Here is a 56,413-nt window from a genome sequence, read left to right as displayed (position 1 = left end):
CCTACGCCACGCAGATGGCCCTGGCGGCCGGCGCGACCCCGATCTGCGTCGTCTCCTCCCCCGAGAAGGCCCAGATCTGCCGCGACATGGGCGCCGAGCTGATCATCGACCGCAACGCCGAGGGCTACAAGTTCTGGAACGACGACAACACCGAGCAGAACCCCAAGGAGTGGCAGCGCCTCGGCAAGAAGATCCGTGAGCTCACGGGTGGCCACGACGTCGACGTCGTCTTCGAGCACCCCGGCCGCGAGACCTTCGGCGCCTCGGTCTACGTCACCCGCAAGGGCGGCAAGATCGTCACCTGCGCGTCGACCTCGGGCTACATGCACGAGTACGACAACCGCTACCTGTGGATGAACCTCAAGAGCATCATCTCCAGCCACTTCGCCAACTACCGCGAGTCGTGGGAGGCCAACGAGCTGATCAACCGCGGTCTCGTCCACCCGACCCTCAGCAAGACCTACAAGCTCGAGGAGGTCGGCCAGGCGACCCTCGACGTGCACCACAACAAGCACCAGGGCAAGGTCGGCGTCCTCGCGCTCGCCCCCGAGCCGGGTCTGGGTGTCACCGACACCGAGAAGCGCGCGAAGTTCGAGAAGCAGATCAACCGCTTCCAGGCGGTCTGACCGCACCAGCACCACACAAAGGGGGCTGCACCGGATCACCGGTGCGGCCCCCTTCGTCATGCCGGCACGGTCCCTGAGGAGAGAGGCCGCCCGCGGCCGAGCGTCTCGAAGGGCCCCTCACCTCCGCGCCCCGGCCTAGCTCAGGCGAGGCTGACCGAGGTGTCCAGCTCCGTCACGGCGGCGGCGAACTGGCTGCGGTACAGGCGGGCGTAGGCGCCCTCTGCCGCGAGCAGGCTCTCGTGCGTGCCCTGCTCGGCGATCTTCCCGTCCTCCATGACGACGATGAGATCCGCGTCGCGGATGGTCGAGAGGCGGTGCGCGATGACGAAGCTCGTGCGGTCGCCGCGCAGCGCGGCCATCGCCTGCTGCACGAGGCGCTCCGTGCGGGTGTCGACCGAGCTCGTCGCCTCGTCGAGGATCAGCAGACTGGGGTCGGCGAGGAAGGCGCGCGCGATCGTCAGCAGCTGCTTCTCGCCGGCGGAGATGTTGCCGCCCTCGTCGTCGAGATGAGTGTCGTAGCCGTCGGGCAGTGAATGCACGAAGCGGTCGACGTAGGTCGCCTCCGCGGCAGCTCGCACCTGCTCGCGGGTCGCGCCCGGGCGCCCGTAGGCGATGTTGTCGCCGATTGTCCCGCTGAAGAGCCACGTGTCCTGCAGGACCATGCCGGTGCGCGAGCGCAGCTCGGCCCTCGACATGGTCGTGATGTCGACGCCGTCGATGGTGATCCGCCCGGAGTCGAGCTCGTAGAAGCGCATGATGAGGTTGACCAGCGTCGTCTTGCCGGCACCGGTCGGCCCGACGATCGCGACGGTCTGCCCCGGCTCGACGACGAGGTCGAGACCCTCGATGAGCGGCTTCGCCGGGTCGTAGCTGAAGGAGACGTCCTCGAAGGCCACCCGCCCGTGCCCGTCGCCAGAGGCGGCCGGCACCCGCGGGTCCTCGACCTGCTCCGCAGCGTCGAGCACCTCGAAGACCCGCTCGGCCGAGGCCACCCCCGACTGCATGAGGTTGGCCATCGACGCGACCTGCGTCAGGGGCTGGGTGAACTGCCGCGAGTACTGGATGAAGGCCTGCACGTCGCCGAGGGTCATCGTGCCGGAGGCGACCCGCAGGCCACCGACGACGGCGATGACGACGTAGTTGAGGTTCCCGACGAACATCATCGCCGGCATGATGATGCCGCTGACGAACTGCGCGCCGAAGCCCGCCGACCGCAGCTGTTCGTTGCGCTCGGCGAAGGCGGCGTCGACCTCCGCCTGCCGCCCGTAGACCTTGACGAGCGAGTGGCCCGTGTAGGTCTCCTCGATGACCGAGCTGAGCTCGCCGGTAGACGTCCACTGCTGGATGAAGTGCCGCTGGCTGCGCTTGCCGATCGCGCCGGTGAGCACGATCGAGATCGGGATCGTCACGAGCGCGATGAGTGAGAGCAGCGGGGAGATCCACACCATCATCGCGACCATCGCGACGACCGTGATGAGGCTCGTCAGCAGCTGGCTGAGCGTCTGCTGCAGCGACTGCGCGACGTTGTCGATGTCGTTGGTCACCCGGCTGAGCACCTCACCGCGCGGCTGCTTGTCGAAGTACGGCAGCGGCAGCCGGTGCAGCTTGGCCTCGACCTCGGCTCGCAGGTCGAAGACGACCCGGTTGACCGCGTGGACGATGACGCGCCCCTGCAGCCAGGACAGCACCGCGGCGACGACGTAGAGCCCGAGGGCGACCAGCAGGATCCGGCCGATCGCGCCGAAGTCCATCCCCTGCCCCGGGACGAGGTGCGGCATGGCCGCGAGCATGTCGGCCTGGCGGTCCTCCCCCTTCGCCCGCAGCTGCTCGACGATCGTGTCGAGGGGGACGCCGGCGGGCAGCTCCGCGCCGATCCACCCGGCGAAGATCCGGTCGGTCGCCCGGGCGAGCACGAGCGGCCCGACGGCGCTCATCCCGACGGAGACGACGGTGAGGACGACGGCGGTGAGCACGCGGGAGCGCTGCGGGCGCAGCCGGCCGAGGAGCCGCTTGGCCGAAGGGAGGAAGTCCTTCGACTTCTCCCCCGGCGCGCCCATCTGCATGGGTCCGCGACGCGCGGCGGCACCCGGGCCCCGCCGGGCCTGGGCGGCCTTCTCCTCCGCGGTGGGTACCTCGCTCATGCTCGATCACCGCGCCGACTCGCGGACCCGCCGCGGGTCGCTCGTCCCTCGCGCCACCGCGCGGCTCCTGCGGCGCTCATGCCGCCTCCTCCCGCGAAGCCTGGGACTCGACGATCTCGACGTAGGTCGGGCAGGTCTCGAGCAGCTGCTCGTGGGTGCCGTCGCCGACGACCCGGCCGTCGTCGAGGACGACGATGTGGTCGGCGTCGATGATCGACGAGACCCGTTGGGCGACGACGAGGACGACGCTGTCGGCGACGACGGGACGAAGGGCGGCCCGCAGCCTCGCGTCGGTGCTCAGGTCGAGCGCGGAGAAGGAGTCGTCGAGCAGGTAGATCGCCGGGCGGCGCACGAGCGCGCGGGCGATGGACAGGCGCTGGCGCTGCCCGCCGGAGAGGTTGGTGCCGCCCTGCGCGACCGGGGCGTCGAGCCCGAGGTCGAGGGCCCGGACGAAGTCCTCGGCCTGCGCGACCCGCAGCGCCTCCCACAGCTCGTCGTCGCTCGCCTCGGGCCGACCCTGCCGCAGGTTGGTCGCGACCGTGCCGGAGAAGAGGAAGGGTTTCTGCGGGACGACCGCGATGCTGCGCCACAGCTCGTCGGCGTCGAGCTCGCGCACGTCGGTGCCGCCGACGAGCACCCGGCCGCCGGTGACGTCGTGCAGCCGCGGGACGAGGTCGAGCAGGGTCGTCTTGCCCGCGCCCGTCGAGCCGACGATCGCCGTCGTGCGGCCCGGCTCGGCCCGCAGGTCGACGTCGCACAGCACGGGCGAGTCCGCGCCCGGGTAGGAGAACTCGACGTCCTCGAGGACGACCGAGGGCGGCTGCTCACGCATCGGGCGCGGCGCGAGCGGCGGGACGACGCTCGACTCGGTCGCGAGGACCTCGTCGATGCGACCGGCCGAGACCGCCGCGCGCGGCAGCATCATCGACATGAAGGTCGCCATCATCACTGACATGAGGATCTGCATGAGATAGGTCATGAAGGCCGTCAGGGCACCGATCTGCATCTGCCCGCTCTCGATGCGGTGCGCGCCGAACCACAGCACCGCGACGGTCGAGAGGTTGAGGATCACCATGACGATCGGGAAGGCGAGCGACATGAGGCGGCCCACGGCGACCGCGGAGGCCGTGTACTCGGTGTTGGCCACCTCGAAGCGCTCGCGTTCGCTCCCTTCGCGCACGAAGGCACGCACCACCCGCACGCCGGTGATCTGCTCGCGCAGGATCCGGTTGACCGTGTCGACGCTCGTCTGCATGCGGCGGAAGTTGGGGATCATCGCCCGGATCACCAGACCCACCGACACGGCGAGCAGCGGCACCGCGACCGCGACGAGCCAGCTGAGGCCGATGTCCTCGCGCAGGGCCATGATCACTCCGCCGATCATCATCATCGGCGCGGTGACCATCATCGTCAGCGCCATGTTGGTGACCGTCTGCACCTGGGTGACGTCATTGGTCGTGCGCGAGATGAGCGTCGGGGCGCCGAAGCGGGCGACCTCCTGGGCGCTGAAGCTGCCCACCCGCGAGAAGACGGCCGCGCGCAGCCGCGCGGCCATCGTCGCCGACAGGCCGGCCCCGATCCACGTTGCGGCGATGGTCGCGACGATCTGGACGACGGAGACGGCGAGCATGACGCCGCCGTGGCGCACGATGTAGCCGGTGTCGCCGGTCGCCACACCGTTGTCGATGATCTCGCCGTTGAGGCTGGGCAGGTAGAGGGAGGCGAGGGTCGCGGCGAGCTGCAGGACGAGGAGCAGCAGGACCCGGCCGCCCGTGCCGCTCAGATGGCGGCGCACGAGGCTGATGAGCACCGGTCGATTGTTGCACCGTGCAGGTAGTGCACCAACAGCTTTTCGGTCCAGAAGAGGCCGCCCGCGGCCGTCTGGCTGTCGGTCCCTGAGGAGGCCGCCCGCGGTGTCTTGCTGTCGGTCCCTGAGGAGGCCGCCCGCGGTGTCTTGCTGTCGGTCCCTGAGGAGGCCGCCCGCGGCCGTCTCGAAGGGTCAGGCCGGGAAATCCGCTGATGACCGCGCAATTGCACGGCCCGGAGCAGATATCCCGGCCATGTCAGGACTTCTCGGCCCGCGGATCGAGCGGGCCAGCCCCTCAGCGCCCGTAGCGCCCCTGGTCGCGCGCCTGCCAGCAGCGCGAGTGCCAGTGCCGTCGGTCGTCCGCTCCCCCGAGCCCGTCGGCGGGCCAGACGACCACGTGGGGCGTCCCCGGCGTGATCTCGTGCGTGCACCCCGGGCAGGTGTAGGTGCGCTGCGAGGTCTGCCCGGTGAGGCGCCGCACGATCCACGCGCGCCCCATCCACGTCTCCCGCGTCTGCGGCGCCCGTCCCAGCGCGAGCGGCCGGTGCTCGTCACGTCTGCGGCGGTTGTTGCGGGGCATGGGACCATGCTGTCCCACGCCCCGCCCGCCGGGCCAGTCGGTCCGGCTCGACGCCGACCGAAGAATCGAGGACCTGTGCGCGACCTGCTCTGGATCACCCCGACGGATGCGGTCTCCGTGGCCGTGGGCACGGTCGGCATGTATCTCGCGATGCTCCTCCTCGTACGGGTGCTGGGTCAGCGGGTCCTCTCGGGCATGTCGAGCTTCGACCTCGTCGCGGTCATCGCCTTCGGCTCGATCATCGGGCGGGCCTCGCTCGGCGACGTCCCGGTGCTCGGCAGCGGGCTCGTCGCCCTGACGACCCTCGTGACGATGCAGGGCCTCCTCGGGGTGCTGCGGCATCGCGGGTGGATCCAGCGCACGATCGTCAACCCTCCGGTCCTGCTCATGGCCGGCCCGCACGTCATCGAGGAGCACATGCGTCGCTGCCACGTCCTCCCGGGCGAGCTCCAGTCGCGGCTGCGGCTCGCCGGGGTGCGCCACCACGAGGAGGTCGTCGCGGTGACCTTCGAGCCGTCGGGGGCGATCAGCGTGCTGCGGCGCGGGGAGCGCGTCGACCCGCTGCTCCTCAGCGGGGTCGTGGGTGCCTCGCTCGTCCCTCCGGAGCTGCTGGCCCCCTCGTCATCGTGACCTCGACGCGCCACGGCCCCGGACCGAAGGGAGATCCGGGGCCGTGGTCGTGCGCGGCGATCAGTAGGTGCGGAAGCCCTCACCGGTCTTGCGGCCGAGCTTGCCGGCGGCGACGACCTCGCGCAGCAGCGGGGCCGGGGTGAGCGACTCGTGCTTGAACTCCGCGAGGAGCTCCTCCTCGATCGCCAGGGCGACGTCGTTGCCGACGACGTCGAGCAGGGCGAAGGGCCCCATCGGGTAGCCGTAGTGCTCGGTGATCGCTCCGTCGACCGTGTCGATCTCTGCGCCCTCCTCGTGCGCCTTGATGGCGTCGTTGAGGTAGGGGAAGAGCAGCGCGTTCACGATGAAACCGGCGCGGTCGGCGCAGCTGACGGCGACCTTGCGGGTGCTGAGGCACAGGTCGAGGACCGTGTCGAGCACGTCCTGACCGGTCGTCGGGTGGTTGATGACCTCGACGAGCTTCATCACCGGCGCGGGGTTGAAGAAGTGCATGCCGACGACGTCCTGGGGGCGCTTCGTCTGGGCGGCCAGGTCGGCGATGGACAGCGAGGAGGTCGTCGTCGCGAGGACGGCGCCCGGCTTGCAGATGCGGTCGAGGTCGGCGAAGAGCTGGTTCTTGATGCCGATCTCCTCGGCGATCGCCTCGACGACGATGTCGACGTCACCGAGCGCCTCGCGCTCGGTGGCACCGGTGAGGCGGCCGAGGATCGCGTCGGCGTCGCCCTGCTCGAGCCGACCCTTGTCGACCTGGCGGGCGAGGTTCTTGGCGATCTTGGCGGCGACGGCGTCGACCTTGTCCTGCGTGCGGGCGACATAGGTCACGGGGAAGCCGTTGGCCGCGAAGACCTCGACGATGCCGCTGGCCATGGTGCCGGAGCCGACGACGCCGACCGTCTTGACCGGGCGGGCGGCGCCCTGCCCGGTCGCGGCCGGGGTCAGCTCGTCGGCGACGACCTCGTCACCCTCGTAGGTGTAGAAGCCCTTGCCGGCCGCCTTGCCGGTGCGCCCCTCGGCGATGAGTCGCTCGATGGCGGCGCTGGGCTGGTGACGCGGGTCGCCCGTCTGCTCGAAGCGCGCGGCGAGCGCGTCGCGGACGGTCTCGAGGCCGAGCTCGTCGATGACGGTGAGCGGCCCCTTGGGCAGGCCGCAGCCGAAGCGCATGCCGTTGTCGAGGTCCTCACGCGAGGCGTACTGCTCGTCGAACATCGAGGCGGCGTGGTTCAGGTACGGGAAGACAAGGGCGTCTGCAAGGGCGCGGGAGTCTGACATGTCGAGCACTATCGCAGTCCACCTGACCCCCCGGTAGGGGTTCGCGGCGTGACGGTCCGCACAGGGTCGATCACGCGCGAACCCGTTGTGCGCGTAGGGTCTGCGGGGTGCGAGTGGTGATTGCGACCTGCAGCGTCGACTACGAGGGGCGGCTCAACGCCCACCTGCCCCTGGCGACCCGTCTGCTCATGGTCAAGGCCGACGGATCGGTCCTCGTCCACAGCGACGGCGGCTCCTACAAGCCGCTCAACTGGATGGCCCCGCCGTGCTCCATGGCCGAGGTCGAGCCCGACGAGACCGAGGCCGCCGAGGGGGTCGAGTCGGTCTGGGTCGTCCAGCACGCCAAGACCGAGGACCGCCTGCGGGTCAAGCTCCACGAGGTGCACCACGACTCCGCCCACGACCTCGGCGTCGACCCCGGCCTGGTCAAGGACGGTGTCGAGGCTCACCTGCAAAAGCTTCTCGCCGAGCACATCGAGACGCTCGGCGAGGGCTACACGCTCGTGCGCCGCGAGTACATGACGGCCATCGGCCCGGTCGACATCCTCGCCAGGGACGCCCAGGGCGTCTCCGTCGCCGTCGAGATCAAGCGCCGCGGCGAGATCGACGGCGTGGAGCAGCTGACCCGCTACCTCGAGCTGATGAACCGCGACCCCGCCCTGCGCCCGGTCACCGGTGTCTTCGCCGCCCAGGTCATCAAGCCGCAGGCGCGCACCCTGGCCGAGGACCGCGGCATCCGCTGCGTCACCCTCGACTACGACGAACTCAAGGGCATCGACACGAGCATGCACCGCCTCTTCTGACCGGTTCAGTCCAGCTCCAGCCGGACGAAGGGGGCGTCCGTCACCTCGCCGGGTGGTCTGGCCAGCACGAGCACGGTCTCGCCGCGGTGCAGGTCGGCGATGGCACCGAGCGTGGCCGGCGGGGCCTCGCCGGCCGCGAGTCCCTCCTCGTCCTCCAGCGGCGCGCCGAGCCGCTGCGCCAGCTCCTCCCCGACCGCCAGATCGGGTGGTCGCACGACGGCGAGCACCCGCTCGCCCGCGAGGGCGTCGACGAGGGAGGACACTCCCTTCGCCCCGCGGGGTGGGGTGGCGACGAGCAGGGTCGCCGGGCAGTGCAGGGCCACCACTCGACCCTAGCCCCACGCCGGGTCACATCAGGCTGATCGCCAGCCCGATCGCGCACGGGAGCATCGTCATGATCGTCCCCAGGCCGAGGCCACGCGCGGCCGGGCGGGGCACGAGCAGCAGCGCGGCACCGCTGGCCGCGCCGACGCCGCAGGCGAGGAGCCCGGAGAAGGCGATGTCACTGCCGGTGTACGCCAGCGCACCGGCGACGACGACCCAGGCGATCGCCGCGACGGGGACCGCGACGACCGCGTGCAGCCAGGAGACCCGGGCGCCGCTCACACGTCGACGGTCTCCCGGGCGGAGAGCCCGCGGCGCTCACGGATGATGTCGACGAAGGAGCCCATGATCTCGTTGAGACCGAAGTCCTTGGGCGTGAAGACGGCCGCGACACCGAGCTCGCGCAGCCGGGCCGCATCGGACTCGGGGATGATCCCGCCGACGACGACCGGGATGTCACCGGCGCCCTCGGCCTCGAGGCCCTTGAGGATGTCGGGGACGAGCTCCATGTGCGAGCCGGAGAGGATCGAGACGCCGACGAGGTCGACGTCCTCGGCCACGGCCGCGGAGACGATCTGCTCGGGCGTCAGCCGGATGCCCTGGTAGACCACCTCGAAGCCCGCGTCACGCGCCCGCACGGCGATCTGCTCGGCGCCGTTGGAGTGGCCGTCGAGGCCGGGCTTGCCGACGAGGACGCGCAGCCGCTCGCCGAGCTCCTCGCCCGTCGCGGCCACCCGCGAGCGGACCTCGACGAGGTCAGCCGAGCCGCCGTCGGCGACGCCGACCGACCCGGAGACCCCCGTGGGAGCGCGGAACTCACCGAAGACCTCACGCAGCGCCTGAGCCCACTCCCCGACGGTGACCCCGGCGCGGGCGCAGACGAGCGAGGCCTCCATGAGGTTGTCGTCGGTCGCCGCGACCTCCTTGAGGCGGGCGAGCGAGTCGGCGGCCGCGGCGGCGGCCTGCGGGTCGGCGTCGCGCTCGGTGCGCCATGCGCGCACGGCCTCGACGGCCTTGGCCTCGACATCGGCGTCGACGGTCTGGATCGCGGTGTCGAGGTCGGCGGTCAGCGGGTTGGGCTCAGTGGTCTCGAACTTGTTGACGCCGACGACGATGTCCTCGCCTGCCTCGATCCGCTGGCGACGCAGCGAGTGGCTGGCGACGAGCGCGTTCTTCATGTAACCCGACTCGACGGCCGGCACGGCACCGCCCATCTCCTGGATCCGGTCGATCTCGGCCTTGGCGCCCTCGACGAGCTCGGCGACCTTGCGCTCGACGACCGGCGACCCGGTGAAGAGGTCGTCGTACTCGAGCAGGTCGGACTCGAAGGCGAGGACCTGCTGCAGGCGCAGCGACCACTGCTGGTCCCACGGGCGGGGCAGGCCGAGCGCCTCGTTCCACGCGGGCAGCTGGACCGCGCGGGCCCGGGCGTCCTTGCTCAGCGTGACGGCGAGCATCTCGAGCACGATGCGCTGGACGTTGTTCTCCGGCTGGGCCTCGGTCAGGCCGAGGCTGTTGACCTGGACGCCGTAGCGGAAGCGGCGCTGCTTGGCGTCGGTGACGCCGTAGCGCTCGCGGGTGATCTCGTCCCACAGCTCGACGAAGGCGCGCATCTTGCACATCTCCTCGATGAAGCGCACGCCGGCGTTGACGAAGAAGGAGATGCGGGCGACGACCTTGCCGAAGTCCTCGTCGGGCACCCGGCCGGACGCCTTGACGGCGTCGAGCACGGCGATCGCCGTCGACATCGAGTAGGCGATCTCCTGCACCGGCGTCGCCCCGGCCTCCTGCAGGTGGTAGCTGCAGATGTTGGTGGGGTTCCACTTGGGGATCTCGCCGACGGTGTAGGTCACCATGTCGGTGATGAGGCGCATCGAGGGCCCGGGCGGGAAGACATAGGTCCCGCGGCTGAGGTACTCCTTGATGATGTCGTTCTGCGTCGTGCCGGCCAGCCGGGCACGCACCTCGGCCGGGTCCTCCCCCGCGGCCTCGGCCTGCTCCTCGGCGGCGACCTGGTAGAGCGCCAGCATGTACATCGCGACGGCGTTGATCGTCATCGAGGTGTTCATCTCGCCGAGCGGGATCTGGTCGAAGAGCCGACGCATGTCACCGATGTGGCTGATCGGCACGCCCACCTTGCCGACCTCGCCACGGCTGAGCACGTGGTCGGGGTCGTAGCCGGTCTGCGTCGGCAGGTCGAAGGCCACCGACAGACCGGTCTGGCCCTTGGCGAGGTTGCGCCGGTAGAGCTCGTTGGACGCGGCCGCGCTGGAGTGCCCGGCGTAAGTCCGCATCACCCAGGGGCGGTCGCGCTCGGGACGGGCTGCCTCGGCTGCGGGCGTGGGGGCATCGGTGCTGTCGGCCATAGGTGGCAAGGTACCCGCGCGCCCCGGCGTGGCGTAGGCCTGTCCGCGGTGAATGACGCCACACCCGGGCACCCCACCCCGCAGGCGAAGGGGGTCGACCTCACCCGATGCGGTCGGTGACCAGCGCCATGAGGCGCTCGACCGGCCCCTTGCCGAGCAGCCACCACCACAGCCAGCACGCCCCGACCGTGGCCAGCAGGACCCCGCCGCCGTAGAGGGCCCAGCCCGCCTGCGCGTCCGGCCAGTCCACCGCGCGCATGACGGCGGCGATGAGGCAGACGTGCAGCACGTAGGCCGTGAGGGCCAGTGCGCCGGTGGCGCGCACCGGGGCGAGTGCGGTGACGACGGATCGCATCGGGCCCCACCGCGCCAGCAGCACGATCACGCCGAATGCCGTCGCCGCGAGCGCCACGTCGAGCAGGGCATCGGGCAGGTCGCCCGAGCGCACCTCGCTCACCCCGAGCCCGTGCCCGGCGAGCCGCAGGAGGACGACACCGACCCCGGCGAGCAGGCCGACGCCAAGAGTCGTCGCGGCCGCCTGCCGGGTGAGCCGCACCCGGGCGAGGACCACACCGGCCAGGACGAAGGGGAGCAGGCTCACCACCCGGTAGTGGGTCGAGAGCACGAGCCACCGGAGGACCTGGTCGACGAGAGCGCCGGAGTGCACCCGGGTGGGGTCGAGGGCCGACCGGGCGGCGGCGTTGACCCACGGGCCCGCGGCGAAGACGGCCGCGGCGATGGCGCCGACGGCCGGGACCGGCAGCAGTGCGAGCGGCGCGGCGACCATGAGGGTCGCTCCCAGGGACATCAGCACGATGGCGACGAAGGTGTGCAGGGCCTGCAGGGCGAGACCGATGCCCACGAGGAGCAGCCCGCGGACGAGGTCGCGCACGACGAAGACCCCGCCGGCCACCCGGCGCTCACGGCGGGTGAGCACGATGCCGGCCGAGACCCCCATGACGAGCGCGAAGAGCGGCGAGGCGACGTTGTTGACGACGAGCAGCGCGAGCTCGGCGACGCCGGAGTCGAAGGGGGCCCAGACGCGCACGTGGGCGATGACCATGCAGATGACTGCCACGCCGCGCACCAGGTCGACCGCGGGGTCGCGTCCACCGTCCCAGGGGTAGCGCCCCGCCGTCTCGCTCGTCACCGGGCAGTCCTCCCGCCGTCTCGACGCCGGGAGTCTAGGTGCGGCCGTGCGGCGGTGCGGCCGCGCGCGCTCAGACCGCGACGGTGCGGCGGCGCAGCGCGAGGGCCGGCGACGGCGTCTCGTGCAGGAGGCGTACCAGCCCGGCCCGACGCAGCAGGCGCGTGGTCCGCTCGTCGGCCCCGACGTAGCGCAAGCGACGTCCGGCACGCGCGGCGCGCGCATGCGCCGCGACGAGCGTCGCGAAGCCGACCTGGTCCACCACGGTCGACTCGGAGATGTCCACCAGGACCAGGTCACCCCCTTCGCGCACGGCGGTGACCAGCTCCTGCCGCAGGTCTGCGCTGTGCCGCAGGTCGAAGGGCACGTGGACTCGGACGCGGGTGGTCCCTGCGCCACCCACGGGCGACAGCGCGGTCGTTGCGCTCATGACGGTTACCTGCTTTCCCCTGCGTGAACCGTTGTCACCCAGTGTGACGTGCGAAACACCGCCGGGGTTGCACCTGCAAATCACGATGTCATCACGCCATGACCTGCGTCAGGTCAGGACTCTCCCTTCGCGCCACCATCGGGACGACCTCGGGACGGCGCTCGCGAGGGTCTGCGACGATGACGCCATGGTCAACCTCACGAGGATCTACACCCGCACCGGCGACGAGGGGACGACCGCGCTCGGCGACTTCAGCCGCACGAGCAAGACCGACTCCCGCCTGCAGGCCTACGCCGACGCCAACGAGGCCAATGCCGTCATCGGTGTCGCCGTGGCGACCGGCGGCCTGCCCGACGAGGTCGTCGCGACCCTCACCCGGGTGCAAAATGACCTCTTCGACCTCGGCGCCGACCTGTCGACGCCGCTGCAGGCCGACCCCGAGTACCCCCCGCTGCGGGTCAAGCAGGAGTGGGTCGACGAGCTCGAGGCCGACTGCGACCGCTACCTCACCCAGGTCGACAAGCTGCGCTCCTTCATCCTGCCCGGCGGCACCGCCGGCTCCGCCCACCTGCACCACGCGACGACCGTCGTGCGGCGCGCGGAGCGCTCGGCGTGGGCGGCCCGGGAGGAGTACGGCACCGAGACGGCCGACGAGCGCGGGACCGGCGGCGTCAACCCCCTGACGACGACCTATCTCAACCGTCTGTCGGACCTGCTCTTCATCCTCGCCCGGGTGGCCAACCTGCCGATCGGCGGCGACGTGCTCTGGCAGCCCGGCGGTGGCCGCGAGGAGCGCCCCACCAAGGACGCCTGACCGTGAGGAGAGGCGAAGGGGGGCTCAGGTCACGTTGACGTTGTGGCCCGGCGGCGCAGACTCCAGCCAGGAGCGGATCGCCGGGTAGATCTTCGGCTCGACCGCGAGGCGGGCGAGCACCCCGTCACGGCCGCTGAGCGTCACCGAGAGGGCACCGTCGAGGCCCGGGATCGAGATGGTCTCGCCCGACTGCGGGGTGGAGATCTCCAGGCCCTCACGCAGCCAGGTCATCGTCGGGTGCGTCGTCACTCCCCCGACACTGAACCAGTCGAGCCGGTCCGACCCGAGACGCAGCAACCCGAGTCGCCATCGGGGCGACTCGGGCAGCTTGACCGCGCAGGGGTGGACGGGGCCGTGGGCGGCGAGGGAACGGCGTCGCAGCCACACCAGCACGAGCCACAGCGCGAGGAGCAGACACCCTGCGAGCAGGATCAACTCGACCGCCTGCAGGGTGGACATGGGGCGTGCGTCAGGCCTTGGCCGGGGTCTGAACGGTCTCGGCGACGATCGTGACGTTGTCGTGGTCGACGGACAGGAAGCCGCCGTCGATCGTCGCGGTCTGGTCGCCACCCTCGGTGGTGTGGATGACGATGTCGCCCTCGATCAGCACACCGAGCAGCGGAGTGTGACCGGGCATGATGCCGATCTCGCCCTCGACGCTGCGGGCACGGACCATGCTGGCCTCGCCCGACCAGACCTTGCGGTCGGCGGCGACGAGTTCGACGTTGAGGGAGCTCACTGGGGGTCCTTCGGGTCTCGGGGTGGTGCGGGTGTCCATCGTAGCCCGCGCGTGGTGCGAGCCTGCGCGCGCCTCAGGCGACGACGAGCGCGAAGTAGTCCTGGCCCATGCCCAGGCTGATCATCCGCACGACCGAGTAGCCGAGCCACACGACGGTGAGCGCGACGAGCCATCTCGGGTTGACCCTGTCGAGCAGGCGGCTCGTGGGGATCCGGCGCAGCAGCGCGTAGGCGGTCCACACGACGAGGACCACGGCCATGGCGAAGCCGATCGGGCCGAAGAAGTTGTACTCGAAGGCCCTGGCGACGTCACCGTGCGCGAGGTGCACCCACGAGCGGGTCATCCCACAGCCCGGGCAGGGCAGACCGGTCGCGATGCGCATGATGCACGTCGGCTGGCCGGAGTCGACCGACGTCACCGGCCACGCCCGCGCGATGACGAGCGCGACGAGGCTCATGGCCGCGAGGATCGGCATGATGGTCCGCTCGGCGATGCTCACGCCGCGTGCGAAGTGCACCTGCCCGCCGGTCTGCTGGGTCATCGCAGCGGCCGCCCGTCGACGTCGACCATCTTGCGGGTCACGACGAGGATGATGTCGATGAGGGTCCAGACGGTCAGACCACCGCAGGTGACGAGCTTGAGCACGCCCAGCCCGGTCTGGCCAAGGTAGAAGCGGTCGACGCCGAGGCCCCCGACGAAGATCGACAGCAGCAGGGTGGTCATCCACTCGCGGCTGGAGAAGAGCCCGGGCACCTGCGACGCGGGGAACCACGTCTGCTGGCCCTCGGCACGGACCGGGGTGTCGCCCTTGAGCTGACCGCCCACGGCCATGCCGGCGAGCTGGGTGAGGTCGTAGGGCCCGTAGTCCTGCCCCATGACGTTGAGGTGGTAGCGCTCGGCACCGGTCAACTGGGGAGCCTGCTGGTATCCGGGCGCCTGGTAGCCGGACTGCGGCTGCCCCTGGCCGGGCTGCGGAGGGACGGGCTGACCCTGGGCTCCGCCGGCCCCGGGGGGCGGGGGCGGGCCGGGCGTGTGCGGCTGGTCGCCGGGAGTCGTCATGGCCGCCAGTGTAGGTGGCCCCTCCCCCGCGGCCCCAATGCCGTACCACGACACGGCGACGGCCGCCCCCTTCGATGGACGAAGGGGGCGGCCGTCGCGTTGACGCGGGGTGGGGTCAGAGGCTCTTCTGGATCTCCGCCCACTGGCGCTCGACGTCGTCGAGGCCACCGCACATGAAGAAGGCCTGCTCGGCCACGTGGTCGTACTCACCGTCGGCGATCTTGGTGAACGCCTCGATGGTGTCGGCCAGCGGGACCGTCGAACCCTCGATGCCGGTGAACTGCTTGGCGACGTAGGTGTTCTGCGACAGGAAGCGCTGGATCCGACGCGCGCGGTTGACGAGGATCTTGTCCTCCTCGGACAGCTCGTCGATACCGAGGATCGCGATGATGTCCTGCAGCTCCTTGTTCTTCTGCAGGATCGACTTCACGCGGACCGCGGTGTTGTAGTGGTCCTCCGCGATGTAGCGACGGTCGAGGATCCGGCTGGTCGAGGTCAGCGGGTCCACGGCAGGGTAGATACCCATCGACGCGATCTCACGGTTGAGCTCGGTCGTCGCGTCGAGGTGCGCGAAGGTCGTCGCCGGCGCCGGGTCGGTGTAGTCGTCGGCCGGCACGTAGATCGCCTGCATCGAGGTGATCGAGTGACCACGCGTCGAGGTGATCCGCTCCTGGAGGACGCCCATCTCGTCGGCGAGGTTCGGCTGGTACCCCACGGCGGAGGGCATGCGGCCCAGCAGCGTGGAGACCTCGGAACCGGCCTGCGTGAAGCGGAAGATGTTGTCGATGAAGAGGAGCACGTCCTGCTTCTGCACATCGCGGAAGTACTCCGCCATGGTCAGGGCGGACAGGGCGACGCGCAGACGCGTGCCCGGCGGCTCGTCCATCTGGCCGAAGACCAGGGAGGTCTGACCGAGGACGCCGGCCTCCTCCATCTCGACCATGAGGTCGTTGCCCTCACGGGTGCGCTCGCCGACACCGGCGAAGACGGAGACACCACCGTGGTCGCGCGCGACTCGGGCGATCATCTCCTGGATGAGGACGGTCTTGCCGACACCGGCACCACCGAAGAGGCCGATCTTGCCACCCTGGACGTAGGGGGTCAGCAGGTCGATGACCTTGATGCCGGTCTCGAACATCTGGGTCTTCGACTCGAGCTGGTCGAAGGCCGGGGCGGAGCGGTGGATGCCCCAGCGCTCGTTGACCTCGAGGGTCTGGCCCTCCTCGAGGTTGAGGCAGGCGCCGGTCGCGTTGAAGACCTTGCCGAGGGTGACGTCACCGACGGGGACCGTGATCGGGCCGCCGGTGTCCTGCACCTGGCCGCCGCGGACGAGACCGTCGGTGGGCTGCAGGGAGATGGCGCGGACCATGTTGTCGCCGATGTGCTGGGCGACCTCGAGGTTCAGCGTGCGGGTGGTCTCCCCGAGCTGGACCTCGGTGGTGAGCAGGTTGTACTGGTCGGGCATGGTGTCGGCGCTGAACTCGACGTCGACGACCGGGCCGGTGACGCGGGAGATGCGCCCGACCCCACCCGCCTGGGTGGTGTTCTCTTCGGTGACGGTGGCAGTCATGGGTTCTCTCTACCTTCTCACTTGGACTCGGCAAGGGCCCCGGCCCCGCCGACGATCTCGGAGATCTCCTGGGTGATCTCGGCCTGACGGGCCTGGTTGGCCAGTCGGGTGTACTTCTTGATGAGCTCCTCGGCGTTGTCGGTCGCCGACTTCATCGCGCGCTGACGTGCCGCGAGCTCGGAAGCCGCCGCCTGGAGGAGGCAGTTGAAGATGCGCGCGTTGACGTAGCGCGGGAGCAGCGTGTCGAGCAGCTCCTCGCCACTCGGCTCGAACTCGTAGAGCGGGTACAGCTCGTCCTCGCCCGGCTCCTCGACGCCCTCGACGACCTCGAGCGGCAGCAGCCGGATGACCTCGGCCTCCTGCGTGACCATCGAGACGAAGCGGGTGAAGACGACGTGGACCTCGTCGACGCCGCCGTCCCCGAAGTCCGTGGTGAAGTCGGCGACGAGCCGCTCGCCGATCTCACGGGCGTTGTCGAAGCTGGGCTTCTCGGACGAGCCGGTCCACTCGGCGACGTACTCCCTCTTGCGGAAGGAGTAGTAGGAGACCGCGCGACGACCCACGAGGTACGTCTGGACCTCCTTGCCCTGGTCACGAAGGGCGGCGGAGACCCGCTCCCCCTCCTTGAGGACGTTGGAGTTGTAGCCGCCCGCGAGGCCGCGGTCGGCGGCGATGACGAGCACCGCGGCACGGCGCACGTTGTCCGGCTCGGTGGTCAGCGGGTGGTCCTCGTCGGAGTACGTGGCCACGGCCGACGCGGCGCGCGTCAGGGCGCGGGCGTAGGGCGTGGACTCACGCACGGCCTGCTGGGCCTTGACGACCCGCGAGGCCGCCATGAGCTCCATGGCGCGCGTGATCTTCTTGGTCGCACTGACGGACCGGATGCGCTGCCGGTACTCCCGGATCTGCGCTCCCATGTGCTTCCGCCTCTCTGGTGGTCTGTGGTCGGCTCAGGGCCGGCGGTCGGGGCTGCTGCCCCCGGTCGGGCGTCGCGGACGACGCCCGACCGGTGGTGGGTCAGCGCTTCTGCTTGACGATCTGGACCTGCTCGGAGTCCTGGGCGTCCTCGCCCGACTCCTCGGCGGACCCGACCGGGACCTCGTCCTTGTTGGACGGGGCGAAGGTCTCGCGGAAGCTCTTGATCTCGGCCTCGAGGGCGGAGATCGTCGAGTCCTCGAGCTTGCCCGTCTCCTGGATGCCCTCCATGAGGTCGTTCTTGTTGCGACGCAGGTGGTCGAGGAACTCGGCCTCGAAGCGACGCACGTCCTCGACGGCGATGGGGTCCAGCTCACCGGTGGTGCCGGCCCAGATGGCGACGGCCTGCTCGGGCACCGGGTAGGGGTCGGCCTGCTTCTGCTTGAGCAGCTCGACGAGGCGGGCGCCTCGGGCCAGCTGCTGCTTCGACGCCGGGTCCAGGTCCGACGCGAACATCGCGAAGGCCTCGAGGGCGCGGTACTGGGCCAGGTCGAGCTTGAGGCGACCGGAGACCGACTTCATCGCCTTGGTCTGCGCGGCCGAGCCGACACGCGAGACCGAGACACCCACGTCGATGGCGGGGCGGACGTCGGAGTTGAAGAGGTCGGCCTGCAGGTAGATCTGGCCGTCGGTGATCGAGATGACGTTGGTCGGGATGTACGCCGAGACGTCGCCCGCCTTGGTCTCGATGATCGGCAGACCGGTCATCGAGCCGGCGCCCATGTCGTCGGAGAGCTTGGCGCAGCGCTCCAGCAGACGCGAGTGCAGGTAGAAGACGTCACCCGGGTAGGCCTCGCGACCCGGCGGGCGGCGCAGCAGCAGCGACATCGAGCGGTAGGCCTCGGCCTGCTTGCTCAGGTCGTCGAAGACGATGAGGACGTGCTTGCCCTGGTACATCCAGTGCTGGCCGATGGCCGAGCCGGTGAAGGGGGCGAGGTACTTGAAGCCGGCGGCGTCCGAGGCGGGAGCCGCGACGATCGTCGTGTACTCCATGGCGCCGGCCTCCTCGAGCGTGCCCTTGACGGACGCGATCGTGGAGCCCTTCTGGCCGATGGCCACGTAGATGCAGCGCACCTGCTTCTGCGGGTCGCCGGTCTCCCAGAACTGCTTCTGGTTGATGATCGTGTCGACCGCGACCGTGGTCTTGCCGGTCTGGCGGTCACCGATGATCAGCTGACGCTGGCCACGGCCGATCGGGGTCATGGCGTCGACCGACTTCAGGCCGGTCTGCAGCGGCTCGTGGACCGACTTGCGCTGCACGACCGAGGGGGCCTGCAGCTCGAGCGCGCGGCGCTCCTCGGCCTCGATCTCGCCGAGGCCGTCGATCGGCTGGCCGAGCGGGTTGACGACGCGGCCGAGGAAGTTGTCACCGACCGGGACCGAGAGGACCTCGCCGGTCCGCTTGACCGTCTGGCCCTCCTCGATCTTGGAGAAGTCGCCGAGGACGACGACACCGATCTCGTGGACGTCGAGGTTGAGCGCGAGGCCGAGGGTGCCGTCCTCGAACTCGAGCAGCTCGTTGGTCATGGCCGAAGGGAGTCCCTCGACGTGGGCAATGCCGTCACCGGAGTCGGTGACGCGGCCGACCTCTTCGCGGGAGGCCGCGCCCGGGTTGTAGGACCGCACGTAGCCGTCCAGGGCGTCCCGGATCTCCTCCGGACGGATCGAAAGCTCCGTCATGTTGTCTTCTCCTCGTTGCCGGCCGCTGTGGTGGCCGAATATGTGGTCTGCATGGTGGGTCTGACCCGGGCTCAGCCGGCCAGGTGGCGCTTCGCCTCGTCGAGACGTCGCAGGACGGTCCCGTCGACGACCTCGTCGCCGATCTGGACCCGGATCCCGCCGATGACGTCCTCGTCGTGGACGATCTGCAGCTGGACGGGCTTGCTGTAGATCTGCTGCAGCGCGCCGGCCAGGCGGGTGCGCTGCTCCTGCGTGAGGTCGACCGCGGTCGTCACGACGGCGGTCAGCTGCTGGCGACGCTCGGCCGCGATGTCGAGGTAGGCCTCGAGCGTGCGGTCGAAGCGACGACCCCGCGGCGCCAGGACCGCCTGGCGAGCCAGTCGGACCGTCTCCGGCCGGGCCTTGCCCTGCAGGAGGCTACTGACGAGGTCGGCCTTGCCGGCCGCGTCGCCCTGACGGTTGCCCAGGGCGTCACGCAGCTCGGGGTTGCCGTCGACGAGACGCTCGAAGCGGAAGAGCTCGTCCTCGACCTGGTCGAGGCTGCCGCTGGCCTCGGCCCCCTTGAGGAGGGCCTCGACGCCGAAGCGCTCGATCGTGTCGGTGAGGTCGCGGTCCTGCGCCCAGCGCTGGGACACGAGCACCGAGACGACGCCCACGGTCTCGTTGGACAGCTTGCCGTGGAGCAGCCGGGTGACGAGGTCGGCCCGCTCCTTGCCCTCACGCGAGGGGTCGGCGACGGTGCGGCGCAGTGCCGCGTTGTCGTCGAGCAGCCCGGTGACGGCAAAGAGTTCGTCCGCCAGGACGGCCGGGTCCCCGGTCGTCAGCGCGGTCTCGAAGGACTGGCGTCCCTCGGCGACGGCGGCGCGGGAAGAGCCTCGCATCAGGCGTCACGCCCCGCGTCGCCGAGGTCGAGCTGGCCCTGCTCCGCCGGCGCGGCGGTCGCTGCCGGAGCAGCACCCACCTTTTCCGGCTGGACCTGACCCGACTCGAGCTCCGCGATGAAGCGGTCGATGAGGCCCTGGCGGCTGGAGGAGTCCTGCAGCTCGTAGCCGACGATGCGACCGGCCAGGTCGGTCGACAGACGACCCACCTCACCGCGCAGCGAGACGAAGGCCTGCTGGCGCTCGGCCTCGATCTGCTTGTGCGCCGACTCGGTGATGCGGTTGGCCTCGTCCTGAGCCTGCCCGCGCATCTCCGCGACGATGGCCGCGCCCTCGGCGCGTGCGTCCTCACGGATCTTGGCGGCCTCGGCGCGAGCCTCGGCCAGCTGGGCCTCGTACTGGGCCTTGGCGGCCTCGGCCTCGGCCTGGGCGTTCTCAGCCTGGGCGATGCCACCCTCGATCGCGGCGTGGCGCTCCTCGTAGGCCTTCTCGAGGTTCGGGGCGACCTTCTTCGCGACGACCCAGAAGAGGATCGCGAACATGATCAGCCCGAAGACGAGCTCCTCCCAGTGCGGGATGAGGGGCATGGTCTCGCCCTCACCCGCCGCGGCGAGCCCCACGACCGTTGACGCGGTTGCGGTGATGTGCACGGGGTACTCCTAGTGACTGGTGCTGATTCGAACGTTGCCGTTGCCGGCGAATCAGAGGACGAAGGCGAGCACCAGACCGAAGATCGCGAGCGCCTCGGCGAGGGCGAAGCCGAGGATGGCGATCGGCTGCAGCAGACCGCGGGCCTCGGGCTGACGGGCGACACCGTTGATGTACGCCGCGAAGATCAGGCCGACGGCGATGGCCGGGCCGATGGCGGAGAGGCCGTAACCGATCAGGGAGAGCGAGCCGGTGATTTCCACGATGATTCCTCTTTCGTGTTTCTGTGATCCGCCGCGAGGTCTGTCCCGCGGGGAAGTACTGGGTGGTGGTGCTATGCAGTTGTGGGTACGAGATCGACGATCAGTGGTCGTCGGCGACGGCGCCGGCAATGTAGCTGGCCGCCAGGAGGGTGAAGACGAAGGCCTGGAGGAACTGCACCAGGAGCTCGAAGATCAGCATGACGCCGGCCATGAGGAAGGTCGGCAGCGACAGCGCCTGCATCAGGATCCCGTCACCGTGGAGCAGGAAGTAGAAGGCTCCGGTGACGAAGAGGTAGATGATCATGTGGCCGGCAAACATGTTGCCGAAGAGTCGCAGCGCCAGCGTCAGCGGGCGGGTCACGAAGTAGGTGATGACCTCGAGCAGGAAGATGACCGGCGCGATCCACCCCGGCAGACCCGGCGGGACCATGTGCTTGAAGTAGCCGACGAAGCCCATCTTCTGGAAGCCCACCCAGTGATAGACGACGTAGACGACGAGGGTCAGCGCGATCGGGAAGCCGATCTTGCCGTTGACCGGGTTCATCGCGCCGAAGAAGGAGCCGGCGAAGTTGTAAAAGAGGACCATGAAGAAGAGGGTGACCAGCAGGGGCACGAACTTCTTGAACTCCTTGGTCCCGATCATGTCGCGGGCGATGGAGTTGCGGGGGAAGTTGTAGGCACCCTCGAGCAGCCACTGGGCCTTGCTCGGGACGACCGAGGCGTTCTTGCTCAGGGCGACGAGACCGATCGAGAGCACCGCCGTGATGATGGCGGCCCACGCCATCTGGTTGGTGACCGTCAGGCCACCGATCTCGAAGAGCGGCTGCCAGAAGATCTCCGGCGTCGGGGGCTGATAGCCCTCGCCGCCACCGGCAGCGGGCAGCGCAGAAGTGAGCGCAGGCAGGGTCACTGAATCTCCTCGTTGTGTGGCTGGGCAGCCGTCGTCGACCCCTGCTCGGGGTCATCGTGCGGGGGTGCCTGGGACGTACCGTATCGGAGCCAGATGGTGTAGAGCGACAGACCCATGCCCGCGACGATGCCGACCGCGACGAAACCCGTCACGCCCAGCCACCGGTCGATGCCCCAGCCGATCGCGCCGAAGAGCAGCGGACCGGTGATGAGGTAGGCCAGGACGGTCGAACCCATGGCATCGGCCTGGGCCGTGGGGTTGGGCCGGCTCGGGTCGTGGGCGTAGCGCTCGCTGACGGCCCGCACCCGCTGCGGGTCGGCGTCGGCCTTGGTGACCAGACGCGGCGTGCGGCCCGGGGTCCGCCGTGCCAGCGCGTTCATGCGCGGCCGGCCTGCGGGTCGATGGCGTGCCGGGCGCGGACGTACCCGCGCAGCTGGCCCACCTGGATGAGGACGACCTCGACGATGGCGGCGGCCGCGATGACCGGTCCGTCGAGCGAGGGCTGCTGGCGCAGCAGCGCGATCGCGGCGACGAGGATGATGAGCTGACCCATGAAGACCAGTCCGGCACCCGCCATCGAGGCACCGGGGTCCCCCGCCACGACCGCCGAGATGGCGAGGAGGCCGAGCAGCAGGACGACGAACGACAGGAGCGCTCCGGCGAGGGCGCTCAGGGCGCCGTCGGCTCCCTTGGCCACTGCTCCGGAGATGGTCAGCGCGACCGTGCCGCAGAGCCCGGAGACGAGGACACCACGGCGCATGCCCGGCACGGGGCTGCGGCGCTGAGTCGTCGTCATCGGCTCACTTCGGGAACGGGAGCATGAGGTGCTCTACGGGTCGGACCAGACGGTCCGGCGGGCGCTTGTGAAAGTTTACACAAGCGCCGCGGAGGCCACCAATCAGGCGTCGATCCGCTGCCCTTGGGCATCGTACTTCTTGGGTCGGTGCCCGGGTCGGGAGAAGCGCGGCAGCCAGATCGTCAGGACCGCGGCGACGCCGAGCATCACCACTCCCCCGATGCCGGCGACGAGCGGCGGCAGGAAGACGAAGCTCACCGCCCCCAGGGCGACGACGGCCGCCCACAGCCACAGCAGCAGCACCGCGCGCCGGTGGCCGTGGCCGATCTGGAGCATGCGGTGGTGCAGGTGCTGGCTGTCGGCGTCCCACGGGCGCTGCCCGCGGGCGGTCCGCCGCGCGACCGCCCACACGACGTCGAGGAGCGGCAGGAGCATGATCGAGATCGGGATGAGCAGCGGCAGCACGGTCGCGGCGACCGCGTTGGCGCTCACCTGGTCGGGGTTGATCTGCCCGACGTTGGAGATCGTCGCGGCCGCGAGCAGCAGGCCGAGCAGCAGGGCACCGGAGTCACCCATGAAGAGCTTGGCCGGGAAGACGTTGTGCGGCAGGAAGCCCAGGCAGCAGCCCGCGAGCGCCGCGGAGATGAAGGTCGCCGAGGAGAAGACGTTGGGCGGGTCGTAGCCACCCGAGATGAGGTAGCTGTAGATGAAGAAGGCGCCGGCAGCGATGGCGACGAGGCCGGCGGCCAGGCCGTCGAGCCCGTCGATGAAGTTGACCGCGTTGATGCACAGGACGACGACGAAGATCGTCATGAGCACGAGGACGGGTGCGGGCAGCACGGTCACCGTGCCGAGCGGCAGCGAGAAGAACTGCACCCCTGCGAAGGCGATGATCGCGGCGGCGACGAGCTGACCGCCGAGCTTGGTCAGGGCGTCGAGCTCCCTGACGTCGTCGATCGCCCCGACGAGGCAGACGACGCCCGCCCCCACGAGGATCCCGATGAGCTCACCGGTCTCGAAGACCTGCCGCAGGAAGGGCATCCGCGACGCCGCGAGGGTCGCGGCCGCGTAGCCGAGGAACATCGCCACCCCACCGAGGCGCGGGATCGGCACGACGTGGACGTCGCGCTCCCGCACCTCGGTGAAGGCACCGACACGCACCGCGATGGTGCGCACCAGGGGAACGAGGACATAGGTCGAGGCGAGCGCGACGAGGAAGACGAAGACGTACTCCCTCACGACGCGCCCCCGTTTGGTGGCCCGGGTCTCGAGGCTCCTCGCAGGGCTCGTCGCACCTCGACCACCGGCGTGCTACCCCTCAGCGCGGGTAGGCCGGGAAGGTGGTGACGAGCTCGCTCACCTGGGCACGCACCTCACGGGAGACCTCGTGCTCGGGGTCGGCGTCCCCCTTCGTCACGGCGGTGTGGATGAGCTCGGCGATCTTGACCATCTCGTCGGTGCCCATGCCCTGCGTCGTGACGCACGGGGTGCCGACGCGGATGCCGGAGGCGACCGAAGGCTTCTGCGGGTCGTTGGGAATGGCGTTCTTGTTGAGGGTGATGCCGGCCGCGTCGCAGCGCGCCTCGGCGTCGACCCCGGTGACGCCGACGCCCTGCAGGTCGAGGAGCGCCAGGTGGGTGTCGGTGCCGCCGGTCGTCGCGCGGATGCCGCGCTTCAGGAGCTCGTCGGCGAGGACCTTGGAGTTGGCGATGACGTCGGCCGCGTACTGCTGGTACTCGGGCGTCGCGCACTCCTTGAAGTTGACCGCCTTGGCCGCGATCGTGTGCATCTGCGGCCCGCCCTGCATCATCGGGAAGATCGCCTTGTCGAGCGCCTTGGCGTGCTCCTCCTTGCACACCAGCGCACCCGAGCGGGGGCCGCGGAGCACCTTGTGCGTCGTGAAGGTGACGACGTCGGCGAGCGGGACCGGGCTCGGGATCGCCTTGCCGGCGACGAGACCGATGAAGTGGGCCGCGTCGACCCACATGATAGCGCCGACCTCGTCGCAGATGGCGCGGATGCGCTCGAAGTCGAGCAGGCGCGGGATCGCCGAACCGCCGGAGCAGATGACCTTGGGGCGGTGCTCCTTGGCCAGGCGCTCCATCTCGTCGTAGTCGACGTCCTCCGTCTCGGGGTGCACGCCGTAGTGGACGGCGTCGAACCACTTGCCCGAGAAGGAGACCTTGGTGCCGTGGGTCAGGTGGCCACCGTGCGGCAGCGACATCGCGAGGATCTTTTCGCCCGGCTGGAGGAAGGCGCCGTAGACGGCCTGGTTGGCGCTGGCACCGGAGTGCGCCTGGACGTTGGCGTGCTCGGCGCCCAGCAGGCTCTTGGCGCGCTCGATCGCCAGGTTTTCCGCCTTGTCGACCTCGGAGCAGCCACCGTAGTAGCGACGCCCCGGGTAGCCCTCGGCGTACTTGTTGCTCAAGGTCGAGCCGAGCGCGGTGAGCACCTCCGGCGAGGAGATGTTTTCGCTGGCGATGAGCTGCAGGCCGCCACGGATGCGGTCGAGCTCGCTGGTGAGGACACCGGCGATCTCCGGGTCGAAGGCGCTCAGGGCACCGAAGTCGGAGCCGTAGAAGGTGTCGTCGGTCATCGAGGGGCCTCCGTGGTCGGGGTGGTGGGGTCGGTCGGGTCGGTCTCGGGGTGGGCCGGGTCCGACGAAGGGAGATCCTCCCACTGCGCGTCGGCCGCGTCACCGGCGGTGCCGTGCCGGGCCTCGTGGTGACGAGCCGCCTCGGCGGCCGCCACCTCGGGGTCCTCGTCGTCGTAGACGGGCAGGTCGCCCGGCTGCGGGTCGGGCCCGGCGTCGTCGGCGGAGTCGGTGCCGTCGGGCGTCGCCACGTCGGCGGCGCCCTCACCGGCGTCGGCGGGCCGGTCGAAGCCCACGCCGAGGATCTCCTCGAGACGCTCGCGGCCGATCGCGCCGAGACGCAGGACGACGGGGTGCTCGCCGGTGCAGTCGATGATCGTCGACGGCTCCTGGCTGGTGCGCGGCCCACCGTCGAGGTAGACGCTCACGGCCGGGCCGAGTTGCACGGCGGCGTCGGTGACGCTGGTGGCCGCCGGCTCGCCGGTGCGGTTGGCACTCGTCACGGCGAGCGGGCCGGTCTCGCGCAGGACCTCGAGGGCGATCTCGTCGTCGGGCATGCGCAGCGCGACGGTGCCGGCGGTCTCGCCGAGGTCCCAGTGGAGCGACGGCTGGGCGAGCAGCACGAGCGTCAGCGGCCCCGGCCACAGCTCGGTGACCAGCCGGCGGGCCCACTCGGGCACGGCGCGGGCCAGTCCGTCGACGGTACGCACGTCGGGGATGAGGACGGGCGGGGGCATGTCGCGCCCCCTCCCCTTCGCGTTGAGGACGGCGGCGACCGCCTCGGGGTCGAAGGCATCGGCCCCGATCCCGTAGACGGTGTCGGTGGGGATGACGACGACCTCGCCGCGGCGGACGGCGTCGACCGTCGCCGTCACGCTCTGCTCGCGGTCTGCGGTGGTCGCATCGACGACGGGACTCATGGGGCCCACCCTATGCCGCAGGCTCGCGGCGGACGGGCCCGGTCGGGACGCCGCCGAATTGGTGACGCCGCTTCGCCCCCACGCGCCCCTCGCGGCGATAGGTTGAATGACCGCCCAAAACCGATCCCCTGGAGGAGGAGAACATGCGAGGCTCAGGTCTCATCTGGACGATCGTCGGCGTGCTGCTGATCATCGTGCTGCTGATGTACATCCTCTGAAGTTCCCAGCACCACCGAAGGGGGCGTGGCCGGTCGGCCACGCCCCCTTCGTCGTGCTCGTGGACTCAGGAGCGACGCGCGGTCGTGGTGCGAGGGCGCCGGGCGAGGTCGGCGTGGTCGCTGGTGTCCGCCCAGTCGCCCGTGGCCGACAACGCGCGGGGCAGGCTCTCGCCCTGGCTGTCGGCGTGCTCCATGACGAGCAGCCCGCCCGGGTGCAGCAGGCGCGCGGCGGTCGCGGCGACCGCGAGCGGGATCGCCAGCCCGTCGGCGCTACCGCCGTAGAGCGCCACCTGGGGGTCGTGCTCGGCGACCTCCGGCTCGAGCGGCACCATCCCGACGGGGATGTAGGGCGGGTTGGACACGACGACGTCTACCCGGCCGACGAGCTCGGCGAGCTCGGGCACGGTGGCGGGGTCGGCGGTGGCGTCGGCGGCGACGAGGCGCACGGGCAGTCCGGTCGCCTCGATGTTGCGCGCGGCCCAGGCCACGGCGAGCTCGCTGAGCTCGACGGCGGTCACCTCGGCACCCGGCGCCTCGTCGGCGACCCCCAGCGCGAGTGCGCCCGAGCCGGTGCACAGGTCGACGACGACGGGTGCCTCGAGGCCGGCGATCGCGGCGAGCACGTGGTCGACGGCCTGCTCGGTCTCGGGGCGCGGCACGAAGACGCCCGGCCCGACGTGCAGCTCGAGCCGGCGGAAGGGGGCGGTCCCGGTGAGGTGCTGCAGCGGCACCCGGGCGGCGCGCTCCTCGACGAGCGCCCGGAGTCGCCGTGCGCCCGCTTCGTCGAGGTCGGCGCCCAGGAGCATGCGGCGCTCGACCTCGCCGCGGTCGCAGCCCAGCGCGTGGGCAGCCAGGAGCAGGGCGTCGGGTCGCGGGGTCGGCACCCCGGCAGCGGTGAGCGTGGCCGTTGCCTCTCCCACCGCCGAGCGAAGGGAGGTCACTCCCCGTCCCCGGCGAGAGCCGCCAGCCGCGCCTCCTCGTCGGCCTGCACCGCGGAGTCGACGACGGCGTCGAGGTCACCGTCGAGCACCGCGTCGAGCCGGTTGGCCTTGAAGCCGGTGCGGTGGTCGCTGATCCGGTTCTCCGGGAAGTTGTAGGTGCGGATCCGCTCGGAGCGGTCGACGGTGCGCACCTGCGAGGCGCGCGCCTCCTTGGCCTCGGCCGCGGCCTCGTCCATCGCCATCTGGTGCAGCCGGGCGCGCAGCACGCGCATCGCCGACTCCTTGTTCTGCAGCTGGGACTTCTCGTTCTGGCAGGAGACGACCACCCCCGTCGGCAGGTGGGTGATCCGTACCGCGGAGTCGGTCGTGTTGACCGACTGCCCACCGGGCCCGGAGGAGCGGTAGACGTCGATCTTCAGGTCGTTGGGGTCGATCTCCACCTCGACGACGTCACCGACGTCCGGCATGACCCACACGCCGGCCGCGGAGGTGTGGATCCGGCCCTGGCTCTCGGTGACGGGGACCCGCTGGACGCGGTGGACTCCCCCTTCGTACTTGAGGCGAGCCCACGGCGCGGTGCCGGGCTCGGCCGCACCCTTGGCGCCGAACGCCACCCGCACGTCCTTGTAGCCACCCAGGTCGGAGTCGGTGGCATCGAGCAGGCGGGTGCTCCAGCCGCGCTTCTCCGCATGGCGCAGGTACATGCGCAGCAGGTCACCGGCGAAGAGGGCCGACTCCTCGCCCCCTTCGCCCGCCTTGATCTCGAGGATCACGTCGCGGTCGTCGTCGGGGTCGCGCGGGATGAGCAGCCGACGCAGCCGGTCCTCGCCGGCGGCCACGCTCTCCTCCAGGGCCGGGACCTCGGCCGCGAAGGCGGCGTCCTCGGCCGCGAGCTCGCGGGCGGCCTCGAGGTCACCGACGGCCAGGTCGAGCTCACGCTGGGCCGCGACCACCGGGGTCAGCTCCGCGTAGCGGCGGTTGACCTCGCGCAGCCGGTCGGGGTCACCGATGACGGCGGGGTCGGCGAGTGATGCCTCGAGCTCGGCGTGCTCGGCGAGCAGCGCCTCGACGGACTCGAGCACGGTGGCCTCCCGGCGGTGGGTGGGTGGAGAGGTGGTGGGAAAGACTGATGCGCCGGCCAGCCCAGTGGGCTGACCGGCGCATCGAGTGGGTTACTTGGCCTCGGTCTTCTGGCCGTAACGCTTCTGGAAGCGGGCCACGCGACCACCGGTGTCCATGATCTTCTGCTTGCCCGTGTAGAAGGGGTGGCAGTTGCTGCAGATCTCGACGCGGATCTCGCCGCCCGGCTTGGTGCTGCGGGTGGTGAAGGTGTTGCCGCAGGTGCACGAGACGCTGGTGGCCTCGTAGGTGGGGTGGATGTCCTTCTTCACGTGGTGCTCCTTGCTCGTGGTGCCCGGGTCGGCGTTGCGCCCTCGCTGGGGCCGACAACTGCGGACGTCTGTGCCGCGTGCCGTGAACCGGACCAGCAGTTGATTGTGCCAGAGCCGACACAGTGGTCCAAACACACCGTGGGCGGTGGTTGTTCCCCGCACCCGGTGGAGCGGCTGCGGCAGGATGGGCGCATGGCACCTCGAGCCCCCCGCCTGCCGCGTCGCTCCACCCGTGACCGACGAAGGGAGTCCACGCCCGGCCCCGTGGAGGGCTCGGTGATCCGCCCGGCCACGGCCGGCGACATCGGCACGATCGTCGCCCTGCGGGCGCTGATGTACGAGGCCATGGGCGCCTCCTCCGAGGAGGTCTCCGACATCGGGTGGCAGCAGGACGCCGCCCGCTGGCTGCAGCTGCACCTGGCCGACGACGACGTGCGGGTCGTCGTCACCGAGGCCCACGGCACCGTCGTCTCGTGCGCGATGGGTCAGGTCGTCGACCTCATGCCCGGGCCCACCCGCCGCGGCGCCGGCGGTCACGTCTCCAACATCGCGACCTTCCCGCGGCACCGTCGGCTCGGCTTCACCCACGCAGTGCTCGGCGAGCTCATCGCGTGGTTCGAGGAAGAGACCGACGTCGAGGTCATCTCGCTCAACGCGACCGAGGTCGGCCGCGACATCTACGACGACTACGGCTTCGTCGAGGCCCGCTTCCCCGAGATGCGCCGCGTGGTCCAGCGCCCGGCCGAGGGGCTCTCCGACGAGGACTCCCCCGGCCCTGACGAGGCCTGACCTCCTCCCCCCTTCGCATTGCCCTACGGCAATGCAGGGTTGACCACCCCCGAGCCCGTATTGCCCTACGGCAATGCAGGGATGACCACCCCCTAGCCCGTGAATCGTGGTGTGCCGCAACCCTATGACTCATGGTCGGGTCGCGCGCGGTGAGGGTCTCGGGACGACGAAGGGGGCCGCCGCGCACGTAGCGCGGCGGCCCCCCAGCCGTGGTCGGGTCGGCGTCAGGCCGTCTCGTCCTCGTCGCCGAGCTTGATCGAGCTCGTCTGCTGGACCTGCATGAGGAACTCGTAGTTGGTCTTCGTCTTGCGCAGCCGGTCGATGAGCAGCTCGACGCCCTGCTGGGTGTCGAGGGCCGCCAGCACGCGACGCAGCTTCCACATGATCTTCAGCTCCTCCGGCGCGAGGAGGATCTCCTCGCGACGGGTGCCGGAGCCGTTGACGTCGACCGCGGGGAAGATGCGGCGGTTGGCCAGGCCACGGTCGAGCTTGAGCTCCATGTTGCCGGTGCCCTTGAACTCCTCAAAGATCACCTCGTCCATGCGCGAGCCGGTCTCGACGAGCGCGGTGGCGAGGATCGTCAGCGAACCGCCGTTCTCGATGTTGCGGGCCGCACCGAAGAACTTCTTCGGCGGGTACAGCGCCGCGGAGTCGACACCACCGGAGAGGATGCGCCCGCTCGCCGGGGCGGCGAGGTTGTAGGCGCGACCGAGCTTGGTGATCGAGTCGAGGAGCACGACGACGTCGTGGCCCATCTCGACGAGACGCTTGGCGCGCTCGATGGCCAGCTCGGCGACCGTCGTGTGGTCGTCGGCCGGGCGGTCGAAGGTGGAGGCGATGACCTCACCCTTGACCGCGCGCTGCATGTCGGTGACCTCCTCGGGGCGCTCGTCGACGAGAACGACCATGAGGTGGCACTCGGGGTTGTTGGTCGTGATCGCGTTGGCGATCGACTGCATGACCATCGTCTTGCCGGCCTTGGCCGGGGCGACGATGAGGCCACGCTGACCCTTGCCGATCGGGGCGACGAGGTCGATCATCCGCGTCGTGAGGACGTTGGACTCGGTCTCGAGGCGCAGGCGGTCCTGCGGGTAGAGCGGCGTGAGCTTGCCGAACTCGGCGCGGCGCTTGGCGTCGTCGGGCGTCATGCCGTTGACCGTCTCGAGCTTGGCGAGCGGGTTGTACTTGCCGCGGTTGCCCTTGGTCCCGACGGTCTGCTGCTGCGGCTCCTCGCCCTCGCGGGCGGCCTTGACCTGACCGGTGACGGCGTCACCCTTGCGCAGGCCGTTGCGCTTGACCATGCCGAGCGGCACGTAGACGTCGCCCGGACCGGGCAGGTAGCCCGAGGTGCGCACGAAGGCGTAGTTGTCGAGCACGTCGAGGATGCCCGCGACGGGGACGAGCACGTCGTCCTCGTTGATCTGCGGCTCGGTGTCGTCGAACTGCTGGCCCCCGCGGCGCTTGTCGCGGTTGCGGTTGCGGTTGCGGTTGCGGCTGCGCCGGCCCCCGCGCTCGTCGTCGTTGCCGCCCTGGCCGCCACCCTGGTTGCGGCCGCCCTGGTTGTCGTTGCGGCCACCCTGGCGGTTGTCGCCGCCCTGGTTGTCGTTGCGGCCACCCTGGCGGTTGTCGCCGCCCTGGTTGTCGTTGCGGCCACCCTGGCGGTTGTCGCCGCCCTGGTTGTCGCCGCCACGGCCACCCTGCTGGTTGCCGCCCTGCTGACGGCCACCCTGGTCGCGGTCGCTGCGGCCGCCCTGGTTGTCGTTGCGGCCACCCTGACGGTCGTCGCCGCCACGGGTGTTGCCACCGCGGTCGTTGCGCTCGGCGCGGTCGGTGCCGCCCTGCTGCTCCCGCTCGCCCTGCTGGCGGTCCTGCTGCTGGCGGTCGTTGCCACCATGCTGCTCGCGCTCGCCCTGCGCACGCTCGGCGGGCTTGTCGTCGCGGGGGGCCGGCGACGCGGTCTCCTCGCGGGGCGCGGAGGGGGCGTCCTCCCCCTTCGGCTGCTCGGTCTTGGCCGACCGCTTGGCCGGGGCCGAGGCGGCGGGGGCGGAGGAGCCGGACTGCTGGGCGCGGATGGCGGCGATGAGGTCGCTCTTGCGCATCTTGGCGGTGCCGGTGATCCCCATGCTCGAGGCGAGCTGCTGGAGCTGGGCAAGGCGCATGGCGCTCAGGGCGCCGGAGCGACGGGGCTGCTCGCTGGTCGCGGGAGCGGCGTTGTCGCCGGTCGTGGTGTCGGTCACGAAGGACCCTTCCCTCGTTGGGGCCACCCGGGTCGGGCAGGCCTGATGAGTCCCGTCAAGAGCGGGATGGTGTGCATCTGATCCCCACGGCTGCGTGCCTGGGCGCAAGGCCGATGGCACTCACGTGGGAAGGGCTCCGGCCCTCATGTGCGACTCGACCGGATGGTCGACGCGCCGGACCTGAAGGAGCACCGCCAATGTATCACTGCGTCGCCCTGGCGACGTCACCCCAGCAGGCGCACGCCGTCGGTGGGGACGCCGGGGGTGAAGACCTGCCAGGCAGCGGAGGTCCCGGCCGCGATGCCGCGGACCTCGTCGAGGCGGCCGACGTCGGTGAGCACGAGGACCGAGGGCCCCGCGCCGGAGATCGTCGCGGCGCATCCGGCGGCCCGCAGCGCGTCGACGAGCTCCATGCTCTGCGGGTAGCTCGGGCGTCGGGGCTCCTGGTGGAGCAGGTCCGTCGTGGCCTCGACGAGCAGCTCCGGCGCGCTGGTGAGGGCGTGCACGAGCAGCCCGGTCCTCGCGGAGTTGGCGGCCGCCGTCGCCAGCGGCACGACCTCGGGCAGGACCGCCCGGGCGGTGTGCGTGCTCAGCGTGGTCTCCGGCACGAGCACCACGGGCGTGATGCGCGGGTCGAGACGAAGGGGGACGGTCCGGGTCCGCGGCAGCGGCTCGGCGGCCTCGGTGACGGACAGCGTCGCGCCGCCGTGGACGCTCGCGGACGAGTTGTCCGGGTGGCCCTCGAGCGCGGCCGCGATCGAGTTGATGACGTCGAGGTCGAGCTCCTCCCCCGCGAGCGCACCGCCGCGGACGGCGAGCGCGTGGGCGACGGCGACACCGGTGACGATCGCGGTCGCCGAGGACCCCAGACCGCGGCCGTGCGGGACGGCATTGGTCGCGCTCAGGTGCAGGCCGGCCGGCGGCTCGACGTCGAGGTGCTGCCAGGTTGTCACCATCGTGCGCACGACGAGGTGGCTCTCGTCGCGCGGCACGGAGTCGGCGCCCGAGCCGCTCACCTCGACGACCAGCCCGGGTGCCTCGGTGACGCGCACGGTGCACTGGTCCCAGACGCCCAGGGCCAGACCGACGCAGTCGAACCCCGGGCCGAGGTTGGCGCTCGACGCGGGCACCTCGAGGGTGACCGACGTCCCGACGGCGATCGTCACGCTCAGTCCTGCAGGCCGAGCTCGCGGGCGACGGCGTAGGCCTCGGCGGGCACGCTCACCGGCGCGACGTCCGAGCCGTCGGCGTTCTTCAGGGCCCACTGCGGGTCCTTGAGCCCGTGACCGGTCACAGTGCACACGATCGTGGCGCCGGCGGGGACCTGCCCGGCGGCGGAGGCCTTGAGCAGGCCGGCAACCGAGGCGGCCGAGGCCGGCTCGACGAAGATGCCCTCGCGCGAGGAGAGGATCCGGTGCGCCCGGAGGATCTCCTCGTCGGTCACCGCCTCGATCCGGCCACCCGACTCGTCGCGCGCGGTCTCGGCCTGCTGCCACGACGCGGGGTTGCCGATGCGGATCGCCGTGGCGATGGTGTCGGGCTCGTCGACGGGGTGGCCCAGGACGATGGGCGCGGAGCCTGCGGCCTGGAAGCCCCACATCTGCGGGGTGCGGGTGGACACCGGCGCGAGGGCGCCGGAGACGCCCTCGGTCTCGGTCGCGTACTCGCGGTAGCCCCGCCAGTAGGCGGTGATGTTGCCGGCGTTGCCGACCGGCAGGCAGTGGATGTCGGGCGCATCGCCCAGGGCATCGACGATCTCGAAGGACGCGGTCTTCTGCCCCTCGATGCGCGCGGGGTTGACCGAGTTGACCAGCTCGACCGGGTAGGACTCGGCGAGCTTGCGAGCGACGTCGAGGCAGTGGTCGAAGTTGCCGTCGACCTGCAGCAGCGTGGCGCCGTGGGCGATGGCCTGCGAGAGCTTGCCCATGGCGATCTTGCCCTCGGGCACGAGCACCGCACAGGTCATGCCGGCCTTGGTCGCGTAGGCGGCCGCCGAGGCCGAGGTGTTGCCGGTGGAGGCACAGATGACGGCCTTGGCCCCCTTCGCCGCGGCCATCGACATCGCCGTCGTCATGCCCCGGTCCTTGAAGGAGCCGGTGGGGTTGAGGCCCTCGTACTTGACGTGGACCTGCGCGCCGACGAGCTCGCTGAGGTGCTCGGCGGGGATGAGGGGGGTCCCCCCTTCGCGCAGGGTGACGGTCGGGGCGCCGGCGAGCATCGGCAGCCGGTCGGAGTACTCGGTGATGACGCCGCGCCACTGGTGGGCAGTCATGTGTCAGTTCCCTTCAACGCGCATGACGGAGGTGACCTCGTTGACGGTGTCGAGCCCGGCGAGCTCGGTGACGGTCGCGGAGAGTGCGGCATCGGTCGCCGCGTGGGTGACGATGATGAGCATCGCCCGCGCGTCGCCGTGGTCGTCGGTGACGACCTGCTGGCGCACGGTCTCGATGGAGACACCCTGGGTGGCGAAGACCGTGGCGACGGAGGCGAGGACGCCCGGCTTGTCGGCGACGTCGAGGCTCACGTGGTAGCGCGTGATGGCCTGACCGATCGAGAGCACGGGCAGGTCGGCGTAGGCACTCTCCCCCGGCCCGCGGCCACCGGTGACGCGGGTCCGCGCCACGGCGACGATGTCGCCGAGGACCGCGCTGGCCGTGGGGTCGCCGCCGGCGCCCTGGCCGTAGAACATCAGGTCGCCCGCCCCGTCGGCCTCGACGAAAACGGCGTTGTAGGCCTCGCGGACCGAGGCGAGCGGGTGGGTGAGCGGGAGGAGCGCTGGGTGCACGCGGGCAGAGATGCCCGGCCGCCCGTCGGGGCCCTCGACTCGCTCGCAGATCGCGAGCAGCTTGACGGTGCAGTTCATCTCGCGTGCGGCAGCGATGTCGCGGGCGCTGACCTCGGTGATGCCCTCGCGGTGGACGTCGGCGCTGCTCACCCGGGAGTGGAAGGCCAGCGAGGAGAGGATCGCGGCCTTGGCCGCCGCGTCGAAGCCCTCGACGTCGGCCGTCGGGTCGGCCTCGGCGTAGCCGAGGGCCTGGGCCCGCTCGACCGTCTCGGAGAAGCCGGCCCCGGTGGAGTCCATGGCGTCGAGGACGAAGTTGGTCGTGCCGTTGACGATGCCGATGACCCGCCGGATCGAGTCGCCCGCGAGCGAGTCGCGGATCGGCCGCAGGATCGGGATCGCGCCGGCGACGGCGGCCTCGTAGTAGAGGTCGACGCCGTGGTCGGCGGCCGCCGCGTAGAGGGTCGGGCCGTCCTCGGCGAGCAGGGCCTTGTTGGCCGTCACGACGGAGGCGCCGTGCTCCATCGCCGAGAGGATGAGGCTGCGGGCCGGCTCGATGCCGCCGATGACCTCGACGACGATGTCGGCGCGGGTGACCAGCTCCTCGGCGTCGGTCGTGAAGAGCGCGGGGTCGACCCCGAGGTCAGACCGGTCACGGCCGGCGCGGCGCACCGCGATGCCGACGAGCTCGAGCGGGCGACCGATGCGCTGGGCGAGGTCGTCGGCCTGCGTGATCAGCTGGCGGGCGACGCTGCCGCCGACGACACCGCCGCCGAGCAGGGCGACGCGAAGGGGGGTCTGCTGGTCGGTGGTCATCGGACCTCCTGGAGCGGGGCGGGCTCGTCCACGTCGAGGGCGAGCAGGTCGTCGATCGTCTCGCGTCGCACGATGACCCGCGCGACGCCGTCCCGCACGGCGATGACCGGCGGTCGGGGCGTGTGGTTGTACTGGTTGGACAGGCTGCGGCAGTAGGCACCGGTGCCGGGGACCGCGATGAGGTCACCGGGGACGATGTCGGCGGGCAGGTACTCGTCCATGACGACGATGTCGCCGCTCTCGCAGTGCCGCCCGACGACCCGCACGAGCCGCGGGCCGGCGGTCGAGGTGCGGCCGGCGAGGGTGCACGAGTAGTCGGCGCCGTAGAGGGCGGTGCGCACGTTGTCGCTCATGCCCCCGTCGACGCTCACGTAGGAGCGGATCGCGTCGTGGGCGACCTCGACGTCCTTGACCGTGCCGATCTCGTAGAGGGTGAAGGCGCTCGGCCCGGCGATCGCCCGGCCCGGCTCGATCGAGATCCGCGGCAGCGGGGCGTCGGGGTGGCCGTCGCGCAGCTCCTTGAGCTCGCGGTCGACGAGCGCGGCCATCTGGGTGCCGAGCTCGCCCGGCGTGAGTGGGCTGTGCTCCGAGGTGTAGGCGATGCCGTAGCCACCGCCGAGGTCCATCTCGGGCATGGCGATGCCGTGGACGTCGGCGACCTCGGTGTGCAGCGCGACGAGCCGCCGGGCCGCGATCTCGAAGCCGGAGACGTCGAAGATCTGGCTGCCGATGTGGCTGTGCAGCCCGAGCAGGCGCAGGCGGTCCCCCTTCGCCACGATGGCGTCGATGGCGGCGCGCGCCTGGCCACCGGCGAGGGAGAAGCCGAACTTCTGGTCCTCGTGGGCCGTCGCGATGAATTCGTGGGTGTGCGCCTCGACACCGACGGTCACGCGGACCATGACGGGCGCGACGGCGCCGAGCTCGGCCGCGACCTCGGCGACCCGGTCGATCTCGGCGAAGGAGTCGACGACGATCCGGCCGACGCCGTAGGACAGGGCCTGGCGCAGCTCGGCGACGGACTTGTTGTTGCCGTGCAGGGCGATGCGCTCGCCGGGGAAGCCGACGCGCTGCGCCACGGCCAGCTCGCCGCCGCTGCAGGTGTCGAGGTTGAGTCCCTCGTCCATGACCCAGCGGGCGACCGCGGAGCACAGGAAGGCCTTGCCCGCGTAGTAGACGTCGGCACCGGCCACTGCGTCGAAGGGAGCGGTGAAGTCGTCCCTGAACGCCCTTGCGCGAGAACGGAAGTCGTCTTCGTCGAGCACGTAGGCCGCGGTGCCGAAGTCACGGGCGATGTCGGTGACGGGCAGGCCGGAGACGGCCAGGACGCCATCGGCGTTGCGCGTGACATTGGCCGGCCACAGCTGCGGCAGCAGGTCGTTGACGTCCTGGGGCGTCGGCAGCCACTGCGGTGCGGCGCCGTAGCCGTCGGCGTGGAGGATGCCGGCCTCGTGGGCCCTCATGTTGGTCGCCACGCCGGCCTCACATCCGCTCGGGCGCGGAGACGCCGAGCAGGTCGAGGCCGTTGGCGAGCACCTGGCGGGTGGCGTCGTTGAGCCACAGCCGGGTGCGGTGCGTGTCGGTGATCTCCTCGTCGGAGCGCGGGCGCACGCGGCAGGTGTCGTACCACTTGTGGAAGTGGCCGGCGAGGGTCTCGAGGTAGCGCGCGACCCGGTGCGGCTCACGCAGCTCGGCGGCATGGGCGACGACCCGCGGGAAGTCGCCGAGCGTCGCCAGCAGGGTCGCCTCGGTCGGGTGCGACAGCAGGCCCGGGTCGAAGCCGTCCTCACGACGCACGCCGTCCTCGACCGCCAGACGGGCGACGTTGAAGGTGCGGGCGTGGGCGTACTGCACGTAGAAGACCGGGTTGTCGTTGGTCTGCTTGCGCAGCTCCTCGCCGTCGAGGCTGAGCGGGCTGTCCGCGGGGTAGCGGGCCAGCGAGTAGCGCACGGCGTCGGAGCCGATCCACGAGATGAGGTCGCGCAGCTCGACGATGTTGCCGGCGCGCTTGGACAGCTTGGCGCCGTTGAGGTCGACGAGCTGACCGATGCGGATCTCGATGTTGGCCTGCGGGTCGTCGCCGGCGCAGGCCGCGATCGCCTTGAGCCGGCCGATGTAGCCGTGGTGGTCGGCACCGAGGAGGTAGATCTTCTCCGGGAAGCCGCGGTCCTTCTTGCTCAGGTAGTAGGCGGCGTCGGCCGCGAAGTAGGTCGGCACCCCGTCGGCCCGGATGAGCACACGGTCCTTGTCGTCGCCGAAGTCGGTCGTGCGCAGCCAGACCGCGCCGCCCTCGTCGAAGACGTGGCCCTGCTCGCGCAGGCGGGCCACAGCAGCCTCGACCGCACCGCCGTCGTGAAGGCTCTTCTCGGAGAACCACACGTCGAAGTGCACACCGAAGTCGTCGAGCGTCGACTGGATGTCGGCCAGCTGGGCCTCGTAGCCGAGCTGCCGAGCCACGGCCAGCGCCTCACCGTCGGCGAGGTCGAGCAGGTCGGGGCGTTGCTGCAGCACCGTCGCCGCAAGGTCGCCGATGTAGGCGCCGGGGTAGCCGCCCTCGGGGGTGGGCTCCCCCTTCGCGCTGGCGAGGACGGACGCGCCGAAGTTGTCCATCTGCGCGCCGGCGTCGTTGATGTAGTACTCGGCGGTGACGTCGGCGCCAGAGGCCGAGAGGAGGCGACGCGTCGAGTCGCCGAGCGCCGCCCAGCGCGTGTGGCCGATGTGGAGCGGTCCGGTCGGGTTGGCGGAGATGAACTCGACGTTGATCGTGTGGCCGGCGAGGGCCTCGTTGCGGCCGTAGCCCGCGCCTGCCTCGACGATCGAGCGCGCGAGGGCCCCCGCAGAGGCGGCGTCGAGGGTGATGTTGAGGAAGCCGGGGCCGGCGACCTCGATCGCGGCGATCCCCTCGGCGGCCTCGAGACGCGCGGCGAGGATCCCGGCGACGTCGCGCGGCTTCATGCCGGCCGGCTTGGCCAGCTGCATCGCGAGGTTGGTCGTCCAGTCGCCGTGGCCCTTTTGCTTGGGTCGCTCGACACGGATCTCGGCGGGCACCTCGACGGTCAGGTCGCCGGCCTCGATGGCGGCGGTGAGGGCGGCACGGATCGCTTCGACAAGCTCTTCGGGGGTCACGGTCGCCCAGTCTAGGTCCGGCTCGGCGTGCGTCCGACGCGTGGCCGATTCCCGGGACGCGCACGCCCGGTGCTAATCTCACCGGGCACCACCCCGCCTCCGTAGCTCAGGGGATAGAGCACTGGTTTCCGGTACCAGGGGCCGCAGGTTCGAATCCTGCCGGGGGCGCATTTTTCGCAAGGGCCGCCAGCGCTCGCTGGCGGCCCTTCGGCATGCCCGACGCGGACTCGACGCTGATCGTGGGCGAGGCGGACCAACATGGACCCGGCCGCATGCCGAGGGGGCCGACGACACCTGGTCGTCGCCCCCCTTCGGGCCTCCGGGGCAGCCGGGGCAGCCGGGGCTACAGGTCGCGGTGCACCTCGAACTCGGTCACGTCCGCGGAGGCGGAGTCGCCGCGGGTGGCGAGGTTGGCGATCGCCAGGGCGAGCCCGCCCCAGATGACGAGGATCGCGACGATCAACATGATGATGGCGGTGGTGGTCATGCCTGCTCACCTCCGTCGACCTCGACCATGGTGGGGTCCTCGAGCGAGACGTCCTTGCGCCACGGGATGAGCGAGAGCCCGATCGCCAGGATCGGCAGCGCGACGACCATGCCCCAGCCGAAGACGTTGAGCAGGTCGGCCGGGTACTCCTCGTAGGGCGTGTCGATCTTGGCCTTGAGCTCCTGCCACAGCATGGCGATGAGCAGCAGCGGCACGACGACCGCGACGAGCGCCGGCCACCAGCCGCGCAGCTTGATCGAGCTGCGGGCGTCGAGGTGACGCTGCAGCACACCGAGCTTGCGGAAGACGTAGGTGATGGCGAGCATCATCACGGCCGCGACGGCGATGATGCCGAAGCTGTTGACGAAGGCGTCCATCGTGTCGAGCACGTAGATGCCGCCGGTCGTCGAGAACATCAGGACGCTGACCACACCCATCGGCGCGCCGACGACGAAGGTCGCGGCGGTGCGCGAGATGCCGACCTTGTCGCGGACGGCGCCGATGACGACCTCGACGATCGAGATGAGCGAGGTGACGCCGGCGAGCAGCAGCGAGACGAAGAAGAGCACGCCGATGACGACGCCGCCGGGGGCTTCGTTGATGATCGTCGGGAAGGCGACGAAGGCCAGGCCGATGCCGTTGGTCACGACCTCGCTGACCTCGGTGCCGGCCGCCTGCGCCATGAAGCCGAGTGCGGCGAAGACACCGATGCCGGTGAGCAGCTCGAAGCCGGAGTTGGAGAAGCCGACGACGGCACCCGAGCCGGTCATGTCGGTCTTGCGGTCGACGTAGCTGGCGTAGGTGATCATGATGCCGAAGCCGACGGACAGGCTGAAGAAAATCTGGCCGACCGCCGAGATCCACACGCTGCCGTGCGTCAGTGCGCCCCAGTCGGGCGTGAAGAGGGCGTTGAGGCCCTCCATCGAGCCGTCGAGGGTGAGCGCCTGGATGACCAGGACGATGAAGGCGAGCACGAGCACGGGGATGAAGATCACCGCGGTGCGCCCAATGCCGGTCTGGACGCCCATGGCGAGCACGCCGATGGTCACGACCCAGACGAGGATCATCGTCATGAGGATGCCGGGGACGAAGTCGAAGGTCGGCCCGGGCGTCTCGGCCGCCTGCAGGTAGTCGCCGAAGAAGTAGGCATTGGGGTCGTCGCCCCAGCCCTTGGTGAAGGACAGGACCGCGTACTTGCCCGCCCAGGCGAGGATCGCGGCGTAGTAGACGGCGATGACAACGCAGATGAGCACCTGCCACCAGCCGAGCCACTCGGCGCCGCGGTGCAGGCGGCGAAGGGAGAGCGGGGCCGATCCGCGGAAGCGGTGACCGACGGCGTAGTCGAGGTAGAGGAGCGGGATGCCCGCGAAGAGCAACGCGCACAGGTAGGGGATGATGAAGGCGCCGCCGCCACCTTCGTAGGCCACGTACGGGAAGCGCCAGATGTTGCCGAGGCCCACCGCCGATCCGATGGCCGCGAAGATGAAGACCTTGCGCGAGGAGAAGCCCTCCTTGGGCTTGACCTCTGGGGCCTGCGTGCTGGACATGCTCACTCTCCTGGTCGTGGCTGAGAACCCCAGCATGTTCCAGTATCCGCGCAGAATGTGGTCCACGCCACGCCGAGTTTTCGCCAGATCAGGCCGCTGACCCCTCCGCGGCGAGTGCCGTGAGCAGCACGAGCAGCTCCGACCGCACCCGGGCGTCCTCGAGCTCGTCCGCGAGCAGGTCCCGCAGCCGGTTGATCCGGGCGCTCACCGTCTGCGGGTGGACCCCGAGCGCGTCGGCCGTCGCGGGCCGGTGACCCCAGTGCCGCAGCCACTCGTGGAGGGTCTGCACCAGGGGTTCGCGCACGTCGGCGGGCAGCCGGTCGAAATCGACGAAGTACTTGCGCCGCAGGGCCGCGATCACCATCGCGTCGGCGGTGCTCGCCAGCTCGAGCAGCTCCTCGTCGACGAAGACGGCCGCCTCACCCTGCGCCTCACGCCGGTCGGCGAGACGGTCGACGAGCGTGAGGCTGTCCGGCAGCTCGCGCAGGGGCACCGCGGGACCGACGGTGCAGCGGACTCCGGCCAGCCATGGCCGCAGGACCGTCGCGAGCGCGCCGTCGGCGACTGGCGCCATGAGCACCACGTCGTCCGTCCGGTCGCGTCGGGCGAAGGGGAGGTCGCTGCGGTCGTCTAGCGTGGCCGCGTCTGCGGGGGCGAGCACGATCGCGCTGACGAAGGCGTCGGCCGGCCAGCCGAGCTCGGCGGCGAGCTCGGCCGCGGCCGGGTCTGCGGCGAGGAGCAGGTCACCCAAGCGCTGCGCCCGCAGGGCGTCCCCGTCGGCCAGCTCGAGCTCGTGGCCGCGCAACACGGCGGGGACGACCTCCTCGCCGAAGGCGGCGATGCGCGCGAGGAGCACGACGACGGCCTCGGCGTCGGTCTCCTCAGACTCGGCGAAGATGAAGCGGTGGACCTGGGCCTGCGTGCGGCGGGTCGCCAGCCGGATGGCCGCCGCGAGCACGTCGGCGCCCGCTCCGGCCCGGCCGGCGCTGCGCCCGACCTGCTCGAAGACGCTGCCCGGTGCGTTGACCCTGGCAACGTCGTTGGCCGCCACGCAGTGGAAGAACTCGCGCAGCAACTCGGTCACCAGCACCGGCCACCGGCCGTCGGCGGACACGTCGTCGATGTCCTGCCCGCGCGCCACGGCCTGGAGGAGCGTGGGCACCATCTCGCCCACCTGGTCGCCGTGGGTCGTGAGCAGCCGCCCTGCCAGCTCGTTCGCCATGCGGGTCGGAGCCATCGCCGCACCGCCTCCCCTCACGGTCACGCGGATTCCTCCCCCGGATCCGTCGTCGAGGATCGTCACACATTCGCTCTCGAGATGCGAGAACTGTCATGACGTGATACGTGCGACAGCCGCGAGTGTCACAGGCGAAGGCGCAAAGGCCGGCGGCTGAGGACCATGACGCGTGGCGGGGAACGGTGTTGGAGCGGGTCCCGCACCACACCGACTTCATCAGGAGCAGCACCCGCATGAGCACCCCGCAGATCTCTCGCCGCAACGTCGCCAAGGGCATCGCCTGGACCGCGCCCGCACTCACCATCGCCGCCGCTCCGTCGCTCGCCGCCTCAGCCCCCCTGTCCGCAAGGACCCGGGGATCAACGGGTGGGTCCTCAACTCACCGCAGAGGATCAGCTAGTGCACCTAGCATCTCGAGGTCAACTCCACCCTCCAGCGCTCCGGGCCCGACGGCGCCCCCTTCGGCCTCTACCTCTACGACGTCACGCCGCAGACGTTGGTCTCCAACGCGTCCCTGACCTACTGGATCATCGGTGAGCCGCGCGACCTGGACCCCCTTGAGCGGGCACTCCTCCTGTTGGTCCCGACCGGTCCGGGGCGCCTCGCAGCGCAAGAGCGACGGGCTCGTCTACACGCCCTACACGTGGACCTACTCCTGCGACGTGCTGGCCTCTGACAACTCGTCGGACGGGCGTCTGCGCCTGGGCGGGTTCCGTGTCCGGGCGGACTTCGCCCAGTCCAGCCCGTTCTGCACGGACGTGACCTACTGGACCCAGCGCAGCGTCGTCATCGACAACGACGGCGCCGGCCCCCAGCGGGCGGAGACCCTCACCTACGAGCGACGCAACGGGACCCGCGGGCCCTACACCAGCGGCACCCGTCGGATGGCCGCGCCCCAGTCGACCGAGGACGTCGCCGCGCTGCCCAGCTGACCCCCGGCGCACGGCAACACGTAGCGCCCCGGACCGGCAGGTCCGGGCGCTACGTCGTGACGAAGGGGGTCAGCCCCGCTGCGTCGAGTCGGTCACCTCACCCACGAGCTCCTCGATGACGTCCTCGAGGAAGACGACGCCCAGGGTCGCGCCGGCGTCGTCGACGACCCGGGCCAGGTGGGTACCCGTGCGCTGCATCGTCGCGAGCACGTCCTCGACCTCGTCGGCCGGCTGGACCGTCGCCATGCGGCGCAGTCGCTTGCGCGGCACCGGCTCGCCGCGCTCGGTCTCGTCGGCGTAGAGCACGTCCTTCAGGTGCAGGTATCCCATGAGCTCGCCGGCCTCGTCGGTCGTCGGGTAGCGCGAGTAGCCGTAGCGGGCGACGAGTCGCTCGATGTCGTCGGGCGTCGCATCGCGCGGGACGGTGACGAGCTGGTCGACCGGCACGCCGACATCGCGGGCGTCCTTGTCGGAGAACTCGAGGGCCGCGCCGACGAGGCCGTACTTCTCGGCCTCGACGAGCCCCTCCTTGTGGGACTCGGTGACGATGTGCTGGACCTCCTCGGCGGTGAAGGCCGAGCCGACCTCGTCCTTGGGCTCGATGCCCATCGCCTTGACGAAGGCCTTGGACACCCAGTCCATGACGAGGATGACCGGCTTGGCGATCTTCATGACCCACATGAGCGGCGGGACGAGGATGATCGCCGAGCGCTCGGGGCCGGCGATGGCGAGGTTCTTAGGGACCATCTCGCCGACGACGACGTGCAGGTAGACGACGATGAGGATCGCGAGCACCAGCGAGCTGGCGTCGGTGAAGGCGTGCGGCACGCCGATGCGCTCCATCACCGGGTGCAGCGCGTGGTGCAGCGCGGCCTCGGAGACGGCACCCAGGAGCACCGAGCAGATGGTGATGCCGAGCTGGCAGGTCGCCAGCAGGACACCGGTGTGCTGCAGCGCGTCGACGGCGATGGCCGCGCGCTTGTTGCCGGCGTCGGCCAGCGGCTCCAGCTGCGAGCGCCGGGCGGACATCGCGGCGAACTCGGCGCCGACGAAGAAGGCATTGGCCAGCAGCAGGCCCACGGTGATCAGGACCGTCGTCATGCCGGCTCACCCCCCTTCGTCATGGCGTCGCCGTCCGTGACGGCATCACCGTCGGTGGCCGGCTCGTGCTGGACGAAGCGCAACCGGTCGACGCGACGGGTGTCCATGTCGGTCACGGTGACCTGCCAGCCGTCGAGCTCGACGACGTCGCCGACCTCGGGGACGCGGCCGAGCTCGGCCATGACCCAGCCGCCGACGGTCTCGTAGGCCGCGCCCTCGGGCACCTCGGCGCCCAGGCGGTCGCGGACCTCGTCGGGGCGCCACAGGCCGGGCACGGTCCACACGCCGTCACCGTGGGCGCGGCCGGTGGTCTGCGCGAGGTCGTGCTCGTCGTTGACCTCGCCGACGATCTCCTCGACGAGGTCCTCGAGCGTGACGACACCCGCGGTGCCGCCGTACTCGTCGACGACGACACCCATCTGCAGACCGGAGTCACGCAGCTGGATGAGCAGGGGGTCCAGGCGCAGCGTCTCGGGCACGACGACCGGGTCGATCATCAGGGCCGAGACGGGCACGGCGGCCCGACGCTCGTGCGGGACGGCGATGGCCTTCTTGACGTGGACGACACCGTCGATGTCGTCCCAGTCCTCCCCCGTGACGGGGAAGCGCGAGTGACCGGTGCGGCGCGCGAGCGAGACGAGGTCCTCGGCGGACGCAGTGCGGTCGATGGCGCTCGCGCGGTTGCGGGGCGTCATGACGTCGGCCGCGGTCTGCTCGCCGAAGCCGAGCGAGCGGGTCACGAGCCGTGCGGTGCCGGAGTCGAGGGTGCCGGCCTCGACGGAGGTGCGCACGAGCGAGGCGAGCTCGGCAGGGCTGCGGGCGGCCGACAGCTCCTCCTGCGGCTCGACGCCCATGCGGTGCAGCACCCAGTTGGCCGAGCCGTTGAGCACGAAGATCAACGGCTTGAAGAGCACGCCGATGACCCGCATCGGCACGGCCACGAGCTTCGCGACGCCCAGCGGCGCCGACACGGCGAGGGTCTTGGGCACCATCTCGCCGAGGATCATCGAGAAGACGGTGGCGAGGATGAGCGCCAGGCCGTCGGCGGACGAGGACGCCACGCGCTCCGGCAGGCCGACCGCCTCGAGGCCGGGCTGGATGAGCGCGCCGACCGCCGGGCTGGCGATGAAGCCGAGCGCGAGGGTCGTGACCGTGATGCCGATCTGGCACGCGGAGAGCAGGGTGGAGAGCTGTCGAAGGGAGCCGAGCACGGGCTTGGCTGCGGTGTCGCCGTCGTCGACGGCGCGCTGGACAGCTGGTCGGTCGAGGGCGACGAGGGAGAACTCGGCAGCCACGAAGAGGGCGGTACCCAGAGTGAGCACCAGGGCCAGGATGAGTAGACCTATGGTCATGGTGGCCGAGATTCTACGGAACGCCGCCTGTGTGTCGCCTGCGACGCCCCTCCCCCCGTGGGGGGAGGTGAGGTTCAGCCGAAAGGCGGATGCCCCCCTTCGGCCGGGATGGTTGCATGGTCCCCGACCACAACCATGAAGGGGACGTGATGACCACCACGGGAGCGCGCGTAGAGGTGCGCAACCTGACCAAGAGGTTCGGGGGCTTCACCGCCGTCGACGACCTCAGCTTCAACGTCGAGCCCGGCCGGATCACCGGCTTCCTCGGCCCCAACGGCGCCGGCAAGACCACGAGCCTGCGCATGCTGCTCGGCCTGGTGCGACAGACCTCCGGCACGGCCACGATCGACGGCAAGACCTACCGCGACCTCGACCAGCCGCTGCGCGTGGTCGGGTCGGCGCTCGAGGCGACCAACTTCCACCCGGGGCGCTCCGGTCGTGACCACCTGCGGGTGCTCGCCGCGACCGCCGGCATCCCCGACAGCCGCGTCGACGAGCTCCTCGAGCTGACCGGCATCCCGGCCGCCGCCCGCAAGAAGGCCGGCGGCTACAGCATGGGCATGCGCCAGCGCCTCGGCCTGGCCGCGGCGCTCATCGGCGACCCGCGCCTGCTCGTCCTCGACGAGCCGGCCAACGGCCTCGACCCCGAGGGCATCCGCTGGCTGCGCGGCTTCCTGCGGCACCTGGCGAGCGAGGGCCGCACGATCCTCGTCTCCAGCCACCTGCTCCAGGAGATCGAGCAGACGGTCGACGACGTGATCATCGTCGGCAACGGCAAGCTCGTCCGTGAGGGCACCGTCGGTGAGCTGCGCGGCAACGCCACCTCGCTCGTGCGCACCTCCGATGCCGACTCCCTCGTCGGCGCCCTGCGCGTCGCCGACGTCACGGCCCACGTCCAGGACGACGGTGGCATCGTCGCCGAGACCGACGACCTGCGGCTCGTCGGTGACGTCGCACTGCGCGCCGGAGTGCCGATCCACGAGCTGCGTCCGCTCGCCGCGGACCTCGAGCAGCTCTTCTTCTCCCTCACCGAGGGCACCAACCGCAACCTCGGTGCGGCCGGGGACCCGGCGGCGCCGGCCATGGCCGACGCCATCGAGGGCCAGGAAGGAGCGAACGGCTGATGCTGGGCGCGATCACGTCAGAGACCCGCAAGATCTTCACGACCAGGCTGTGGTGGGGCATGGGCCTGGGGATGGCGATCTTCGCCTTCCTGCTGTCGATGGCAGCCGCCTCGCTCATCGGTCTGACCAACCCCGACGGCTCGAGCGCCGGCTTCGACACGATGACCGGCGCGACCGGCCAGATGGTCTACAGCGCCGGTCTGCTCGGTGAGTTCGGCAGCATGTCGGCGCTCTTCCCGCTGGCCCTGGGTGTCCTGCTCATCACGACCGAGTACCGCCACAAGACGGCGACGGCCACCTACCTGGCCACGCCGCGTCGGTGGATCGTGGCCGTCGCCAAGACGCTCGCGGTGATCGTCGTCGGCGCCGTCCTCGGTGTCGTCCACGTCATCGCCTCGGTCGGCGGCGGCGCCCTGGTCCTCACCCTCTTCAAGGACCAGTCGCTGCTGCTCACCAACAGCGACGTCGTCGCCACCTACGGCACCTCGATCGTCGCCACCGTCGTGTGGACGCTCATCGGCTTCGGCTTCGGCATGCTCGTGCGCAACCAGATCGCCGCCGTGCTCATCGCCGTGGCCTTCGGCTTCCTCGGCCAGCTCATCCTCAACATCGCCTTCGCGATCCTCGGGTGGACGACCGCCGCGAAGTTCATCCCCGGCAACCTCACGACCGGCATGCTCGTCACCGCCGACCCCACCGGTGGGGCCGTCGAGAGCGGCGGCGACAGCTACTACTTCTCGTGGTGGCTGAGCGCGCTGATCCTCATCGGTTACGCCGCCGTCCTCACGGTCATCGGGTCGATCCTCGCCGGCCGCAAGGACATCACCTGACCTCCGGCGTCCACCTCGGTCCGCGGGACCGCTTCCCTGACGAAGGGGGCGGTCCCGCGGCCGCATCAGGGCCGCGCCCCGAGGCTGGCGCATGGCGGCCGTCACGTTAGGCTGGACCCGATGGGGTCCGCGCTGACTTCGGGCCCCTATTCGCGACTGTGACGAAAGAGGCGTATGCGCCGTGCCTGACCCCCAGGATGGCTCCGTGTCCCTGAACGACTTCGGCCCCAACGAGTGGCTGGTCGACGAGCTGTACGAGCAGTACAAGAAGGACCGCAACAGTGTCGACAAGGCCTGGTGGGAGTTCTTCGAGAACTACACCCCGGGTCAGGGCACCGGTGGGAGCAACGGCACCAGCGCGAAGGGGGATGCGCCGGCCGCGAGCGAGCCCAAGGCCGCCCCCGCCCCCGAGGCGAAGAAGGCCGAGCCCAAGGCGGAGCCGAAGAAGGCCGAGCCCAAGGCCGAGGCGAAGGAGGCCGAGCCCGCCAAGGCGGAGCCCAAGGCCGAGCCGAAGACGGCCGAGGCCAAGAAGGCCGAGCCCACCCCGCGTGACGAGCAGAAGCCCGCGGCCGCCCAGAAGCCGGTCGAGGAGGACGTGCACACCCCCCTTCGCGGTGCGGCCGCCCGGGTCGTGACCAACATGGAGTCCTCGCTCGAGGTCCCGACCGCGACGTCGGTGCGCGCCGTCCCGGCGAAGCTGCTCATCGACAACCGCATCGTCATCAACAACCACCTCAAGCGCAGCCGCGGGGGCAAGGTCTCCTTCACCCACCTCGTCGGCTACGCGCTCATCAAGGCGCTGCGCGCCATGCCCGAGATGAACGTCGGCTACACGACGAACGACAAGGGCAAGCCCGTCGTCGTCCAGCCCGCGCACATCGGTCTGGGCATCGCCATCGACCTGCAGAAGGACGACGGCTCCCGCCAGCTGCTCGTGCCCGCGGTCAAGCCGGCCGAGACGATGGACTTCACCGCCTTCTGGAACGCCTACGAGACGGTCGTCAAGAAGGCCCGTGACGGCAAGCTGACCGTCGAGGACTTCCAGGGCACGACGATGTCGCTGACCAACCCCGGCGGCATCGGCACGGTCCACTCGATCCCCCGCTTGATGAAGGGCCAGGGCGCCATCATCGGTGTCGGCGCCCTCGACTACCCCGCCGAGTGGCAGGGCGCGAGCAACGAGACGCTCAACCGCAATGCCGTCTCCAAGGTGCTCACCCTCACCTCGACCTACGACCACCGCATCATCCAGGGCGCCCAGTCGGGTGAGTTCCTGCGCGTGGTCCACCAGCTGCTGCTGGGTGCCGACGGCTTCTACGACGAGATCTTCGAGAGCCTGCGCATCCCCTACGAGCCGATCCGCTGGGTCCAGGACATCTCCACCACGCACGACGACGACATCAACAAGGTCGCGCGCGTGCAGGAGCTCATCCACTCCTACCGCGTCCGCGGCCACCTCATGGCCGACATCGACCCGCTGGAGTACAAGCAGCGTCGTCACGAGGACCTCGACATCACCAGCCACGGCCTGACGCTGTGGGACCTCGACCGGCACTTCGCGACCGGCGGCTTCGGTGGTGAACCCTTCCTCAAGCTGCGCAAGATCCTGGGCATCCTGCGTGACTCCTACTGCCGCACCACAGGCATCGAGTACATGCACATCCAGGACCCCGAGCAGCGCCGCTGGATGCAGGAGCGCGTCGAGGTCGGCTACGCCAAGACCACGAGCGACGAGCAGCTGCGGATCCTGCGCCGCCTCAACGCCGCCGAGGCCTTCGAGACCTTCTTGCAGACCAAGTTCGTCGGGCAGAAGCGCTTCTCCCTCGAGGGCGGCGAGTCGGTCATCGCCGTGCTCGACCGCATCCTCACCCGCGCGGCGGGCGAGGGCCTCGACGAGGTCTGCATCGGCATGCCGCACCGCGGCCGCCTCAACGTCCTGGCCAACATCGCCGGCAAGTCCTACGGGCAGATCTTCCGCGAGTTCGAGGGCCAGCTCGACCCCAAGTCCGTCCAGGGCTCCGGCGACGTCAAGTACCACCTCGGCACCGAGGGCGAGTTCACCGGCGAGGACGGCGAGACGACCAAGGTCTACCTCGCGGCCAACCCGAGCCACCTCGAGGCGGTCAACCCCGTCCTCGAGGGCATCGTGCGCGCCAAGCAGGACCGCCTCAACCACGGCGGCGAGGACTTCCCGGTGCTGCCGATCCTCATGCACGGCGACGCGGCCTTCGCCGGTCAGGGTGTCGTGGCCGAGACGCTGCAGCAGAGCCAGCTGCGCGGCTACCGCACCGGCGGGACGATCCACGTGGTCGTCAACAACCAGGTCGGCTTCACCACCTCGCCGTCCGCGAGCCGCTCGTCGGTCTACTCGACCGACGTCGCGCGGATGATCCAGGCGCCGATCTTCCACGTCAACGGCGACGACCCGGAGGCCTGCGTGCGGGTCGCCGAGCTCGCCTTCGAGTTCCGCCAGCGCTTCCACAAGGACGTCGTCATCGACGTCGTGTGCTACCGCCGCCGCGGTCACAACGAGGGCGACGACCCGTCGATGACCCAGCCGCTGATGTACAAGCTCATCGAGTCCAAGCGCTCGGTGCGCAAGCTCTACACGGAGAGCCTCATCGGCCGCAAGGACATCACCCCGGAGGAGGCCGACGCCGCGCTGCGCGACTACCAGGCGCAGCTCGAGCGGGTCTTCGTCGAGACCAAGGAGGCCCTCAAGGCCCCCGCCTCGCCGGCCGACGCGGGCAGCGACTCGGGCGACACCGGCTCCGACGCCCCGGACAACGCCGGCCTCGAGCGTCCGTCGTCGCAGACCAGTGACGCGACGACCCGCTCGGCCGACGAGACCGGCATCTCCGAGACCGACCTCAAGCACATCGGTGACGTCTTCGACTCCCCGCCGGCCGACTTCACGATCCACCCCAAGTTGCAGCAGGCGATGCAGAAGCGCGCCGCCTCGGTCAGCGAGGGCGGCATCGACTGGGGCACCGGCGAGATGATCGCCTTCGGCTCGCTCCTCATGGACGGCACCCCGGTGCGTCTGGCCGGTCAGGACTCGCGTCGCGGCACCTTCGTGCAGCGGCACGCGGTCCTCATCGACAAAAACAACGGCGAGGAGTGGACGCCGCTCAACTACCTCGGTGGTGGGCAGGCCCGCTTCTGGGTCTACGACTCGCTGCTGTCGGAGTTCGCGGCCCTCGGCTTCGAGTACGGCTACTCCGTCGAGCGCCCCGACGCGCTCGTGCTGTGGGAGGCCCAGTTCGGTGACTTCGTCAACGGCGCGGCCACGATCATCGACGAGTTCATCTCCTCCTCCGAGCAGAAGTGGGGCCAGAACTCCTCGGTCGTCCTCCTCCTGCCGCACGGCTACGAGGGCCAGGGGCCGGACCACTCCTCCGCCCGCATCGAGCGCTTCCTCGCGCTGTGCGCACAAAACAACATGACGGTCGCCTTCCCGTCGACGCCGGCGAGCTACTTCCACCTGCTGCGTCGTCAGGCCTATCAGCGGCCGCGTCGTCCGCTCATCGTCTTCACCCCGAAGTCGATGCTGCGCCTCAAGGCCGCGAGCAGCCAGCCCGAGGACTTCACCTCCGGTGGCTTCCGCGCGGTCCTGCCCGACATGACCCAGCCGAAGGGGGACCAGGTCACCCGGGTGCTCATCGCCGCGGGCAAGGTCACGTGGGACCTCGAGGCCGAGCGCAAGAAGCGCGGCGACGAGCAGACCGCGATCCTGCACCTCGAGCGCTTCTACCCGCTGCCGGGTGAGGAGCTCGCGGCCGAGCTGGCGCAGTACCCCAATGCCGAGCTCGTCCTCGTGCAGGAGGAGCCGGAAAACCAGGGCGCCTGGCCCTTCCTCGGGATGAACCTGCCGGCCGACCTGGCCAAGCACGGCGAGACCCGCGCTCTCACGGCGGTCACCCGCCCGCCGAGCGCCTCCCCCGCCGCCGGTACCGCGAAGAAGCACGCGCAGGAGCAGGCGGACCTCATCGCCCGCGCCTTCGACCGCTGATGTACTTCACGGACCGCGGCATCGAAGAGCTCGCGGACCGACGTGGTGAGGAGCAGGTCACTCTCGAGTGGGTGAGTGACCAGTTCCGCACCTTCGTCGATCTCAACCCCGAGTTCGAGACGCCGATCGAGCGACTCGCGTCGTGGCTGGCACGCCTCGACGACGACGAGCTCGACGACGAGTAACGTCGGCCGAGACCCGCAGACCGACCCACCCCCAGGAGTACCCCACGTGAGCGGCCACCCGATGACGGACGCAGCCGGCAACGAGTTCACCCCGAGCGCCACCTTCAGCACGGAGGACGGCCGCCGGGAGGTCGCGCTCGTCTTCATCGGCGACTCCTTCGTCGCCGGTGAGGGGGACGACAAGGCCCTGGGGTGGGTCGGTCGGGTCATGGCCCGCACCCAGATCAAGGACGCGGTCGTCGCGCACTACAACCTCGGCGTGCGCGGCGAGACCGCCGGCGGGGTCGCCGAGCGGTGGCTCACCGAGGGCCCGCGCCGCTTCCAGGGCGTCACCGAGCGTCGCCTCGTCGTGCAGGTCGGCCACGCCGACGTCGCCGCGGGCACCTCGATCGCCCGCCTGCGGCTCAACCTCGCCAACATCCTCGACGAGGCCTCGAGCCAGGGCGTCGCCACCCTCGTCGTCGGTCCGCCCCCTTCGGCCGACCCCGAGGCCAACGACCAGCTGCGCCACGTCGTCGAGGCCCAGCGCGACGTCTGCGACCGACGAGGCGTGACCTTCGTCGACACCTTCACCCCCCTGGCGGGTCATGACCAGTGGGAGTCCGACATCGCCGCCTCCGCCGACGGGGTGCACCCGGGCCAGGCCGGCTACGGCCTCATCGCCTGGCTGGTGCTCCACCACGGCTGGGGCGAGTGGATCGGCTGACCCTCAGCCCCCATACCGCTCGGTCGAGGTATCCCCGACCGACTATCCGGTCGATCCCACCTCAACCCAGCAGTCCCTCGACGACGCCAGCTCCCCCGATGCGCGGGTTGAGGTATCCCCGACCGACTATCCGGTCGGGCCCACCTCGTCCGATGGCACCTCGAGCGAGGCTTGGCGCCTGGCGAGATTGTCCAGGGCCCACTCGGAGCGAAGGGCGGCAGTCACCTGGTCCATGAAGGCGTCGGCATCGAGACGCCAGCCCAGGACGTTGATGCGCAGCACTCGGTCCCCGTCGATGACGACCTGGTTGGCCCGGAGTGCGTCTGAGACACCGTTGAGTCCCCAGAGGTGGCCGGCGCCATCGATCTCGACGACGAGGCCGTACTCCTCGAAGAGCACGTCCAGGTACACCCTCCCTCTGGGCCCCTCCCGCACCGCCTGCCGCGTGGGCTCCGGCAATCCACGGACCCGGCACGCCGCCGCGAAGTCGAGCTCGTTGAGCGAATGAGCACCGGCGGCGATGTCGCTGATGATCTGCTTGATGAAGGCCCGGCGCGTTCGCCCCTTCACGACCTGCTGAGCCTGCACCAGCTGCTCTGGTGTGACCAATCGCTGCTGCACGGCCATCGCGAGCAGTGTCGCTGCCGCCCGGTCGCTCACCGCCCAGTGCGCGGACCTGATCGCTGCCACCGCGGGACGCGTGCGGGGCACGCCCGACGAGATGACCTCGTTGGGGACGCGGCGAGCGAGCTTGCGCACCCGCACACCATCGCGGTGTGTCCGGTCGTGCCGGTGGACGACGGACACGACGACGTCTTCCTCGTCCCAGCCCTTGAGCCCGGCGAGCTGGAGCGAGCTCACTCCGTCGACAGCGGCGATCCGCTCCCCCGTCTCCCACACTCCTCGCCAGCACCGGGCGCGGAAGCCCAGCGGGCCGGTGTGCACGGCGAAGGTCTGGGTGCCCCACCTCGTCCAACGACCAGCCAGGACCTGACGCGCTGCCTGCTGTCGGCTCACCCCCAGACTGCGTAAGATCCGGTGGCTGATGACGAAGTCCCAGTCCTCCGCGGCGGCGAGCACCCGGCGATGACGGTCCAGCGGCCCTTCGCGGGTGGGCGTCGTCGGCTGGCCCCCTTCGTCGTCTCGGCGCACAGCCTCTGACTGCTCGGGCATGGTGTCGGTCATCCCCGAACAGTGGAGTGCTGCACCCTCCCCGCGGCGGCCAACGCGCGATCAGTGGACAGCACTCGCGCCCCGGTCAGCTCTGGGGACAGCTCCCTCGAGGGGTCGAGGTGTCAGAGGACGAGGTCACCCCGACCGAATAGACGGTCGCGATCACCTCGCCCCGGCACCACGCGGACGACCACACCCGGCAGGCTCGCGCGGTCGAGGTACCCCCGACCGAATAGACGGTTGTCTTGTGAAGGGACCTATCGGACAGTGTGTGAAGACACTTGTCTGACAGTCAGGGGCGTGCTGTGACTCGAACGTAGTGGCGTTCGCCCTTGGGTGTCTCGATCTTTGCGGGATCGAGTCTGATGTGGGCCAGGAGCCGGTTGTCGTGGAAGAGGACCGCGTGGTCCTGGTCGACGAGGTACTGCAGTTTGGCTCGAGCCCAAGCGACTCCCAGGGCCACGCGTGCTCCGGGCAGGTCGAAGTAGCCGGCCGGGCTCAGGGTGACCTCGCGGATGAACTGACGCTGCGTGAGCTCGCTGGCGTCGGCAACGGCCTTGTCGCTGCTCGCGTAGCGGCTGGCCGGGGTGACCCCACCGATGCCTTGGTGAGGGCGCTGGGTGTTGAACAGCACGTCGTAGGCGTCCAACAGCTGCTGCAACTGGGGCAAGTCAGCCGCGGTGGGCCGAGCAGCGAGCCACTGGTCCAGGGTGCGCCACTCACGTTCCTTCTTGCCGTTGGTCTGGGGATGCCCCGGGCTGGAGTTGATCATGCCGACCCCGATGCGGTGCAGCTTGGACTCGAATGTGGAGTACCCGCCACCACGGGTCAGGCGAGCGGTGAACGCGGAGCCGTTGTCGCACTGGATGAACGCCGGCTTGCCGTGACGGTCCATGGCCTGCAGCAAGCACGTCCACGTGTCCTGACCGTTTTCGCTGGGCGCGGCCAGCGAGCCCATCAGCATCCTGGAGTGGTCGTCCTGGAACCGCAGCACGACTGCCGAGCCCTCGACGAGCTCGACCCCGTGCCCGTCGAGCTGCCAGACCCCGTTGGGGTGCATCGCTTCGAACCGTCGATAGCTGGACTTGGGCCGTTTCGACGGTGTGGGCGTGGTGCGGCCGTGATCGCGCAGGATCTTGTGACAGGTGCGCGCCGAGGGCGCCTGCACGCCCTGACTCGTCAGCCAGTCGTGCACGGACTGCGCGCCGCCGTCCCAACCCTGCTCGACCAACTCGTCGTGCTTGGCCACCACCACGGCCACCACGTCAGCAGGGGTTGCCCTGGGAGAGTTGCGCGGGCGCGTGGAACGGGGAACAAGCCCTTCCACCCCTTCCTGCAGCATCCGCCGTCGATACCGGTAGTACGTATCCCGAGAGATCCCGTACTCCCGACAGATCTGCGTCACCGAAGCCCCAGAGACCTCCTCCAAGACCACCTGGGCGCCAATGGCCAACCGTGCCTCCACCGAGACCGCCTTCGTGCTCATGCAGCCGATCATCCGGCCACCGACCGAGCCCCAAGGACTGTCAGCGATGTCCCTTCACATGTCTGTCAGAAAGGTCCCTTCAAAACACAACCGAATAGACGGTCGGGGATACCTCAACCGAGCATCTGGGGGGCTGGGATCGAGGGGGCCTACCGAGGGGCGGAGGGGCGGAGTCTCCGAGAGGGCCCCCGCCCCTACGCCGCCAAGGGCTTCGGGCGCGAGCAGCCGAAGACCCACCCCCACCGGGTGCGCGCGAGCAGCAGCCCGAGAGTCCAGGGCACGACGACCGCCACCACGGCGACGAGATACGGGTTGTGCCCCTTGCCGAACCACACGAAGAGCGCGTGCAGGAGGATCACCGCCATGCCCGACTGGGCGAGCGTGCTGATCCGATGCGACCAGATCCCGCCGATGTAGATCGGAGCCATGATCATCCCGGCGCTGATGAGGATCCCCGCGAGGACGGCCCACACCGGCTCGTTGAACTGCGCGAACTTCAGGTTGAGGTTGCCCACCCCCGGCCGCGTCGTGATCCACACCCCGAGCGCGAAGGTCGCGACCGCCAGGACCCACAGCGTCCGGCGACTCCACCGCGAGCGCTGCCCCGAGCGCCCGGTGAGCAGCCGTGCCAGGTAGCCGGCCTGCACGAAGATCACGCACCCCAGCCCCTGCGCGATCGCGAAGGGCGAGTTCACCGCGATGTCCTGGTAGATCTGCACGAGAGCGCACAGCCCGACGCCGACGGCCAGCTGCAGCCACAGCGGCAGCCGCAGCGCCTCCAGCCCGCGAATGGTGACGACCGCGACAAAGAGCGCGGTGATGAACCAGAAGGCGGAGTACGGCTCGATCGCATAGGCCCCGCCGGGCAGCTGCTCCTCGACCTTGCCGGTGCTGTCACGCCCCCTTCGCCACAGCTCGATGCCGTAGACCACGGACACGATGGCGAACCACGGGATGTAGGGCAGCAGCAGGGTCTTGGCGCGGACCTTGACCTCGCTGCCGAAGTCGCGCGACCCCGGCCGCCACAGCCACCCCGACAGCATGAAGTAGAGCGGCACGTGCCAGGGGTAGACGTAGTCCGGCAGCGGCTTGAGGCCCTCGATGTGCCCGAGGACGATCGCGACCGTGCCGACGACCCGCAGCAGGTCGAGATAGCCGTTGCGCATCCCGGCATGGTCCCAAAAACCGAGGGCGAAGGGGAATCACAGCACCTTTTCGCTCCGGGCGTAGCGGGCCTCGGTGGCCGACTTCTGCGGGCGCCACCACTCCTCGTGGGTCCGGTACCAGTCGATCGTCGCGGCCAGCCCGGACCGGAAGTCGCGGTACCGAGGCTGCCAGCCGAGCTCGTCGCGCAGCCGGCTCCAGTCGATGGCGTAGCGCCGGTCGTGCCCCGGACGATCGGTGACGTGGTCGTAGTCGCCGGCCTCACGGCCCATGAGGTCGAGCACCGTCTCGACGACGGTCTTGTTGTCGACCTCGCCGTCAGCGCCGATGAGATAGGTCTCGCCGAGCTGCCCGCGGTCGATGATCGCCCAGACGGCGCTGTTGTGGTCGTCGACGTGGATCCAGTCGCGCACGTTGAGCCCGTCCCCGTAGAGGCGCGGCCGGCGCCCGTCGAGGACCTCGGTGACCTGGCGCGGGATGAACTTCTCGACGTGCTGGCGGGGCCCGTAGTTGTTGGAGCAGTTGGAGATCGTCGCCTCGACGCCGAAGGACCTCACCCACGCGCGCACGAGGAGGTCACTGGCCCCCTTCGTCGACGAATAGGGACTCGACGGGTTGTAGGGCGTCGCCTCGCTGAAGCGCTCCGGCGAGTCGAGCTCGAGGTCGCCGTAGACCTCGTCGGTGGAGATGTGGTGGTAGCGCACGTCGTGGCGGCGGACGGCTTCGAGCAGCTCGTAGGTGCCGACCACATTGGTCTGGACGAAGGGGCCCGGCGATGCCAGCGAGTTGTCGTTGTGCGACTCCGCGGC

Annotated in this window: 54 protein-coding genes and 1 tRNA gene (2 of these 55 cut by a window edge); 12 read left to right on the top strand and 43 right to left on the bottom strand. The window is 70.5% G+C overall.

Annotation, left to right across the window (positions count from 1 at the left end):
• Positions 1 to 626 carry the 3' end of a crotonyl-CoA carboxylase/reductase gene (gene ccrA / locus NYE39_RS15465; protein WP_226283261.1) on the top strand. It extends 715 nt beyond the left edge of the window, so 626 of the gene's 1,341 nt are visible here — the last part of the coding sequence; the start codon falls outside the window, past its left edge; it ends in the stop codon at positions 624 to 626.
• Between the two features lie 140 nt (positions 627 to 766).
• Here ccrA and NYE39_RS15460 read toward each other — a convergent pair whose 3' ends face one another.
• From NYE39_RS15460 to NYE39_RS15450, 3 genes are all read right to left on the bottom strand, one after another.
• Positions 767 to 2,767, bottom strand: a complete 2,001-nt coding sequence (locus NYE39_RS15460) for an ABC transporter ATP-binding protein (RefSeq protein ID WP_341013231.1) — start codon at positions 2,765 to 2,767, stop codon at positions 767 to 769.
• 76 nt (positions 2,768 to 2,843) lie between these two features.
• On the bottom strand, positions 2,844 to 4,577 hold the full coding sequence (locus NYE39_RS15455; RefSeq protein WP_341013230.1) for an ABC transporter ATP-binding protein: 1,734 nt from the start codon (positions 4,575 to 4,577) through the stop codon (positions 2,844 to 2,846).
• Positions 4,578 to 4,869: 292 nt separating this feature from the next.
• Positions 4,870 to 5,154, bottom strand: coding sequence for a hypothetical protein (locus NYE39_RS15450; RefSeq protein WP_341013229.1), 285 nt, complete (start codon positions 5,152 to 5,154; stop codon positions 4,870 to 4,872).
• A 75-nt stretch (positions 5,155 to 5,229) separates the two neighbouring features.
• Here NYE39_RS15450 and NYE39_RS15445 point away from each other — a divergent pair, with 75 nt between their 5' ends.
• Positions 5,230 to 5,784: a DUF421 domain-containing protein gene (locus NYE39_RS15445; protein ID WP_341013228.1), complete on the top strand. Its 555-nt coding sequence runs from the start codon at positions 5,230 to 5,232 to the stop codon at positions 5,782 to 5,784.
• Positions 5,785 to 5,844: 60 nt separating this feature from the next.
• Here NYE39_RS15445 and NYE39_RS15440 read toward each other — a convergent pair whose 3' ends face one another.
• Entirely contained in the window at positions 5,845 to 7,053 is a 1,209-nt protein-coding gene (locus NYE39_RS15440; RefSeq protein ID WP_341013227.1) for a 3-hydroxyacyl-CoA dehydrogenase NAD-binding domain-containing protein, read from the bottom strand.
• Between the two features lie 107 nt (positions 7,054 to 7,160).
• Here NYE39_RS15440 and nucS point away from each other — a divergent pair, with 107 nt between their 5' ends.
• Positions 7,161 to 7,856: an endonuclease NucS gene (nucS, locus tag NYE39_RS15435; RefSeq protein ID WP_084449374.1), complete on the top strand. Its 696-nt coding sequence runs from the start codon at positions 7,161 to 7,163 to the stop codon at positions 7,854 to 7,856.
• Positions 7,857 to 7,861: 5 nt separating this feature from the next.
• Here the strand turns inward: nucS and NYE39_RS15430 are convergent, their stop codons facing one another.
• From NYE39_RS15430 to NYE39_RS15410, 5 genes are all read right to left on the bottom strand, one after another.
• Entirely contained in the window at positions 7,862 to 8,179 is a 318-nt protein-coding gene (locus tag NYE39_RS15430) for a hypothetical protein (RefSeq protein WP_341013226.1), read from the bottom strand.
• A 25-nt stretch (positions 8,180 to 8,204) separates the two neighbouring features.
• Positions 8,205 to 8,462, bottom strand: a complete 258-nt coding sequence (locus NYE39_RS15425) for a hypothetical protein (RefSeq protein WP_341013225.1) — start codon at positions 8,460 to 8,462, stop codon at positions 8,205 to 8,207.
• On the bottom strand, positions 8,459 to 10,474 hold the full coding sequence (locus NYE39_RS15420) for a protein meaA (protein ID WP_341013443.1): 2,016 nt from the start codon (positions 10,472 to 10,474) through the stop codon (positions 8,459 to 8,461). The genes NYE39_RS15425 and NYE39_RS15420 overlap by 4 nt, the downstream gene beginning before the upstream one ends.
• Positions 10,475 to 10,646: 172 nt before the next feature.
• A complete protein-coding gene (locus tag NYE39_RS15415) occupies positions 10,647 to 11,696 on the bottom strand; it encodes an acyltransferase family protein (protein WP_341013224.1) in 1,050 nt (349 codons plus the stop codon).
• 70 nt (positions 11,697 to 11,766) lie between these two features.
• Positions 11,767 to 12,123, bottom strand: a complete 357-nt coding sequence (locus tag NYE39_RS15410; RefSeq protein WP_083546019.1) for an STAS domain-containing protein — start codon at positions 12,121 to 12,123, stop codon at positions 11,767 to 11,769.
• A 187-nt stretch (positions 12,124 to 12,310) separates the two neighbouring features.
• Between NYE39_RS15410 and NYE39_RS15405 the strand changes: the two genes are divergently transcribed.
• The gene (locus NYE39_RS15405; protein ID WP_341013223.1) at positions 12,311 to 12,937 is read left to right on the top strand and encodes a cob(I)yrinic acid a,c-diamide adenosyltransferase; all 627 of its coding nucleotides are present in this window, start codon (positions 12,311 to 12,313) and stop codon (positions 12,935 to 12,937) included.
• Positions 12,938 to 12,961: 24 nt separating this feature from the next.
• On the opposite strand, the gene NYE39_RS15400 is transcribed toward NYE39_RS15405, so the two are convergent.
• The 19 genes from NYE39_RS15400 to rpmE form a co-directional block, all read right to left on the bottom strand.
• Complete coding sequence (locus tag NYE39_RS15400; RefSeq protein ID WP_341013222.1) at positions 12,962 to 13,396, bottom strand: DUF2550 family protein; 435 nt, start codon at positions 13,394 to 13,396, stop codon at positions 12,962 to 12,964.
• 10 nt (positions 13,397 to 13,406) lie between these two features.
• Positions 13,407 to 13,676 carry a F0F1 ATP synthase subunit epsilon gene (locus NYE39_RS15395; RefSeq protein ID WP_072624007.1) on the bottom strand — a complete coding sequence of 90 codons (270 nt, stop codon included), beginning with the start codon at positions 13,674 to 13,676 and terminating at the stop codon, positions 13,407 to 13,409.
• A 73-nt stretch (positions 13,677 to 13,749) separates the two neighbouring features.
• Positions 13,750 to 14,217 carry a DUF2752 domain-containing protein gene (locus NYE39_RS15390; RefSeq protein ID WP_072624006.1) on the bottom strand — a complete coding sequence of 156 codons (468 nt, stop codon included), beginning with the start codon at positions 14,215 to 14,217 and terminating at the stop codon, positions 13,750 to 13,752.
• On the bottom strand, positions 14,214 to 14,735 hold the full coding sequence (locus NYE39_RS15385; protein ID WP_341013221.1) for an NINE protein: 522 nt from the start codon (positions 14,733 to 14,735) through the stop codon (positions 14,214 to 14,216). The genes NYE39_RS15390 and NYE39_RS15385 overlap by 4 nt, the downstream gene beginning before the upstream one ends.
• A 115-nt stretch (positions 14,736 to 14,850) precedes the next feature.
• On the bottom strand, positions 14,851 to 16,305 hold the full coding sequence (gene atpD, locus NYE39_RS15380; RefSeq protein ID WP_341013220.1) for a F0F1 ATP synthase subunit beta: 1,455 nt from the start codon (positions 16,303 to 16,305) through the stop codon (positions 14,851 to 14,853).
• A 17-nt stretch (positions 16,306 to 16,322) separates the two neighbouring features.
• Positions 16,323 to 17,222: a F0F1 ATP synthase subunit gamma gene (locus NYE39_RS15375; RefSeq protein ID WP_341013219.1), complete on the bottom strand. Its 900-nt coding sequence runs from the start codon at positions 17,220 to 17,222 to the stop codon at positions 16,323 to 16,325.
• A gap of 100 nt (positions 17,223 to 17,322) precedes the next feature.
• A complete protein-coding gene (atpA, locus tag NYE39_RS15370; protein WP_341013218.1) occupies positions 17,323 to 18,960 on the bottom strand; it encodes a F0F1 ATP synthase subunit alpha in 1,638 nt (545 codons plus the stop codon).
• A 71-nt stretch (positions 18,961 to 19,031) separates the two neighbouring features.
• Positions 19,032 to 19,841: a F0F1 ATP synthase subunit delta gene (locus NYE39_RS15365; RefSeq protein WP_341013217.1), complete on the bottom strand. Its 810-nt coding sequence runs from the start codon at positions 19,839 to 19,841 to the stop codon at positions 19,032 to 19,034.
• Complete coding sequence (locus tag NYE39_RS15360) at positions 19,841 to 20,491, bottom strand: F0F1 ATP synthase subunit B (protein WP_341013216.1); 651 nt, start codon at positions 20,489 to 20,491, stop codon at positions 19,841 to 19,843. Before NYE39_RS15360 ends, NYE39_RS15365 begins: the two co-directional genes overlap by 1 nt.
• Positions 20,492 to 20,542: 51 nt before the next feature.
• Positions 20,543 to 20,752 carry an ATP synthase F0 subunit C gene (locus NYE39_RS15355; RefSeq protein ID WP_174522284.1) on the bottom strand — a complete coding sequence of 70 codons (210 nt, stop codon included), beginning with the start codon at positions 20,750 to 20,752 and terminating at the stop codon, positions 20,543 to 20,545.
• 100 nt (positions 20,753 to 20,852) lie between these two features.
• Entirely contained in the window at positions 20,853 to 21,662 is an 810-nt protein-coding gene (gene atpB, locus NYE39_RS15350) for a F0F1 ATP synthase subunit A (protein ID WP_072623999.1), read from the bottom strand.
• On the bottom strand, positions 21,659 to 22,042 hold the full coding sequence (locus tag NYE39_RS15345; RefSeq protein WP_072623998.1) for an AtpZ/AtpI family protein: 384 nt from the start codon (positions 22,040 to 22,042) through the stop codon (positions 21,659 to 21,661). The genes atpB and NYE39_RS15345 overlap by 4 nt, the downstream gene beginning before the upstream one ends.
• On the bottom strand, positions 22,039 to 22,458 hold the full coding sequence (locus tag NYE39_RS15340) for a hypothetical protein (RefSeq protein WP_341013215.1): 420 nt from the start codon (positions 22,456 to 22,458) through the stop codon (positions 22,039 to 22,041). Before NYE39_RS15340 ends, NYE39_RS15345 begins: the two co-directional genes overlap by 4 nt.
• A gap of 102 nt (positions 22,459 to 22,560) precedes the next feature.
• Positions 22,561 to 23,697, bottom strand: a complete 1,137-nt coding sequence (locus tag NYE39_RS15335; RefSeq protein WP_341013214.1) for an MraY family glycosyltransferase — start codon at positions 23,695 to 23,697, stop codon at positions 22,561 to 22,563.
• A 79-nt stretch (positions 23,698 to 23,776) separates the two neighbouring features.
• Entirely contained in the window at positions 23,777 to 25,054 is a 1,278-nt protein-coding gene (gene glyA, locus NYE39_RS15330; protein WP_341013213.1) for a serine hydroxymethyltransferase, read from the bottom strand.
• Entirely contained in the window at positions 25,051 to 25,971 is a 921-nt protein-coding gene (locus NYE39_RS15325; RefSeq protein ID WP_341013212.1) for an L-threonylcarbamoyladenylate synthase, read from the bottom strand. The genes glyA and NYE39_RS15325 overlap by 4 nt, the downstream gene beginning before the upstream one ends.
• 283 nt (positions 25,972 to 26,254) lie before the next feature.
• Complete coding sequence (gene prmC / locus NYE39_RS15320; protein WP_341013211.1) at positions 26,255 to 27,130, bottom strand: peptide chain release factor N(5)-glutamine methyltransferase; 876 nt, start codon at positions 27,128 to 27,130, stop codon at positions 26,255 to 26,257.
• Entirely contained in the window at positions 27,127 to 28,212 is a 1,086-nt protein-coding gene (gene prfA / locus NYE39_RS15315) for a peptide chain release factor 1 (RefSeq protein ID WP_341013210.1), read from the bottom strand. The genes prmC and prfA overlap by 4 nt, the downstream gene beginning before the upstream one ends.
• 90 nt (positions 28,213 to 28,302) lie before the next feature.
• Entirely contained in the window at positions 28,303 to 28,521 is a 219-nt protein-coding gene (gene rpmE, locus NYE39_RS15310) for a 50S ribosomal protein L31 (RefSeq protein ID WP_072623991.1), read from the bottom strand.
• Between the two features lie 192 nt (positions 28,522 to 28,713).
• On the opposite strand from rpmE, the gene NYE39_RS15305 reads away from it, so the two are divergent.
• A complete protein-coding gene (locus tag NYE39_RS15305) occupies positions 28,714 to 29,310 on the top strand; it encodes a GNAT family N-acetyltransferase (RefSeq protein WP_341013209.1) in 597 nt (198 codons plus the stop codon).
• A gap of 224 nt (positions 29,311 to 29,534) precedes the next feature.
• Here NYE39_RS15305 and rho read toward each other — a convergent pair whose 3' ends face one another.
• The 6 genes from rho to argS all read right to left on the bottom strand — a co-directional run bounded on the left by rho (position 29,535) and on the right by argS (position 38,268).
• Complete coding sequence (rho, locus tag NYE39_RS15300; protein ID WP_445667081.1) at positions 29,535 to 31,547, bottom strand: transcription termination factor Rho; 2,013 nt, start codon at positions 31,545 to 31,547, stop codon at positions 29,535 to 29,537.
• A 224-nt stretch (positions 31,548 to 31,771) separates the two neighbouring features.
• Complete coding sequence (thrB, locus tag NYE39_RS15295; RefSeq protein WP_341013208.1) at positions 31,772 to 32,713, bottom strand: homoserine kinase; 942 nt, start codon at positions 32,711 to 32,713, stop codon at positions 31,772 to 31,774.
• Between the two features lie 2 nt (positions 32,714 to 32,715).
• Positions 32,716 to 33,819 carry a threonine synthase gene (gene thrC, locus NYE39_RS15290; protein ID WP_341013207.1) on the bottom strand — a complete coding sequence of 368 codons (1,104 nt, stop codon included), beginning with the start codon at positions 33,817 to 33,819 and terminating at the stop codon, positions 32,716 to 32,718.
• Between the two features lie 3 nt (positions 33,820 to 33,822).
• Positions 33,823 to 35,145, bottom strand: coding sequence for a homoserine dehydrogenase (locus NYE39_RS15285; RefSeq protein ID WP_341013206.1), 1,323 nt, complete (start codon positions 35,143 to 35,145; stop codon positions 33,823 to 33,825).
• Positions 35,142 to 36,605, bottom strand: a complete 1,464-nt coding sequence (gene lysA, locus NYE39_RS15280; protein ID WP_341013205.1) for a diaminopimelate decarboxylase — start codon at positions 36,603 to 36,605, stop codon at positions 35,142 to 35,144. The genes NYE39_RS15285 and lysA overlap by 4 nt, the downstream gene beginning before the upstream one ends.
• Positions 36,606 to 36,624: 19 nt before the next feature.
• Entirely contained in the window at positions 36,625 to 38,268 is a 1,644-nt protein-coding gene (gene argS, locus NYE39_RS15275) for an arginine--tRNA ligase (protein WP_341013204.1), read from the bottom strand.
• Between the two features lie 95 nt (positions 38,269 to 38,363).
• Here argS and NYE39_RS15270 point away from each other — a divergent pair.
• Positions 38,364 to 38,436 (top strand) — tRNA-Arg (locus tag NYE39_RS15270).
• 175 nt (positions 38,437 to 38,611) lie between these two features.
• On the opposite strand, the gene NYE39_RS15265 is transcribed toward NYE39_RS15270, so the two are convergent.
• The 3 genes from NYE39_RS15265 to NYE39_RS15255 all read right to left on the bottom strand — a co-directional run bounded on the left by NYE39_RS15265 (position 38,612) and on the right by NYE39_RS15255 (position 41,539).
• Positions 38,612 to 38,755, bottom strand: coding sequence for a methionine/alanine import family NSS transporter small subunit (locus NYE39_RS15265; protein ID WP_341013203.1), 144 nt, complete (start codon positions 38,753 to 38,755; stop codon positions 38,612 to 38,614).
• The gene (locus tag NYE39_RS15260; RefSeq protein WP_341013202.1) at positions 38,752 to 40,302 is read right to left on the bottom strand and encodes a sodium-dependent transporter; all 1,551 of its coding nucleotides are present in this window, start codon (positions 40,300 to 40,302) and stop codon (positions 38,752 to 38,754) included. The genes NYE39_RS15265 and NYE39_RS15260 overlap by 4 nt, the downstream gene beginning before the upstream one ends.
• Positions 40,303 to 40,390: 88 nt before the next feature.
• On the bottom strand, positions 40,391 to 41,539 hold the full coding sequence (locus NYE39_RS15255) for a helix-turn-helix domain-containing protein (protein WP_341013201.1): 1,149 nt from the start codon (positions 41,537 to 41,539) through the stop codon (positions 40,391 to 40,393).
• A 533-nt stretch (positions 41,540 to 42,072) separates the two neighbouring features.
• Here NYE39_RS15255 and NYE39_RS15250 point away from each other — a divergent pair.
• The gene (locus tag NYE39_RS15250) at positions 42,073 to 42,471 is read left to right on the top strand and encodes a hypothetical protein (protein WP_341013200.1); all 399 of its coding nucleotides are present in this window, start codon (positions 42,073 to 42,075) and stop codon (positions 42,469 to 42,471) included.
• A gap of 69 nt (positions 42,472 to 42,540) precedes the next feature.
• On the opposite strand, the gene NYE39_RS15245 is transcribed toward NYE39_RS15250, so the two are convergent.
• A complete protein-coding gene (locus tag NYE39_RS15245; protein WP_072623984.1) occupies positions 42,541 to 43,572 on the bottom strand; it encodes a hemolysin family protein in 1,032 nt (343 codons plus the stop codon).
• Entirely contained in the window at positions 43,569 to 44,924 is a 1,356-nt protein-coding gene (locus NYE39_RS15240) for a hemolysin family protein (protein WP_341013199.1), read from the bottom strand. Before NYE39_RS15240 ends, NYE39_RS15245 begins: the two co-directional genes overlap by 4 nt.
• 149 nt (positions 44,925 to 45,073) lie before the next feature.
• Here NYE39_RS15240 and NYE39_RS15235 point away from each other — a divergent pair, with 149 nt between their 5' ends.
• The 5 genes from NYE39_RS15235 to NYE39_RS15215 all read left to right on the top strand — a co-directional run bounded on the left by NYE39_RS15235 (position 45,074) and on the right by NYE39_RS15215 (position 51,781).
• On the top strand, positions 45,074 to 46,048 hold the full coding sequence (locus NYE39_RS15235) for an ABC transporter ATP-binding protein (protein ID WP_341013198.1): 975 nt from the start codon (positions 45,074 to 45,076) through the stop codon (positions 46,046 to 46,048).
• Positions 46,048 to 46,878, top strand: a complete 831-nt coding sequence (locus NYE39_RS15230; protein ID WP_341013197.1) for a hypothetical protein — start codon at positions 46,048 to 46,050, stop codon at positions 46,876 to 46,878. The genes NYE39_RS15235 and NYE39_RS15230 overlap by 1 nt, the downstream gene beginning before the upstream one ends.
• Before the next feature lie 205 nt (positions 46,879 to 47,083).
• Positions 47,084 to 50,890, top strand: coding sequence for a multifunctional oxoglutarate decarboxylase/oxoglutarate dehydrogenase thiamine pyrophosphate-binding subunit/dihydrolipoyllysine-residue succinyltransferase subunit (locus tag NYE39_RS15225; RefSeq protein WP_341013196.1), 3,807 nt, complete (start codon positions 47,084 to 47,086; stop codon positions 50,888 to 50,890).
• Complete coding sequence (locus tag NYE39_RS15220; RefSeq protein ID WP_341013195.1) at positions 50,890 to 51,075, top strand: DUF6104 family protein; 186 nt, start codon at positions 50,890 to 50,892, stop codon at positions 51,073 to 51,075. Before NYE39_RS15225 ends, NYE39_RS15220 begins: the two co-directional genes overlap by 1 nt.
• 46 nt (positions 51,076 to 51,121) lie before the next feature.
• The gene (locus NYE39_RS15215; RefSeq protein ID WP_341013194.1) at positions 51,122 to 51,781 is read left to right on the top strand and encodes a GDSL-type esterase/lipase family protein; all 660 of its coding nucleotides are present in this window, start codon (positions 51,122 to 51,124) and stop codon (positions 51,779 to 51,781) included.
• 126 nt (positions 51,782 to 51,907) lie between these two features.
• Here the strand turns inward: NYE39_RS15215 and NYE39_RS15210 are convergent, their stop codons facing one another.
• From NYE39_RS15210 to rfbB, 4 genes are all read right to left on the bottom strand, one after another.
• Entirely contained in the window at positions 51,908 to 52,966 is a 1,059-nt protein-coding gene (locus tag NYE39_RS15210; protein WP_341013193.1) for a hypothetical protein, read from the bottom strand.
• Positions 52,967 to 53,246: 280 nt separating this feature from the next.
• A complete protein-coding gene (locus NYE39_RS15205) occupies positions 53,247 to 54,440 on the bottom strand; it encodes an integrase core domain-containing protein (protein ID WP_192911330.1) in 1,194 nt (397 codons plus the stop codon).
• Positions 54,441 to 54,634: 194 nt separating this feature from the next.
• Complete coding sequence (locus NYE39_RS15200) at positions 54,635 to 55,606, bottom strand: acyltransferase family protein (protein WP_341013192.1); 972 nt, start codon at positions 55,604 to 55,606, stop codon at positions 54,635 to 54,637.
• A gap of 36 nt (positions 55,607 to 55,642) precedes the next feature.
• Positions 55,643 to 56,413, bottom strand: partial view of a dTDP-glucose 4,6-dehydratase gene (gene rfbB / locus NYE39_RS15195; RefSeq protein WP_341013191.1) — the 3' portion only. The gene runs 231 nt beyond the window's last position; the window shows 771 of its 1,002 coding nt (coding positions 232-1,002); the start codon falls outside the window, past its right edge; it ends in the stop codon at positions 55,643 to 55,645.

The organism is Janibacter sp. FSL W8-0316, assembly GCF_038004165.1.
GTDB lineage: Bacteria > Actinomycetota > Actinomycetes > Actinomycetales > Dermatophilaceae > Janibacter > Janibacter indicus.
The sequence above is the reverse complement of the archived record's forward strand: the minus strand, read 5'-3'. Positions and strand labels throughout refer to the sequence as shown.

Coding starts and splice junctions, on each gene's coding strand:
- NYE39_RS15325 (WP_341013212.1), bottom strand. CDS start 25,971: ATGAGTCCCGTCGTCGATGCGACCACCGCAGACCGCGAGCAGAGCGTG.
- NYE39_RS15450 (WP_341013229.1), bottom strand. CDS start 5,154: ATGCCCCGCAACAACCGCCGCAGACGTGACGAGCACCGGCCGCTCGCG.
- NYE39_RS15385 (WP_341013221.1), bottom strand. CDS start 14,735: ATGACGACTCCCGGCGACCAGCCGCACACGCCCGGCCCGCCCCCGCCC.
- atpA (WP_341013218.1), bottom strand. CDS start 18,960: ATGACGGAGCTTTCGATCCGTCCGGAGGAGATCCGGGACGCCCTGGAC.
- NYE39_RS15200 (WP_341013192.1), bottom strand. CDS start 55,606: ATGCGCAACGGCTATCTCGACCTGCTGCGGGTCGTCGGCACGGTCGCG.
- NYE39_RS15220 (WP_341013195.1), top strand. CDS start 50,890: ATGTACTTCACGGACCGCGGCATCGAAGAGCTCGCGGACCGACGTGGT.
- NYE39_RS15305 (WP_341013209.1), top strand. CDS start 28,714: ATGGCACCTCGAGCCCCCCGCCTGCCGCGTCGCTCCACCCGTGACCGA.
- NYE39_RS15460 (WP_341013231.1), bottom strand. CDS start 2,767: ATGAGCGAGGTACCCACCGCGGAGGAGAAGGCCGCCCAGGCCCGGCGG.
- NYE39_RS15375 (WP_341013219.1), bottom strand. CDS start 17,222: ATGGGAGCGCAGATCCGGGAGTACCGGCAGCGCATCCGGTCCGTCAGT.
- NYE39_RS15410 (WP_083546019.1), bottom strand. CDS start 12,123: ATGAGCGCAACGACCGCGCTGTCGCCCGTGGGTGGCGCAGGGACCACC.
- atpD (WP_341013220.1), bottom strand. CDS start 16,305: ATGACTGCCACCGTCACCGAAGAGAACACCACCCAGGCGGGTGGGGTC.
- NYE39_RS15230 (WP_341013197.1), top strand. CDS start 46,048: ATGCTGGGCGCGATCACGTCAGAGACCCGCAAGATCTTCACGACCAGG.
- NYE39_RS15210 (WP_341013193.1), bottom strand. CDS start 52,966: ATGACCGACACCATGCCCGAGCAGTCAGAGGCTGTGCGCCGAGACGAC.
- NYE39_RS15240 (WP_341013199.1), bottom strand. CDS start 44,924: ATGACCATAGGTCTACTCATCCTGGCCCTGGTGCTCACTCTGGGTACC.
- NYE39_RS15440 (WP_341013227.1), bottom strand. CDS start 7,053: ATGTCAGACTCCCGCGCCCTTGCAGACGCCCTTGTCTTCCCGTACCTG.
- thrC (WP_341013207.1), bottom strand. CDS start 33,819: ATGACTGCCCACCAGTGGCGCGGCGTCATCACCGAGTACTCCGACCGG.
- NYE39_RS15265 (WP_341013203.1), bottom strand. CDS start 38,755: ATGACCACCACCGCCATCATCATGTTGATCGTCGCGATCCTCGTCATC.
- lysA (WP_341013205.1), bottom strand. CDS start 36,605: ATGAGGGCCCACGAGGCCGGCATCCTCCACGCCGACGGCTACGGCGCC.
- NYE39_RS15205 (WP_192911330.1), bottom strand. CDS start 54,440: ATGAGCACGAAGGCGGTCTCGGTGGAGGCACGGTTGGCCATTGGCGCC.
- NYE39_RS15365 (WP_341013217.1), bottom strand. CDS start 19,841: ATGCGAGGCTCTTCCCGCGCCGCCGTCGCCGAGGGACGCCAGTCCTTC.
- NYE39_RS15260 (WP_341013202.1), bottom strand. CDS start 40,302: ATGTCCAGCACGCAGGCCCCAGAGGTCAAGCCCAAGGAGGGCTTCTCC.
- NYE39_RS15255 (WP_341013201.1), bottom strand. CDS start 41,539: ATGGCTCCGACCCGCATGGCGAACGAGCTGGCAGGGCGGCTGCTCACG.
- NYE39_RS15235 (WP_341013198.1), top strand. CDS start 45,074: ATGACCACCACGGGAGCGCGCGTAGAGGTGCGCAACCTGACCAAGAGG.
- NYE39_RS15405 (WP_341013223.1), top strand. CDS start 12,311: ATGGTCAACCTCACGAGGATCTACACCCGCACCGGCGACGAGGGGACG.
- NYE39_RS15245 (WP_072623984.1), bottom strand. CDS start 43,572: ATGACGACGGTCCTGATCACCGTGGGCCTGCTGCTGGCCAATGCCTTC.
- NYE39_RS15285 (WP_341013206.1), bottom strand. CDS start 35,145: ATGACCACCGACCAGCAGACCCCCCTTCGCGTCGCCCTGCTCGGCGGC.
- NYE39_RS15390 (WP_072624006.1), bottom strand. CDS start 14,217: ATGACCCAGCAGACCGGCGGGCAGGTGCACTTCGCACGCGGCGTGAGC.
- NYE39_RS15340 (WP_341013215.1), bottom strand. CDS start 22,458: ATGACGACGACTCAGCGCCGCAGCCCCGTGCCGGGCATGCGCCGTGGT.
- NYE39_RS15400 (WP_341013222.1), bottom strand. CDS start 13,396: ATGTCCACCCTGCAGGCGGTCGAGTTGATCCTGCTCGCAGGGTGTCTG.
- glyA (WP_341013213.1), bottom strand. CDS start 25,054: ATGACCGACGACACCTTCTACGGCTCCGACTTCGGTGCCCTGAGCGCC.
- NYE39_RS15420 (WP_341013443.1), bottom strand. CDS start 10,474: ATGCGGACTTACGCCGGGCACTCCAGCGCGGCCGCGTCCAACGAGCTC.
- NYE39_RS15345 (WP_072623998.1), bottom strand. CDS start 22,042: ATGAACGCGCTGGCACGGCGGACCCCGGGCCGCACGCCGCGTCTGGTC.